This window comes from Cobetia sp. PDI-12MA (assembly GCF_059507695.1).
Map to the genome: position 1 here is coordinate 1,260,724 of NZ_CM183351.1, position 56,301 is coordinate 1,317,024.

Consider the following 56,301-nt stretch of genomic DNA (forward strand, 5'->3'; position numbering starts at 1 on the left):
TATTGGATGCTCGCGGAGGAAACCGTCGCCGCTGACAGTGGCCAGAGCGAAGCGCCGGTGGAGAAGCGCCTGATGGGACGCGCCGCGCAATCGGCGTTTGACCTGCTGCGTCAGCGTTGGCCGGAGACGCGCAGGATGTGCGTGTTGTGTGGCGGCGGCAACAATGGCGGCGATGGCTATCTGCTGGCGCGCCTGGCATTGCTGGCGGGCTTCGAGGTGCGGGTCATCGCCTTGACGCCGGAGGATGCCTCGACCGGTGATGCGCAGCTGGCCGCGATCGCGGCGCGCGAGGCGGGCGTCGAGACGCTGGCATGGCCAAAGGCCGATGAGGGTGCGGCGGATGCGCTGCTCAAGGGTTGGCCCTTGCTGGTGGATGCACTGACCGGCATCGGTCTGCGCGATGCGCCGCGCGGCAGCGTGGTTGAAGCCATCGAGCGCATCAATCACGCTCATCGGCTGGGCGTGCATGTCATGGCGCTGGATGTGCCCTCAGGCTTGAACGCCGCGACGGGCGCGGTCGCCGGTGTCGCCGTGGAAGCGGATGTGACGCTGACGTTTCTGGTCGACAAGCCGGGCCTGCATACCGGGCGCGCCGAGCTGCATGCCGGGCATGTCAGTCTGGCGCGCCTGGGTGCGGCGCGCGTGTTGCCGGAGGTGGTCGCGCAGTCGCGAACCGCGGCATTGCTGGCCCAGGATGCCGTGCAGCGCCTGACACCGCGCTGGCTGGAATCCGAGCTGGTGCCGCGCTCGCCGCTGGCCCACAAGGGCGATACCGGCAGCGCGCTGGTCTTCGGCGGCGGGCCGGGGCTGGGGGGCTCGGTGTTGCTGGCCAGTGAGGCGGCGGCGCGGGCTGGTGCCGGCAAGGTTGCGCTGCTGACGGCGCCCGCGCATATCAGTGCCAGCCTGACGCGCTGCCCCGAGGTCATGGCGCGCGGTCTCAAGAGTGGCCCGGAGGGCAGCAGCCACGATGGCTTCGCCGTGCTGGAATCACAGCTGGCTCAGGCCAGCGTGACGCTGGTCGGACCGGGCATGGGTACCGAGAGTCTTGAGAGCATGCTGTGGGGCTGGGGCGGCATGTCGCGGGTGCTGGCGGCGGGTCAGCCACTGGTCGTGGATGCCGATGGGCTGAGCCTGCTGGCCTGGCGCGCGAGCGAAGGCGACATCATCCACCGCGACGACTGGGTGCTGACGCCGCATCCCGGCGAGGCCGCACGTTTGCTCGATTGCAGTGTGGCGGACATCGAACACGACCGGATCGCAGCCGCAAGAACGCTTCAGCAGCGTTTCGGCGGCAGCGTGGTGCTCAAGGGCGCGGGCAGTCTGGTGGCGAGCCCTGAGGGGGTGCTCGAGGGGCCGGCGGTGGCGCTCTGCCCCTACGGTAACCCGGGCATGGCCAGTGGCGGCATGGGCGATGTGCTGGGTGGCATCATCGCGGGTCTGGCGGCGCAGGCGCTCAACGGCGGTTTCGATGCACGCCAGCTGCGTTCCACCCAGGATGAGGCGGCGCAGGCCCGGCGAGTCACGCGTGCCATGGCGCAGGCGGCACGGCTTGGGGTGCTGGTGCATGCCCTGGCCGCCGATCAGGCGGTACAGGAGCGTGGTGAACGTGGCCTGCTTGCAGGTGATCTGGCATCCTATATGCATTTATTGCTCAATCCACGGGCCCGAGATGCGCATACTTCTGTCTGATGAAAACGCCCAGGTTGCCTTCGGCACTCAATTGGGAAATATCCTTGCCGGCCGCGGGCTGGTATTCCTGGAGGGCGAGCTGGGGGCGGGCAAGACGACCCTGACCCGCGGCGTGCTGCGCGCCTATGGCCACCAGGGCGCGGTCAAGAGTCCGACCTACACGCTGGTGGAACCCTATGTGCTGCCACGGGCCGAGGGTGGCGAGTGGCACATCAACCACTTCGATCTCTACCGCCTCGCCGACCCTGAAGAGCTCGAGTTCATCGGGGGGCGCGATCTGCTCGCCGCCGACAGCCTGGCGCTGATCGAGTGGCCGAGCTGTGGTCAGGGCTTTCTGCCCACGCCGGATCTGCGCATCACGCTGTTCGTCGCCGACGAAGGACGCGAGGCCGAATTGACTGCCCTGACACCGCGAGGTGAGGGTTGGTTGGCAACACTGGCCGAGCGCCGAACCTCTCAGGCATGATGACGCCGTTCCGCTTGCGATGTCTGGCGGCGCAGTGTCCGATCATTCGTTATCTTCATTCATGTTCTTTCTGTCTGGGTCATCCTGTCTGATGCCTGAAATAGCGTCCAAAATCCCCCGTATGTGTCTGGCGCGCAGCTTCCGTCGATGGCTGGCGGGTGGCGTCGTCTGCTCGCTTGCCAGTCTGGTGTTGGCGCCGCAGGCGCTGGCCGCCAAGGTCGAGAACCTGCGCCTGTGGACCGCACCGGACCACACGCGGCTGGTGTTCGATCTCGACAGTGCCGCCAAGGCCAAGGTCTTCGGCCTCGACAATCCGCGCCGTCTGGTGATCGACCTTGCCGGCAGCGAAGTGGCCAGTGCCGCGGTCGAGCGCAAGTTCGCCGCGCTGAATCTCGAAGGCAGCGCCATCAAGTCGATCCGCAGCGGACGTCAGGGGGATGCCCTGCGTGTGGTGCTCGACCTGACGCGCCCGGTCAATCCCAAGGACTTCACGCTGGCGCCGAATGCCAAGTACGGCAATCGCCTGGTAGTGGATCTCGAGTTCCCCGGCGAGTCGGCGGTCGAGAATCCCATCGACCCCATTGAGGCCCGTATCCGCGAGCAGGAACAGGCCGCGGCCAAGCGCAAGCTGAAGGGCGAGCCGGCGGAGCCTGTGGTCAATACCCAGGCGGCGGCACATCCCAAGCGTGACATCATCATCGCGATCGACCCTGGCCACGGCGGGGAAGACCCGGGCGCCAGCGGCCCCAGCGGGACTCGAGAGAAGGATGTGGTGCTCAAGATCGGCAAGCGCCTCAAGCGCATGTTCGATGCCCAGCCCGGCTTCAAGGCCATCCTGACCCGCAACAGCGATTACTACATTCCGCTGCGCAAGCGCACCGAGATCGCGCGTGAGCAGAAGGCAGACTTCTTCGTCTCGATTCACGCCGATGCCTTCAACAGTCCGCGCCCGCACGGCAGCTCGGTCTTTGCGCTCTCAAGCCGCGGCGCGACGTCCGAGACCGCACGCTGGCTGGCCGCCACCGAAAACCGTGCTGACCTGATCGGGGGCGTGGATGGCAATCTCAGCCTGAATGACAAGGATGAGATGCTGCGTGGCGTGTTGCTCGACTTGACCATGACCGCGACGCTCAACGATTCGCTGGCGGCGGGTAGCGGCGTGCTGGCCAACCTCGGGCGCATGAATTCCCTGCACAAGCGCCAGGTGGAGCAGGCGGGCTTCGTGGTGCTCAAGTCGCCGGATATCCCCTCGCTGCTGGTGGAGACGGGCTTCATCTCCAATCCCCAGGAAGAGCGCAACCTCAACAGCGGCCCCTATCAGGAGAAGCTGGCGCGCTCGATCTTTTCGGGAATCCAGAGCCATTTCGAGCGCAATCCGCCGCCCGCAAGTCTGCTGGCATGGCAGCGTAGCCAGGCACGCGGTGGCAACGGCGGTGAGTATCGCGTCAAGAGTGGCGATACGCTGTCGGAAGTGGCCCAGCGCCACAACGTGAGCATGGCGGCCATCAAGCAGGCCAACAACATGAGTGGCGACACGGTGCGCGTGGGCCAGCTGCTCAAGATTCCGCGCAGCTGACCCCGACGCCATCAAGTCGTCCTGACAGCGCCATGCGTTGGCGGGGCGCAGACACTGTCCGCTGATGCAGTTCCGGCATGCGTTGCTTGCCGTGGCTGGGTCGGCGGACAGTATCGTTTTCAGAGACGCGGCGTTTTTCGCTTGTGTATCCAGGAGTCTATCGATGTCTGACGAGCTGACCGACATGCAACCCGCTCGCCCTGGCGAGCGACGGATCCGCATCCTCAATCCACGCCTTGCCAACCAGATCGCGGCGGGTGAGGTCGTGGAGCGGCCGGCTTCCGTGGTCAAGGAGCTGGTCGAGAACGCCATCGATGCCGGCAGTACCCGCATCGAGCTGGAGCTGGAAGGCGGCGGTGCGCGGCTGATTCGCGTGCGTGACAACGGCTGCGGCATCACTGAGGAAGATCTGCCGCTGGCGTTGTCGCGGCATGCGACCAGCAAGATCGAGAGCCTGGATGATCTCGAGGGCGTGGCGAGCCTCGGTTTCCGGGGCGAGGCTCTGGCCTCGATCAGTTCGGTCTCGCGGCTGGAGCTGTTCTCGAATGTCTCGGATGAGCCTGCCAATGGTTGGCGAGTGGTGGCGGAAGGGCGCGAGATGGCACCGCGTGTCTCCCCGGCGCCGCATCCGCGTGGCACCAGCGTCGCGGTGCGTGATCTGTTCTTCAATACACCGGCGCGCCGCAAGTTCATGCGCACCGAGAAGACCGAGTTCGGCCATGTCGAGGAAAGCTTCCGGCGGCTGGCATTGTCACGCCACGATATCGGCTGGACGCTGCGCCACAACCAGAAGGTGGTGCATCAGCTGCGTGCCGGTGAAGACACCCTGACGGTGGAACGGCGCATCGGAGCGCTGCTCGGGCGCAACTTCCTCGAGCATGCATTGCACCTGGATATCGAGGCCTCCGGGCTGCGCCTGTCCGGCTGGGTGGGCTTGCCGACGCACTCGCGTGCCCAGGCCGATCAGCAGTACTTCTTCGTCAATGGCCGCGTGGTGCGCGACCGCCTCGTCGCGCATGCCGTTCGTCAGGCCTACCGCGATGTGCTGTTCCATGGTCGGCATCCGGTGTTCGTGCTCTATCTGGAGCTCGATCCGACGGTGGTGGATGTCAACGTTCACCCGACCAAGCACGAAGTGCGCTTCCGGGACGGGCGACTGGTGCATGACTTCCTGTTCTCGAGCCTGCACAAGGCGCTGGCCGAGGTGCGCCCCGGTGACAACAGCGCCGCGCCTACCGGCATCGACGGGCAGGAGAAGGAGGAGGACCCCGGCTGGCAGCAGCAGGGCATGCGTCTCGGTCGTCAGGAACAGGATGCCCAGCAAAGTGCCGCCACTGAACAGCAATCGTCATCGGCCGGTCCGCAGGCCGGGGGCGACTCGTCAGCCTCGCCGAGCGCGCCTGCCGGCGCTGCGGCCCCCTGGCAGCCTTCCTCGCAGCTGCCGCCTGCCGGTGATGGACGCTCCAGCGAACGCCTGAGTGCCGAGCGTGTGCGTCAGTTCATGGCCGGCTATCGGGCACTGCACCCCAGCGAAGATCATCTGCTCACGCCGGGTGGCGGAGCAGGCGGTGCGGGCGGTGCGGGCGTGGCCAATGATCCGGCGGCGATCGCCAGTGCCGAGCGTGAGGCGCGGCGTGCGCCACGTGTCACGCTGGGCGAAGGTGGCCGCGAGGGTGACGGGCCAGGGCAGGGCGCAGGACTGGGGAGTGCGCAGGCCGGTGTCGGGGAGTCTGCGCCCGGCTGGCGGGTCGACACGCCTCAGGTGGGTGGGCCGTCCGGTGGCGCGCCTTCCAGCGACGCAGGGCCTGGCATGTCGGTGCAGTCTGTCTCTAGTGGCTCGGACTCAGGCAGTTCGGCAGTGGTGATGCGAGGCCTGCCGGCGCAGAGTGACGACGATGACACGCCGCCGCTGGGCTACGCCGTGGCGCAGCTGCACGGCGTCTACATCCTGTCGCAGACCTCGCGCGGGTTGGTGATGGTCGACATGCATGCTGCTCATGAGCGCATCACCTATGAGCGCATGAAGCAGCACGTTCACGGTGGCGGCCACTTGGAGGCCCAGCCGCTGCTGGTGCCGGTGTCGCTGGCGGTCAGTGCGCGCGAGATGGGCACCTTCGAGCGCGAGTCCGAGGCGTTCATGCGTCTGGGCGTCGAGCTGGACGCTGCCGGGCCGGAAACGCTGCTGGTGCGTCAGGTGCCGGTCGTGCTCGGCAATGCCGATGTGGAGCCCCTGGTGCGCGGCATGCTGGAAGATCTTGAGCGCTATGGGCGCAGCGACCGCATGGAGGCGCACATGAATGAACTGCTCGCCGACATGGCATGTCGCGGTAGCGTGCGCGCCAACCGCCGTCTGACGATTCCGGAAATGAATGCCCTGCTTCGTGACATGGAGCGCACCGAGCGCTCCGGGCAATGCAATCATGGCCGGCCGACCTGGACCGAGCTTTCGATGCATGAGCTCGACAAGCTGTTCCTGCGTGGCCAGTAGATGACGCCCCGTGTCGTCGCGGTTCACCCCTGATTCACCTCCCAGCCCAGACAATAGGCCATGACCCAGATTCAACCCCCTGAAGATTCCCGACACCACGCGTCTGAGGTGGCTGACAAGCCGCCTGTCGTGTTGTTGATGGGGCCAACGGCCTCCGGCAAGACCGACCTCGCCATTCGATGGCACGAGGAGCAGGGCGCGGAGCTGGTCAGTGTCGATTCGGCGCTGATCTATCGCGGCATGGATATCGGCACGGCCAAGCCGAGCGCGGCAGAGCTGGCCCGAGCGCCACACCGCCTGATCGACTTTCTCGACCCGCTGGAGAGCTATTCCGCCGCCGAGTTTCGTCGCGATGCGCTGGCGCATATCGCCGAGATCCAGTCCCGCGGCAAGATGCCGCTGCTGGTCGGCGGCACCATGATGTACTTCAAGCGTCTGTTGGAAGGCGTGGCGGAGCTGCCGGCAGCGGATGCCGAGCTGCGCGCGGAGCTCGAGGCGCGTATCCAGTCCGAGGGTCTGCCGGCGCTGCATGCGCAGCTGGCGCGGCTTGATCCGGCCACGGCACAGCGCATTCGGGCCACTGACCCCCAGCGGCTGACACGCGCGCTGGAGGTCTGTCTGATCAGCGGGCGCCCGATGAGCGAGCTGCTCGCGGAGCAGCCAGAGGCGGAACTTCCGTTCCGGCCGATAGCGATCGCACTGGCGCCCCACGATAGAGCCGTGTTACATGAACGTATCGAGACGCGTTTTGATCAGATGTTGGAACAGGGCTTCATTGCCGAGGTCGAAGCGCTGAAGGCACGTCCGGAGCTGCATGCGGGCCTGCCCTCGATACGTTGTGTCGGCTACCGTCAGGTGTGGGATTTTCTCGATGGCCATCTGAGCCGGGACGAGATGCGTGAACGCGGCATCATCGCGACGCGTCAACTCGCCAAGCGACAGTTGACCTGGCTGCGGAGCTGGCAGGGGATTCACCCGGTGGATTCCATGGGTGTAGATCCTTACAGTGAAACCTTGAAAATCGTGCGCCAGACCTGCACTTAGCGTAACATGAGCGGTCACGACCCGCGCCCGTGAAGCCCCCTCAAGAGGGCAACCCGGAGCGCTGGCGAACATAACCATACTTACCTCGAACGAGACATTTTTACGGAGAGTCACATGTCCAAAGGTCAATCACTCCAGGACCCGTACCTGAACATCCTGCGCAAGGAACGTATCCCGGTCTCGATCTTCCTGGTCAACGGCATCAAGCTGCAGGGCCAGATCGAATCCTTCGATCAGTTCGTTATCCTGCTGCGCAATACTGTCTCCCAGATGGTTTACAAGCACGCTATCTCGACCGTGGTGCCGTCGCGCAATGTGCGCCTGCCGGCCCAGGATCCGAGCGTGCCGTCCACAGAAAGCTGAAGTCAGAGGCGCTGATTGTTCTTCGAACGACCTGAAGCCGGTGAAACGGCCGTCCTGGTGCATGTCAATTTCCGGGACGAAAAAGAACGCGAGGATGCCGGTGAGCTCCTCGAACTCGTACGTTCGGCAGGCGCCGTGCCGGCGACCCTCATCGAGGGTAGCCGGCCCCGCCCCGACTCCCGTACGTTCATCGGAGAAGGCAAGCTTGAGGAAGTGCAAGAGGCCCTGGCCGTGCACGAAGCCGAGCTGGTCATTTTCAACCATTCATTGAGTCCTTCCCAGCAGCGTAACCTCGAAGCCACGCTCAAGTGTCGCGTCATCGACCGTACCGGTCTGATTCTCGACATCTTTGCCCAGCGTGCGCGGACCCATGAGGGCAAGCTGCAGGTGGAACTCGCACAGCTCGAGTACATGTCCACCCGCCTGGTGCGGGGTTGGACTCACCTTGAGCGTCAGAAAGGCGGTATCGGTCTGCGAGGCCCGGGGGAAACCCAGCTCGAGACTGACCGTCGCCTGTTGCGCGCCCGCATCAAGTCGATCCACAAGCGACTCGAGAAGGTGCACAAGCAGCGCGATCAGAACCGCCGTGCCCGTGCGCGTGCCGAGATCCCGAGTCTGTCGCTGGTCGGCTATACCAACGCCGGCAAGTCGACGCTGTTCAACGCGCTGACCACCTCCGAGGTGTACGCCGCCGATCAGCTGTTCGCGACGCTGGACCCGACGCTGCGTCGTCTGGAGCTCGAGGATGTCGGCTCGGCAGTCCTGGCCGATACCGTCGGCTTCATTCGTCATCTGCCGCACAAGCTGGTGGAAGCCTTCCAGGCGACCCTCCAGGAAGCGGCGGAAGCGGATCTGCTGGTACATGTCATCGACGCTGCAGACCCGGAGAATGACCGCAATACCGAGCAGGTCAATCACGTCCTGAGCGAGATTGATGCCGGTGATGTGCCGCGTCTGTTGGTCATGAACAAGATCGATCGACTCGACATGGCACCGCGCATCGAGCGTGATGGCTTCGGTCGTCCGCTGGCGGTGTGGCTGTCGGCACGCGATGGCAAGGGGCTGGATCTGCTGATGCAGGCCTTCGCCGAGTTGCTGTCCGACAACGTCATCTCCATGCAGCTGACGCTGGGGCCTGCCAAGTCCCGTCTGCGGGCAGGTCTGCATGAGCTGGATGCGGTCAAGGACGAGCAATATGACGAGCAGGGCAATGCGCTGCTGGACATTCGTCTCGAGAAACGCGATTTTCTGCAGTTGTTGTCGCATCTTAGTGAATCGCCTGAAGATTATCTCGGCGGTGAACATGACGACCGCGAAGCCTGGCAGCGTGAACTGTCCGCCGAACGCGCGGAAAAGCATCGCGTGTCGGTCACGCACAAGTCCTGATACCGTCTGGTAACGAGACTTGCGCTGGTGCGCTGCGCAGCAGCTCGATGAGAAGTGGCGTACACGCAGCATCGCACCGTTGTCGCAACGCAGTGGCAAGCACTACCCGGCATCCATCGCCGCGCACGAATGACGATGGATGCCCTCGCGCAGGGCATGCCCTGCGCGTCAGAGCAGCGGGCATTCAGCAGGATTGGCTGGATGCCGTCCGACGGACGATGGCCGTCGGGCAGGGCCATGGCCTTCTCCCGCAAGGGACGCGTCGCCATGCCGTACGAGAGAATCGGTCGCCGGAGGCCATCAGGCTCAAGGCACGGAACCGGTCGCAGCTGGCAGGGCGGCGTCATCATAATGACGAGCGGAACATCGACTGAGTGGAGACGACGTATGGCTTGGAATGAGCCGGGTGGCGGCAACCAGCATGACCCGTGGAGCGGCGGCGGTCGCAACGGGGACAAGAAGGGGGGCGGGGGTAACGGCGGTGGCAATGGTGGACCGCCCGACCTCGACGAAGCGCTGAAGAAATTCCAGGACAAGCTCAACGGCATGCTCGGCAATGGCCGCAAGCGTCGTGGCGGTGCCGGTGGCAATGGCGGCAACGGTGGCAGCACCAATGCCTTCGCGCTGCCGGGTATCATCGGTGTCATCCTGGTCGCCATCTGGGCGGCTTCCGGTTTCTATCTGGTCGATCAGTCAGAGCGTGGCGTCGTGCTGCGTTTCGGCAAGTACAACGACATCGTCGGCCCGGGCCTGCATTGGAATCCGCCGATCATCGACGATGTGCGTGAGGTCAACGTCACCAAGGTGCGTTCGCTCTCCCAGACCAAGTCGATGCTGACCCAGGACGAGAACATCGTCGAAGTCCAGATGTCCGTGCAGTATCAGGTGTCCAACCCGCGTGACTTCCTGCTCAACGTCCGTGCGCCCGAGATCAGCCTCGAGAACGCCATGGACTCTGCGCTGCGTCACGAAGTCGGCAGTGCCGACATGAACGACATCCTGACCTCCGGTCGTGAATTGCTGGCCAGCAACGTCAAGTCGCGCCTGCAGTCCTATCTGGACAACTACGGTGTCGGCCTGACGCTGCAGACCATCAACGTCGAGTCCACCTCTGCGCCGGCAGCGGTCCAGGATTCCTTCGATGACGTCATCAAGGCGCGTGAGGATCGTCAGCGCACGATCAACCAGGCACTGGCCTACGAGAACTCGATTCTCCCGGAAGCCCAGGGTCAGGCGCAGCGCATCATCGAGGAAGCCGAGGGTTACAAGGAGTCCGTGGTCGCGAAGTCCCAGGGTGAAGCCAACCGCTTCACGTCCCTGCTGACCGAGTACCAGAAGGCACCGGAAATCATCCGCGAGCGCATGTATCTGGAAACCATGGGCGAAGTGCTCGGCAAGACCAACAAGGTGCTGGTGGATGTCGAGAACGGCAATTCCCTCATGTACCTGCCGTTGGACAAGCTGGCCAACAAGTCCAGTGCTGCCGCCGAAGACAGCAGTGGCATGAGTCGTAGTGAGCTGGACCGTGTGTCCCGACAGGCGAGTGATGCCCTGAGCCGCAGCCAGAGCACTGACAGCAGCAACAGCATCCGTCGGGAGGGTCGTTAATGATCAACAATCGCTCACTGATGGCCGTCGCCGGTCTGGCCGTAGTGGCCTGGCTTGGTAGCAACAGCCTCTACACGGTTGATGAGACCCAGCGCGCCATCAAGCTCAAGTTTGGTGAAGTGGTGGAAGACAATATCCAGCCCGGCCTGCACTTCAAGCTGCCGGTCTACAACACGATCCGTACCTTCGATACGCGCGTGTTGACGCTGGATGCCCAGGCAAGTCGTTATCTGACCCGCGAGAAGAAGGCCGTCATCGTCGACTCCTTCGTCAAGTGGAAGATCGTCGATCCGAAGCGCTACTACGAAGCGACCTCCGGCGACGAGCAGATGGCCGAGCGCCTGATCGCGCCGCGTGTCGACGAGAGTCTGCGTAACGAGTTCGGCAAGCTCGAACTGGTGCAGATCATCTCCGAGCAGCGTGACGCGCTGATGAAGAAGCCCACTGAAGAGCTCGACGAGGTGATGCGCAAGGAACTGGGGGTGTCGATTCTCGATATCCGCGTCAAGCGTATCGACCTGCCGGACGAAGTCTCCCAGGCGGTCTACGAGCGCATGAAGACCGAGCGTCAGCGTGAGGCACGTGAGTATCGTGCCCAGGGTCAGGAGCAGGCCGAGAAGATCCAGGCCAATGCTGATCGTCGCCGTTCCGTCCTGCTCGCGCAGGCTGAAGAGCAGGCGCAGACCCTGCGCGGTGAAGGCGATGCCTCCGCTGCTGCCATCTATGCCGGCGCCTACGGGGCGGATACCGAGTTCTTCCGCTTCTACCGCTCTCTGCAGGCCTATCGCGACAGCTTCAAGGGTGATGGCAACATGATGGTCATGCAGCCGGACAGCGAGTTCTTCCGCTTCTTCAAGGACCCGCAGGGCAGCAACCAGTAAGCAGCATCATCAAACCCGAAGGCTTGCTTTCGGGGATGTTGCGCGCGGCCTCTGGCAGCATCAGAGGCCGCGCAACGGATGAACGTCGCTCGAGAGGTTCGCGGGGTTCATCCCACAAGGATTCATGCTAGACTCCTGCAACCGGGCACCGCCCGGTTTTTTTGTGGCCGCTTTTCATGCACAGGCGCAAGGCCGACAGGAAAGCGTCGAGCAGGACCTTGCTTCACGGGTCTCGGTCGGCTGCTGTGAAATCCCCCGCGGGCGTCGCGTTCGACATGAGCGTCAGCCGGGTGAATTTCCTCGCGTCACGAGTCACCCCTTGTCATAAATCTCTCGCAGGATAGCGCAATGACCATCGCAGATCGCTGGCTCCTCCCGGATGGCATGGATGAGGTATTGCCCCCTCAGGCAACCCGTATGGAGGCGCTGCGCCGCGCGCTGCTCGACCTCTATCATCGCTTCGGCTATGACCTGGTGCTGCCGCCGCCCGTCGAATTTCTCGATTCGCTGCTGACCGGCACCGGCACCGAGCTTGATCTGCAGACCTTCAAGCTGACCGACCAGATGACCGGTCGCATGATGGGCGCCAGCGCCGATGTCACCCCGCAGGTGGCACGCATGGACGCTCACTCCCTGCACCGCGAAGGCCCGGTGCGTCTGTGCTACTGCGCCAACGTGCTGCGCACCAAGGCGGACAAGCACCAGGGCGGTCGCAGCCCGGTGCAGGTCGGGGCTGAGCTCTTCGGCCACGCCGGTCTCGAGGCCGACCACGAGATTCTGCATCTGGCCCTGACCAGTCTCGAGCAGGCCGGCGCCGGTGAATTGCACCTGGCACTGGGCCATATCGGCATCTACCGTGCCTTGATCGCCGAAGCCGGCATGAATGACGAGCACGAGCGTGAGCTGTTCGCTGCCATCGAGCGTAAACAGTATTCCGCTCTCGATGCATTGATCGATCGCGTGGTGGGTGACAAGGTAGTGGCGGGCATGCTCAAGGCGCTGCCGCACCTGCACGGTGATGACGAGATTCTGGCCCAGGCGCGTACCGCCTTCGCCGGCGCACCGGCGGCGGTCGCCAGCGCTCTGGATCAGCTGACGGCGCTGAGCTGCGCGGTCCGCGAGCGTCATCCGCATGTCACGCTCTATTTCGACCTCGCCGAACTGCGCGGTTACGAGTACCACACCGGCATGGTGTTCGCGGCCTACGTCCCGGGTTACGGTCAGGCGCTGGCCAAGGGTGGTCGCTACGACGATACTGGACGAGCCTTCGGTCGTGCGCGTCCTGCCACCGGCTTCTCGATGGACCTCAAGCAGCTGGCCTCGCTGGCCGTGCAGGCTCCGGCCTGCGACGGCATCTGGGCGCCGGCACTAAACGACAGCGCGCTGCGTGAGTGTGTCGATCAGCTGCGTGCCGCTGGCGAGCGTGTCATCGAGGCCCTGCCGGGCCAGACCACAGGCGCGGATGCACACCGTTGCAATCGTGAGCTGGTCAATGGCGACGGCGGCTGGCAGGTCGTTACACTCGATGCCTGAACCTGGATGACTGGACTTGGATGACAGAGTCTGGCTGACCCGAGAACGATGGCAGCGAGTGACAGATAGCAGAACAGCTGGGGCCACTGGGCCCCGAGGTGCAGCTGCCGATAGGGCAGCTGCACTTGTGAGTGGGTTTTCACCGACGGTTATTCACCGAAAGAGATAGGAACCATGGGCAAGAATGTAGTCGTGCTCGGCACCCAATGGGGTGATGAAGGCAAGGGCAAGGTCGTCGACCTGCTGACCGAATCCGCCAGCGCCGTCGTGCGTTTCCAGGGTGGCCACAACGCAGGTCATACCTTGGTGCTGGACGGCAAGAAGACCGTTCTCCACCTGATCCCGTCCGGCATCCTCCACCCGGGCAAGACTTGCGTCATCGGCAACGGTGTCGTGCTGTCTCCGGAAGCGCTGATCAAGGAAATCCGTGAGCTTGAAGCCAACGACGTGCCGGTGCGTGATCGCCTGCGTCTGTCGCCGGCCTGCCCGCTGATCCTGTCCTACCATGTGCGTCTGGACCAGGCGCGCGAGAAGGCCCGTGGCGTCGCCAAGATCGGGACTACCGGTCGCGGCATCGGTCCGGCCTACGAAGACAAGGTCGCGCGTCGTGGCCTGCGTCTGGGTGACATGCTCCACCGTGAGCGTTTCGCCTCCAAGCTGGGCGAAGTGCTGGATTACCACAACTTCGTGCTGCAGCACTATCACGGTGAAGCGCCGGTCGACTTCCAGCAGGTGCTGGACGAAGCCATGGAAATGGCCGAAGAGCTGCGTCCGATGGTCTGCGACACCGTGGATCTGGTCCACTCCGTGCGCAAGGCCAACGAGAACATCCTCTTCGAAGGTGCTCAGGGCTCACTGCTCGACATCGACCACGGTACCTACCCGTACGTCACCAGCTCCAACACCACTGCCGGCGGCACCGCCACCGGTTCCGGCGTCGGCCCGCTGTATCTCGACTACGTGCTGGGCATCACCAAGGCCTACACCACGCGTGTCGGCTCCGGTCCGTTCCCGACCGAGCTGTTCGATGAGTTCGGCCGTCACCTGGCCGAGCGTGGCCACGAATTCGGTGCCACCACCGGCCGTGCGCGTCGTTGTGGTTGGTTCGATGCCGTCGCTCTGCGCCACGCCGTGCAGATCAACTCGGTCAGCGGCATCTGCCTGACCAAGCTGGACGTGCTGGATGGTCTCGAGAACATCCGTGTCTGCATCGGCTATCGCAGCAAGGATGGCGACGTGCTGGACAACCCGGTGGATTCCGAAGGCTACGAAGCCATCGAACCGCTGTACCAGGACCTGCCGGGCTGGAGTGATTCCACCATCGGCGTGCGCGAAGTCGACAAGCTGCCGGCCAACGCTCGCGCTTATATCAGCTTCCTGGAAGAGCAGGTCGGCGTGCCGATCGACATCATCTCCACTGGCCCGGACCGCAACGAGACCATCGTGCTGCGCAATCCGTTCTACGACTGACCATCATGCATCGCTCGGATGAGCCTTGCATGACGGCATGATGGCGTGACCAAGACACCCCGTCGGGATTCTCCCGGCGGGGTGTCTTGCGTTGTGAAGGAGGGGGCGCGTTGTAGGGAGGGCTTGCGAAGCGGAGTGGCCGTCATCGATCTTTCGCTACGTGCGGGATTGTTGTACAGGGCGCCTGGGTCATCGGGCGTGGCTGGTAGATATTTTAAATGGGAATGATTGTTATTTTTGTTGTGATCGGCGGCTATCTTGTCGGCAAACTGGTTGCCCAGGTCGCAATTCGACGTTTTCGGTGGGGTCCCCGCTTCACATCGTTCTGATACAGGACTAAAATGGTCCCAATTAATCTTCCCGTGGTGGAGGCCAGCATGCTGAAGCTTTCCAAGATGACCGATTATGCCGCTGTCGTGATGGCGCGCATCGCCCGCGAGCCGGACTCGGCCCACGCGGCGATCGATCTGGCCGAAAGCGTGCAGCTGCCGCATCCCACCGTGAGCAAGACGCTCAAGGCGCTGGTGCGGGCCGGTCTGCTTGAATCGCGTCGCGGCGCGCTGGGCGGTTATCGCCTGGCGCGCCCAGCCAGCCAGATCACGGCCAGCGACATCATCAGCGCCATCGAAGGCCCGGTAGCCGTGACCGAATGCAGTCATGCCGATGGCGATTGCGAGCTGGTCAACACCTGCGGGGTGGCCGACAACTGGCAGCGCGTCTCGTACGCCATCAGTGAGCTGCTGGGCAGCGTGACGCTGGCGCATCTGGCGTCATCCGCGCCACTGCGCATGCCGGTGCAACTGCCGATTCAGGCCATCAGTCTGTATGGGGATGACGAGCCACTCCCCAGGGCCAAGGCATCCAACGGCGCCGGCAAACGCTGAATTCGTTGCCGCGCGACAAACTTCGCCGTGGCAACACGAACATTCGAACTTCGCTGCGATTCGGGCGGGGTGATCAGGCATCTGAACAGACCCGGAGCTCTCCGGGAGAGGAGACCAGCATGGCGAGCCAGGAGATGGAGCAGCTTGTACAGCGCGAGTACAAGCAGGGCTTCGTGACCGATATCGAGAGCGACACCATTCCGCCGGGACTGGATGAAAGCGTGATTCGCTTCATCTCGGCCAAGAAGGGTGAGCCAGAGTGGATGCTGGAGTGGCGTCTGGATGCGTATCAGCATTGGCTGAAGATGAAGGCGCCGTCCTGGGCCCACCTGGATTATCCGGAGATCGACTACCAGGCGATTTCCTACTTCAGCGCCCCGAAGAAGCCGGAAGACCGCCCGCAGAGTCTGGATGAGGTCGACCCCAAACTTCTCGAGACCTACGAGAAGCTGGGTATTCCGCTGCACGAGCGCGCCGCACTGGCCGGTGTCGCGGTCGACGCGGTCTTCGACTCCGTATCCGTGACCACCACCTTCAAGAAGGAGCTGTCCGAGGCGGGCGTCATCTTCTGCTCCATCTCGGAAGCCATCCAGGACTACCCGGAGCTGATCAAGCAGTATCTCGGTACCGTGGTGCCCAAGGCGGACAACTTCTTCACCGCGCTGAATGCGGCCGTCTTCACCGATGGCTCCTTCGTGTTCGTGCCGGAAGGCGTTACCTGCCCGATGGAGCTTTCCACCTACTTCCGCATCAACGCCGCCAACACCGGCCAGTTCGAGCGCACCCTGATCATCTGCGAGAAGCAGGCTCAGGTCTCGTATCTGGAAGGCTGTACCGCGCCGCAGCGTGATGACAATCAGCTGCACGCCGCCGTGGTCGAGCTGGTGGCGCTGGAAGACGCCTACATCAAGTATTCCACCGTCCAGAACTGGTATCCGGGTGATGAAGACGGCAAGGGCGGCATCTACAACTTCGTCACCAAGCGTGCCGACTGCCGTGGTGACCGCTCCAAGGTCTCCTGGACCCAGGTCGAGACCGGCTCCGCGATCACCTGGAAGTACCCGTCGTGCATCCTGCGCGGCAAGGACAGTGTCGGGGAGTTCTACTCCGTCGCCGTCACCAATGGTCGTCAGCAGGCGGACACTGGCACCAAGATGATCCACATCGGTGAGGGCACCAAGTCCACCATCGTCTCCAAGGGTATCTCGGCCGGTAATTCCGAGCAGTCCTATCGTGGTCTGGTCAAGATCGGCCCGCGGGCCAAGGGGGCGCGCAACTTCACCCAGTGCGACTCGCTGTTGATCGGCGACCGCTGTGGCGCGCACACCTTCCCGTATCAGGAAATCGGCAACGCGACGGCCACTGTCGAGCATGAGGCCACGACCTCCAAGATCGGCGAAGATCAGCTGTTCTATTGCCGTCAGCGTGGCATCAGCGAGGAAGATGCGGTCAACATGATCGTCAATGGCTTCTGCAAGGACGTCTTCCAGGAGCTGCCGATGGAGTTCGCCGTCGAGGCCGAGGCGCTGCTCAACGTCACCCTTGAAGGCGCCGTCGGCTGATATCGCCGCGTCTTTCGCATTCACCCCCATTCTTGAGGGCCGCTCGCGGGCGGCCTGTCAGCAAAAGGTATCAACATGCTCGTAGTCAAAGATCTGCACGTTTCGGTGGAAGGCAAGGAAATCCTCAAGGGTCTCGATCTGACCATCAACAAGGGTGAAGTCCACGCCATCATGGGCCCGAACGGCGCAGGCAAGTCCACGCTGTCTTCCGTGATCGCCGGCAAGGACGGCTATGAAGTGACCTCGGGCACCATTACCTATGAAGGTGAGGATGTACTGGAGATGGAAATCGAGGAGCGCGCCCGTGCTGGCCTGCTGCTGGGCTTCCAGTACCCGGTGGAGATCCCGGGGGTCAAGAACGTCTACCTGCTCAAGGCGGCGCTGAATGCCAAGCGTGAAGCCGAAGGCCTGGGCGAGATTCCGGCCCCGGAATTCATGAAGCTGATCCGCGAGAAACTGGCCTTCATGCAGATGGACGCCAGCTTCCTGCAGCGCGCCGTCAACGAAGGCTTCTCGGGTGGTGAGAAGAAGCGCAACGAGATCCTGCAGATGCTGGTGCTGGAACCGAAGCTCGCCATGCTCGACGAGATCGACTCCGGCCTCGACATCGATGCGCTGAAGATCGTCGCCAAGGGCGTCAACTCGCTGCGCAGCGAAGACCGCGCCGTGCTGATGGTCACCCACTACCAGCGTCTGCTCGAGCACATCGTGCCGGACCAGATCCATGTGCTGATGGATGGCCGCATCGTCAAGTCCGGCGACAAGTCGCTGGCCCTCGAACTCGAAGCCCAGGGCTATGACTGGCTGCAGGAGGAAACCGCGTAATGACAGCACTTGCTACCGCGTCCGTCCCCGGCAGCGAAGCCTTCGCCAGCGAATTCGCTGCCCGCAAGGCTCGCTTTGCGGCCGACCCGAGCTGGATGGCCGCCCGCCGTCAGGCCGGCATCGCCCGCTTTGAAGCCCTCGGCCTGCCGACCCGCAAGGTCGAGGCCTGGAAGTACACCGACACCCAGGCACTGGGTCGTCAGCAATATCGTCTCGCCGACGATGCAAGCCTCGCGCCGGCCGTGAAGGATGAGCTGGCACTCGACGTCGATGCCTATCGTCTGGTGTTCGTCGATGGCCTCTACAATGCCGAACTCTCCGATATGGCAGGCCTGCCCGACACCGTGCGTGTCGTGCCGCTGTCTGAGGCCATCGTCAATCAGCCGGAAGTCATCGGCGGCTCGCTGAACCGCCTGACCGGCATCGACTTCACGCCCTTCGTGGCGCTGAATTCCGCCTTCACCGAAGAGGGTGCGGTGATTCAGGTCGGCCCGCGTACGGTGCTCGACAAGCCGGTCTACGTGCTGTTCCTGTCGCGTGCCGCCGTCGAAGGCCAACCCGTGACCATGAGCCACCCGCGTCTGCTGGTGCAGCTGGGCAGCCGCGCCGAAGCCAGCGTGATCGAGCATCACATCGGTGAAAGCGGCGCGACCAACTTCACCAACATGGTCAGCGAAGTGATGCTGGAGCGCGGCGCCGTGCTCAATCACTACAAGCTGGGCGAAGCTGCCACCGGCGAGACGCATATCGCCTCGCTGCAGGTCGAGCAGCCGCGTGACAGCCAGTATCGCTCCATCAACCTGAACACCGGTGGTGGCCTGGTGCGCAACGACATCGTCTGCGACCTGAACGGCAACAACGCCCATGCACGCCTCGATGGCCTGTTCTTCGGTCGTGATCGCCAGCACGTCGACACCCACTCGCTGGTCAATCACAACGAGGCACTGACGTTCTCCGACGAGAACTACAAGGGCATCCTGGCCGACCGTGCCCGCGGCGTCTTCAACGGCCGCGTGCTGGTCAAGCGCGACAGCCAGCAGATCGAGGCGCATCAGAACAACGCCAACCTGCTGCTCTCGGACCGCGCCGAGATCAACACCAAGCCGGAACTCGAGATCTACGCCGACGACGTCAAGTGCTCCCACGGCACCACGACCGGTCAGCTCGACGAGACCGCCGTCTTCGCGCTGCGTGCCCGTGGCATCGATGAGCAGACCGCCCGTGGTCTTCTGACCCTGGCCTTCGCCAACGAAGTCATGACTGGCCTGGGCATCGACGCCATCGCCGAGCGCATCGAGCGCAGTGTCGCGGGACGCCTGCCGTCACGCTTCCACCTCGATGAGCTGGTCGATCTCAGTGTCGAGCTGGGCGGTGGCGCCGTGGCGGTGGCACGTGATGAGGACTTTGCATGAGCGCACTCGACAACCTGATGCTCGACGTCGTGCGGGTACGTGAGGATTTCCCGATCCTCGAGCGTCGCGTGCATGGTGATGTGCCGCTGATCTATCTGGACAGCGCCGCCACCAGCCAGACGCCGACCGCCGTCATCGACGCGATGAGCGACTACTACCGCAAGACCAATGCCAACATCCACCGCGGTCTGCATACCCTGGCGGATGAGGCGACGGCGGCCTTTGAAGGCACGCGTGAGAAGGTGCGCAGCTTCATCAATGCGCGCCTGACGCGGGAAGTCATCTTCACGCGTGGCACCACCGAGGCGATCAACCTGGTCGCCAACAGCTGGGGGGCCAACTGGCTGAATGCCGGCGATGAAGTGCTGATCTCGGTAATGGAGCATCACGCCAACATCGTGCCGTGGCAGCTTCTGGCCGAGCGCCTCGATATCGTCATCAAGGTCATCCCGTGTGACGACGATGGTGTGCTCGACATGGCGGCCTACCGCGACCTGCTGGGCGAGAAGACGCGTCTGGTCTGCGTCAATCAGGTCTCCAACGCCCTGGGCAGCATCAACCCGGTGGCCGAGATGGCGAAGCTGGCGCACGCTCATGACGCGTTGATTCTGGTCGATGGCGCCCAGGCGGTGCCGCATCAGCAGGTCGATGTGCGCGAGATCGATGCTGACTTCTATGTCTTCTCGGGCCACAAGATGTACGGGCCGACCGGCATCGGTGTGCTCTACGGCAAGGAAGCGCTGCTGGAGGCGATGCCGCCGTGGCAGGGTGGTGGTGAGATGATCCGCACGGTGTCGTTCGAGAATGGCACCCTGTTCGCGGACTTGCCGCACAAGTTCGAGGCCGGCACGCCGCCCATCGCCGAGGTCATCGGATTGGGCAAGGCCATCGACTGGCTGGGTTGTACCCACATGGCGCTGATCACGCGCTGGGAGCAGCAGCTGATGCGCCATGCCAGCGAGCGCATGCGCGAAGTGGACGGCCTGCGCATCATCGGCAACTCGCCCGACAAGGCGGGCGCGATCTCCTTCGTGGTCGATGGTGCCCACGCCCAGGATATCGGTCTGCTGATCGACCAGCTGGGGGTCGCCATCCGTACCGGCCACCACTGCGCGCAGCCGGTGCTGCGTCGCTTCGGTGTCGATGCCACCTGCCGGGCCTCCTTCGCGGCCTACAACACGCCGGAAGAGATCGACATGTTCGTCGATGCCCTGCAGCGTGTGCTGACCATGGTGCGCTGAGCACCCCCTGCGGTGCCCCTGACGGGCGCTGATCAATGAGGCTCGCGCATGGCGGGCCTCATTGGTATCGGCCCTTGCCAGGGGATGTCGTCACCCGTACGTCTTGAGTGAACCAACAGAATTCACGATCCGCATGCCTGTCATGCGGATCGGCAAGGAGAGGGCATGAGCCACACTGAAGACCAGCTGGCCAGCCTCGGCAAGGGCCAGAAGATGCCGTTGCAGCGGGACGTGGAGGGTATCTCGGTACCGTTCGGCAAGTCGGTGACCCTGCATGAGGATTCGGTGGTTGAAGTCATGCAGGCCAAGGGCGGCACTGTCAGCGTCGCCTTCGAGGGTCGCATGTACCTGATCGAGAGCTTCAGCCTCGATGCGCTGGGGCTGGACGCCATGCCGCGTCCGCATCTGCCGGCCGGCCAGAGCGATGCCGATATCGAGGCCTTCGTCTGGGCCCAGCTGCGCACCTGCTTCGACCCCGAGATCCCGGTCGACATCGTCGAGCTGGGGCTGGTCTATGGCTGTCGTATCGACACCCTGATCAGCGGCGAGAAGATGGTCAATCTTAAGATGACGTTGACCGCGCCGGGCTGCGGCATGGGCAACGTGATTGCCGAAGATGCCAAGCGCAAGATTCTCGGCGCCGAGGATGTCTCCAAGGTCCACGTCGAGATCGTGTTCTCGCCTGCCTGGTCGCGCGAGATGATGAGTGAGGATGCCCGCCTGGAGCTGGGCATGTTCTGAGCATCTTCAGCACGCCTTTGTCGTCTGCTGCTTCGCTCCTTGCTGTCTGCGGCTCCCTCGTCGGCCTGACATGGCCGTCAGTCGCAGTATCACTGGGGCGAGATGCAGCAAACGCAACCGGATGGGCGGGAACCTCTCGTCCATCCGGCTATCCAATTCACGTTGCTGAGCGTCCGGGCAAGTTGCCTCGGGCCGCGTCGGCACGTCCGTTTGACGGTTTCCCGTATCACCTGCCTCAAGGAAGACTCCCCAATGCGATTCCAGACTGCGCTGCGCACCCTGACCGCCACTCTGATCCTGAGCACCGCTGCCAGCGCGCAGGCCGCCTGGAAGCTGGATGGCGATCTGTCACAGCTGAGCTTCCAGACCACCAAGATGGCCAAGTCGGGCGCCAGCACCGTCGAGACGGATGCTTTCACCTCCTGGCGTGCGCGCGTCAATGACGCCGGTCAGCTGTCGGTGGAGATCGACCTCGACTCCGCCAGTACCGGCATCGACATTCGTGACCAGCGCGTCAGCGAGAAGCTGTTCGAGTCCGGCACCTACCCGTTGGCCGTGATGACCGCGAGTCTCGACATGCCGACCCTCAAGGTGATGGAGCCGGGCGACACTCAGAAAGTGGATGTCGAAGGCCAGCTGACGTTGCACGACAACACCCAGAACCTGCCGATGAGCCTGCAGGTGACGCGCCTGCGCGGCGATCGCTGGCTGGTGCAGACCCTCACGCCTGTGATGGTCGACGCGGAGCAGTTCGCGCTGGTCGATGGCATCCGCACCCTGCGTGACCTGGCCGGGCTTGGCAACATCGCGACCCAGGTGCCAGTCAGCGTCAAGGCCGTGATGGTTCAGGAAGACTGAGCGGAGTCACTCGCATGCGTGGCTGGGGACAGTCAGTGCTGGCAGAGCCTCGGCCGCTTGGGTAGGCTGGGCGCTCATGCCTGCACGATGTGGCGGTACTGGCAGGAAAGACAGGCAGGGATGGGCGTGGGGAAGAGATGCTGCGAGTGATCAAGCGGACTGGCTGGACCATCGTCGGTCTGCTGGCCGCCGGTGCAATGACGGTGGTCGGGCTCAACCTCTGGGTCGTGATGGCAACGCACGATCGCATTGCCACGTCACCGCTGACCTGCCAGAGCCGTGAGGTGGGGATCGTGTTCGGCACCTCCCACGGCCTGGTGGGCGGGGGCAGCAATCCGCATTATCAGGCGCGCCTTGATACCGCCGCCCAGCTCTACCGCCTGCGTCGCGTCTCCAACCTGCTGCTCTCGGGGGACAACCGCACGCGTTACTACAATGAGCCGATGACCATGTGGCGTGACCTGCGAGCGCGCAACGTGCCGCAGGAGCTCATGACGCTCGATTACGCGGGCTTCTCCACCTTCGATACCCTCGTGCGAGCGCACAAGGTGTTCGGTGTCGACGAGGCGGTGCTGGTCACCCAGCCGTGGCACCTGCCGCGCGCGCTGTTCATCGCCGATGCGCTGGGCCTGGAGGCAGTGGGTTGCCCGGCCATCTCCGAGCGCCAGCCGCCGGGACTCAAGCTGATGCTGCGCGAGTGGCTGGCCCGTGCGGCGACAGTGGGAGACCTTTACCTGTGGGGGCGCAAGCCGCGCTTTCTCGGGCCGCAGGAGACGCTGCCGACGCCGGTCTTGTCATCGGACTCATCATCGCAGCCCTCATCATCTCACTCCTCGGACAAGCCCGTGTCACCGGCGGCGGACTCGGTGGCTGCCGGGGCAGGGCAGCAGGCCACTGCCAGTCGTGATGTGGCGGATGGAGTGGAAGTGGCGGATGCAGAGAATGCTGCCGTCACGCCGGATTCGCATGCCCTCGCGCGTCAGGCGCAGGCAAGCCTGCTGGCCAGTCTGCCCGAGGTGAAGCAGGCATTGCTCCAGTGGCTGCCTGTCAGATCTGATGCGAACTAGCCGCGTGTCGGCTTCGCCAGACGCACAGGGCCAACACGAAGACGCCCCGCACTTCCTTTGGAAGGCGGGGCGTCTTGCGTTCACGGCCTGGCGGCGGATATATGGCTAGCCGGCGCGGCGGCGGGCGGCCTGACCTGTCTGGTGACGGTACAGCTCGCGGATCAGATGGCGGCAGTTGTGGAAGATGCCTTCGAGTACCTTTTCCATGCTGTCAGGCAGGGGATGCGTGAAGGCGGTCGAGCAGGCCTGCATCAGGACGCGTTCCTGTTCGAGCAGCTCGTTGATCAGCACCTGATTGTCATTGCCGACGATGCTCTTCAGGCGACTCCACAGCCACATGTAGTCATCGCGCTCGACATCGGCGTCGCGCGGCATCAGGCTCAGATGCTTGCGTGTCTCGACTTCCAGGGCCTGTTTGAGCTCGACACGGCTCGCATAGAAGGGCTCGAAGGCCTTCAGGAGCGCGGGACGCAGCCGTTCGGCGTTATCCTCGAAATAATCAAGACTGTCTGCCAGGGCTTCCTGGACGCTATCCATCGCCACCTGGCGATTGTCGAGAAACATGGGCGGTCACCTCCTCCGTCAGAAGAGATTGTGCGGGTGAAAACAGTGTTTTTCTACCCCTTGAGGCCAGAAAGTCAGGATATTTATTCCCGCACTGTCAATCCCTGCAGTTTACGACAATACAATGACGTTCTGGTGACGATCATCGCTGCCTTCAGACGCTGTGCTTGCCCTGATTCGTCGCCCAGCCCCTTGTCCGTAACACTATCTGGCACAGATGCGCCGAGGGTGCCGTCATGGCGACCTGCACCCTCGGGAAGCGTTGCGCGCAGTGCCCTGAGGTTCAAGCCCTCAGCCCTCAGCCCTTGGGTTTGGGCGGAATCTTCTTGGCCGGCGCGGCGGACTTGGCGATGTGATCGATGATCAGGCCGGCGATGTCCTTGCCGGTGGCACTCTCGATACCCTGCAGGCCCGGCGAGGAGTTCACCTCCATGATTACCGGACCATGATTGGCGCGCAGCAGGTCGACACCGGCGACGGACAGACCCATGGCCTTGGCGGCGCGAATGGCGGTGGAGCGCTCTTCCGGCGTGATGCGGATCTCGCTCGCGGTGCCGCCACGGTGCAGGTTGGAGCGAAACTCGCCATCGGCCGCCTGACGCTTCATGGACGCCACCACCTTGTCACCCACCACCAGGCAGCGGATGTCGGCGCCACGCGCTTCCTTGATGTATTCCTGCACCATGATGTTGGCTTTCATGCCCATGAATGCCTGGATCACGCTCTCGGCAGCCTGGTTGGTCTCGGCGAGTACCACGCCGATGCCCTGGGTGCCCTCCAGCAGCTTGATGACCAGCGGCGCGCCCTTGACCATGGTGATCAGGTCGGGGATGTCATCCGGCGAATGCGCGAAGCCGGTGACCGGCAGGCCCAGGCCCTTGCGTGACAGCAGCTGCAGGGAGCGCAGCTTGTCGCGTGAGCGGGAGATGGCCACGGAATCATTGACGACGTAGGTGCCCATCATCTCGAACTGACGCAGCACGGCGCAGCCATAGAAGGTGACGGAGGCACCGATGCGCGGCACGACAGCATCGAAGTGCTCGATCTCGGCGCCCTTGTAATGGATGGACGGGCGGTGCGAGGCGATGTTCATGTAGCAACGCAGCGTGTCCACCACGCGTGCGGTGTGGCCACGTGCCTCGGCGGCCTCGATCAGGCGTCGGGTGGAGTAGAGGCGTGAGTTACGCGACAGGATACCGATATGCATGAAATCCTCCGGAGCCGAATGGGCCAGACAGAGATAGGAATGAATCAGAAGGCGACTGACGTGATGCCCGTCAGGAGGCGTGGTATTCGCCGGTGAGGCCTTTGCCGTCTCGAGGCGTCACGCGATGCAGATGGCAGCGGCGTCAGCGTCTTGAGGCGGGGTGCCGAAGCATGTCGCCGCGCGCCTGGCTGGTGCCGTCAGGGTTCGCCGTGCAGATAGGCGGCGCCCGGTGCGACCAGCAGGCGACGCAGGGCACGGCGCCCCAGCAGAATGGGATGACGCATCTGGGAGCGGTCCACCAGCGTCATGTCGATATCGTAGTCGAGCTCGGCCAGCTTCATGCGCGAGCGGATTGCATAGCGCCATTCGGCCTGACCATTGGATGAGCGCACGCGGCGGCGATCATGCACCGGCGTCTCGACCGTATGCGGCGGGGAGTCGCTACCGCCGGTCCGTGTGATGAAGCGAACCCACAGATCATCGTTGTGTTCGAAGACCTCAATGCTCTCGGCATGCAGCGCACTGGAATGTGCACCGGTGTCGATCTTGGCATTGAGGTGCAGCTTGAGCTCCGGCAGTTCGATCAGCTCACGCCGACCCACCACGCCACGCGGGCGAAAGCCCAGCAGGTCATGATTCAGTGTCTTGAGATCGAGGGGCGGTGCCTTGTCGATATGATGACGCGAAGTGTTCTTGTGATGCGACATGTTTCATCCTGAATCAGAGGACGTGAGCGAAGCGGGCAGCGGCTCACGGCATGAAGACACCGGGCAGGCGCGGCACAGCGTAATGTGCGTTGCCGGCCTGGCGGGGTAATGGCCAGGCGGGCGCGCAGCATAGTCACTTAACGTACTGACAGCAATCCTTGCTGAAGCCTCTTTTTTCGCGTCACGCAGTGGGGTATGACGGTGGCGCGGACAGCGCCCGGCAAAACGCCCCGGGCGCGCGGTCATGGCACGCGGACATGGCGCGCTTTCATCGCCGCCAGACGCCTCGCTTGAGGGCGCTGGGCAAGTCCCCCGCGGCCACAGGCGCAGGTGACGGCGTGCAACTGGCGCGTCGCCGCGTTCCCTGTTCACCGGTGCCGATCAGCCACGATTCCATGCCTTGAGCAAGTGTCCGATCAAGTGTCTGTTCGAGTGTCGTGGGTTATGCGCATGATCTCAAGTACTGTCACCTGCGGGCATGCCCGGCGTCAATGACGCGGGGCAGGGTTGCCGGTATCGGCCTGGCGGGTCAGGGCGGCAAGCGCCTGACCCAGCGGGCTGTCCGCGCTTGCATTGCGCAGCGTCATCAGCACCGGCAGGCGCAGACGCGGAATCAGGGCGAGGTCGCGTGCCAAGGCGGCGAAGTTGGCCTGCGGGCAACTGGCCAGGCGGGTCAGGAAGGCCGGCAGACGTTCGGCATCTTCCAGATGGGAGTAGCCGCGAGCAGCGATCGCGACCAGCACGTCGACATTGACGGCCCCTTCGTCTGCCAGCAAGGCATCGATCCACTCCGCCGCCGCAGGCCGAGGGCTGGCGCCGGCGGCCCGCAGGCAGGCGCACAGTGTCTCCAGATCACCCAGATCACGAGCGGCCTGGCCACGCGCGATCAAGGCGGTGAGCAGCTCGGCCTCGTATTCCTGGGGCAGCGGGCCAGCCAGCTGGGCATGGGCGGGCGGCGCCTGCTCCAGACACAGCGCGATGGCGCGCAGCGGCGTGTCCGGCAGGTCAGCCAGACGCTGCACGAAGGCCGCGGCAAGCTCGCTGGACAGCTCGCCGCGCCGTGTCAGCACGTCGGCGATGCCCTGCAGACCGAGTGACGGCCAGTCATCCAGCGGTAGCTGGGCGGTGAGATACCGCTCGGCTAGCTCGTAGTACTGGCTGGCAGGGCGGTCGCAATCGAGACTGGCACGGGCGTGCAGCATGGCGCGCAGGCTGTCGTCCGGCGTGAAGGCCAGCGGATTGTCCTGCATCAGGTTGTCGATCTTGCCTGCCTCGGCCTGCTGGAGATCAGGCCGGCCGACGGTCAGCGCCGTCTGACCCAGCGTCGTGATCAAGCGCTCGAGGAAGGCGTCGCGTTGCGCGGGAGACAGACGACCTTCCTCATCCAGCGGCAGGGCCAGAAACCACACCAGCGGATCGTCGAGCCCGGCCGGGCGGAATACGCATGCCAGGCGTGCCTGGCCCTTGAAGGGTTGCTCCCACGGCTGCTGTTCGGTCTCGAAGGCTTCCAGTTGCTCAAGGCTGAGCGGGGCCAGGGTGCGACCCAGGTGATAAAGGTGCAGCTCGGCGCCGGTGCGTGTGAAGAAGTTGCTCAAGGAAGAGAGAGGAGTCATGAGGCTCACCACGGCTATGTCTCCGCCACGTCCTGGCTGGGCGTGGTGGAGAACGGAAAAAGAGTCTTGTCGAGCATCATTGCCAGGCGTGGCACGTGTCGTTGAGTGACAGCTGCCGGCGCGTGACATGTGCCTGAGCATGTCTGGAATGGCAGCGACTTTAGCGATTCACCGGCTGTCATGCCACCCGCTGGCGTGTGATGGTGGCCAGAGGGAAGAGAGCGACCTGTTTCTATTATGGCCGCTCTTTCGGCCCGTGATGGCTTGACAGATGACGCGGCTCCTCAAGCCCCGCTGCGCGTTTTGCAGGTTGATGAATTTTTGATCAATTTTCGTCATCCCACGGCTGGCGCGGCTTGCAGCGTGACCGAGACGGGTTATCCACAGCATCGTCCACGGATGGCGTGAATAACTGTCATCCGCTTGTCGTCAGGCTGACATCCAGCGCTGCAGCTAGCCCAGACGACGTCACTGGCCCGCCAAGACAGGCGTGCTAGAATCGCGGCCATTGACAGAATTGCTGTCTTATTCCTTATGGTTATGTCCTTAAGGGATGAAATGATTGGGAATGCGGGTCAGCCCCGTTATCCTATACAACCAAATCACATATAAAAGGCTGTGCTTATGCCTGTTCTGTCGAATCGACATCCGCGTTCAGCCGTATGTCAGCGACCGTCCAGCGCCATTGGCCCAGTCTTGCGATCCATGAGGAATCCCGATGCGCCAATCACGTTCGCTCGCAGCTGTCTTCTCTTCTACCGCTCTCAAGGGCGCCGTGATGGCTGCCGCGCTGGGCGCGACCACTCTGGGCAGCCTGGCGGCACAGGCTGACACCCTCAGGGTCGGCATGTCGGGCGGCTATTTCCCGTTCACCTTCGTCAAGCAGGACAAGCTGCAGGGGTTTGAAGTGGATGTCCTCAACGCCGTCGGCGAGATCACCGGCGACGATATCGAATTCGTGACCATGAGCTTCTCCGGGCTGATCGGCTCGCTGGAAGCCGGCCGCATCGACACCGTGGCCAACCAGATCACCATCACCGATGCGCGCAAGGACAAGTTCGCCTTTACCCAGCCCTACGTCTATGACGGAGCCCAGGTGGTCAAGCGTCGCGGCAATGACGAGATCACCGGTGTCGAGTCTCTCAAGGGCCACAGCGTGGCGGTCAACCTGGGCTCCAACTACGAAGCGCTGATGAAAGAGCTGCCGTACGCCGACCAGATCGACATCAAGACCTATGAGTCCAACATCGAGCAGGACACCGCCCTGGGCCGTGTCGATGCCTTCGTGATGGACCGCGTCAGCGCAAGCCAGGTGATCCAGAAGACGCCGCTGCCGCTGGAACTGGCTGGCAAGCCGTTCTCGCGCCTCGAGAACGCACTGCCGTTCCGCAAGGACGCCGAAGGCGAGGCCAAGCGTGACGAGGTGGATGCCGCGCTGACCGAGCTCAAGGAAAATGGCCGCCTGGCCGAGATTTCCAACAAGTGGTTCGGCATCGACATCACCACGCCTTGAACATTGCCCGCTGCGCCCTGATACAAGGGCGCATGCAAGGATGTCATGTGCAAACGGGGTGACGGCTTGACCGTCACCCCGTTGTCGTCATGTCGACGGGTGTCTTTCCAGACCCTCAGCCAAGCCCCCCAGCCTGTCCGGATAACGAATGGATACTCTCAATATCGATTACATGCTTGGCCTGTTGCCGGTCATGCTCAAATACCTGCCACTGACCCTCAAGATGGCCTGTATCGGCATGGTGGCCGCGCTGGTGCTGGCTTCGCTGTTGGCGGTAGTGCGGGTGCTCAAGGTGCCGGTGCTGAATGCGCTGACCATCGTGTTCATTTCCTTCTTCCGTGGCACGCCGCTGCTGGTGCAGTTGTTCCTGTTCTACTACGGCCTGCCGCAGGTGATGGCGTTCCTGACCCAGATCGATGGCGTCACCGCGACGATTCTCGGCCTGACGCTGCACTTCTCGGCCTACATGGCCGAATCCATCCGTGCCGCCATCGTCGGGGTCGATCGCAGCCAGACCGAAGCGGCGCTCTCGATCGGCATGACCAATGCCCAGCTGATGCGGCGCATCGTGCTGCCTCAGGCGGCCCGTGTGGCGGCCCCCACGCTGATGAACTACTTCGTGGACATGATCAAGTCCACGTCGCTGGCCTTCACGCTGGGGGTGACCGAGTTGATGGGCGCGACCCAGAAGGAAGCGGCCAGCAGCTTCCTGTACTTTGAATCCTTCATCATGGTGGCCATCGTCTACTGGGTGATGGTGGAAGGGCTGTCCTTCGTGCAGCGCTGGATGGAGAAACGACTCAACAAGGCCTATCAGCGATGATTGCAGTCAGAAACCTGGTCAAGAAATTCGGCGGGCAGGCCGTACTCGATGGCATCACTCTGGAAGTGAAGCAGGGTGAGATCATCGTCGTCATCGGCCCGTCGGGTACCGGCAAGTCCACCCTGCTGCGCTGCATCAACTTCCTCGAGCAGCCCGATGGTGGCGAGATCCAGATCGGTGAGCGCAAGGTCGAGGCTGCGCGCGCCAGTCGTCACGACATTCTCGGCCTGCGTCGCAGCAGTGCCTTCGTGTTCCAGAACTATGCGCTGTTCGCCAACAAGACGGCGCTCGAGAACATTGCCGAGGGCCTGATCGTCGTCAATGGCTGGCCCAAGGCCAAGGCGCACCAGCGGGCGCGCGAGATTCTCGAGCGTATCGGCATGAGCGAGAAGGCGGACGCCTTCCCGGCGGCTCTGTCCGGCGGTCAGCAACAGCGTATCGGCATCGGGCGCGCCATGGCGGCCCAGGCCGAGGTGATCCTGTTCGATGAGCCGACCTCGGCGCTGGACCCGGAATGGGTCGATGAGGTGCTGGAGCTGATGAAGCAGCTGGCGGTCGAGCGCCAGACCATGATCGTGGTCACCCACGAGATGCAGTTCGCGCGGGAAGTCGCCGACCGCGTCATCTTCATGGAAGGCGGCCGTATCGTCGAACAGGGGCCGCCGAGCCAGCTGTTCAGTGCGCCGAAGGATGACCGCACGCGTGCCTTCCTGCGCAAGGTGCTGGATGAGGTGCCGCCACAGTGCGCCGAGGGAATCTGATATTGCTCGGTTGAGGTCATGACCCTCAGGTCACGTGATGTAACGCCCCGGGCAGTACCTGCGACAGACACAACGGCCACCGCGAGATCGTCGCGGTGGCCGTTGTCGTTTCTCTGGCGGTGATCATTGACCCGCTACTGGTGTTGCCGGGCGCGTTTCAGGGCGACCTTTCATAGGGTCATAGGGTCATAGGGTCATAGGGGCGCAAGTCGTGGCTAGCCGTGGCGGGGCATCGCGCGCACCTTGTCGAAGGCTTCCTGAAGCGCCATCGAGACGCGCTCTTCCAGCAGCTCCTGCTCGGCGGGCGCCATGTAGAACGCCATGTCGACGTCGTGGCGGATATAGCGGGGCGCCAGCTGATTGAGCGCGATGCAGGCCACGTCTTCGCGGCTGTCGACATCCATGGCGTGGCTATCGGGGTGCAAGCGCAGCTGGTCGAGCACCAGCTGCTCCATGTAGTTGTGTACGCCTGCGCTTTCCATGTGTATTCCCTTCTGGTGATGGGTGCTATCTCCCATGCAGGGCCGTGCCCCCTGACATGTCGATCCCTTCAGTGTGCTCATCAGCATGTACATCCGAGCTGGCTCTCTGTGACGTTCTTCCTCCCGCACGCAAGCTCGGTTGCTGGCGGCAGGGCAGAGAGCGGCGGAGTCTTGGGTGTCGCCTGCCGCGCAAGGCCTCTCAGCCGGTCAGCAGGCGGGTTTCCGCCTCTTCAATATGATCAGCTAATCCCGATAATACCAGTGTATCGCCACACGCCAGCATCAGGTCGCCGGTGGGCTCTTCCAGGTTCTCGCCACTGGCACGCACCACGCGTGAGACGAGAATGCCACACACTTCCGGCAGGGCGATGTCGTCCAGCCGCCGGCCACAGGCCCAGGCATCGGCGGTCAGCGTCAGCGGATGACGCCGCAGCAGCGGGTTGCCGCGTTTGTCGGTCAGCTGGGATTGCTGACCATGGAAATAGCCATGCAGCATGCTGTAGCGCGCCTCACGCGCATTCTGGATCGAGCGCGCCACCCGTCGGAAGGGCACCTCGAGATTGACCAGCACGTGCGAGACCAGCATCAGCGAGCCTTCGAGCACCTCGGGAATCACCTCGGTGGCCCCGGCGGCCTTGTAGGTCTCGAGGTCCGCGTCATCCTGGGTGCGCACCAGCACCTTGAGGTTTTCGAGTTCCAGCGGCTGGATGGCACGCAGAATGGCCAGCGCATGCGAGAGCTGATTCACGGTGATCACCACCTGCCGGGCACGTTCGATGCCCAGAGCGCGCAGGATTTCCAGACGCTGCGCGTCACCGAACACCACCGGCTCACCGGCGCTGGCGGCCTCGTGGACGCGGATGGGGTCGACATCGATGGCGATCCACTCAAGCTTCTCCTGCGTGAGGAATCTCCCCACCGTCTGGCCGACACGCCCGAAGCCGCACACGATGACATGGCCGCTGAGCGGGGCGGTGGCGGCGCTCAGCTCCGCGGTGGTGTGCGGGTTCTCCTGGGTGGGCGTGGTGGAGCGGCACAGGCGGCGCGTCAGTTGCTGGTTGTGACGAATCAGGCTCGGCGTGACCACCAGCGAACCGATGATGATCGCCACCACCAGGCCCACGGTCTCGTTGTCCATCAGGCGTTGCTGGCTGGCCAGGGCCAGCAGCGCGAAGCCGAATTCGCCGCCCTGGGACAGCACCAGGCCAGTGCGCAGCGCGCTGTCCAGCGGCCGGCCAGAGAGGCGCGCCAGCCCGGTGATCAGCAGTGCCTTGGTCGCCAGCAGGCAGGCCACGCCGATGACGACCCAGTACCACTGCGCCAGCAACACCTGCGGGTCCAGCAACATGCCCACCGAGACGAAGAACAGCCCCAGCAGGATGTCGCGGAAGGGCCGGATGTCGGCCTCGATCTGATGGCGGAAATGGCTCTCGCCGAGCATCATCCCGGCCAGGAAGGCGCCCAGCGCCATCGACAGATGCAGGCTGTGGGTCAGCCAGGCGGAGAAGAGCGCCACCAGCAGCACAGTGAGCACGAACAGCTCTTCCGAGCGCGCGCGGGAGATTTCCTGGAACACCAACGGCAGCACCCACTTGCCGATCATCAGCATCACCACCACCAGCCCGAGCCCCTTGATGAGCATCAGGCCCAGGTCACTGAGCAGCTGGCTGCCATCACCGGCCATGGCTGGAATCAGGATCAGGAACAGCAGGGCAGCGAGATCCTGGAACAGCAGCACGCCCACGGCGGCGTGGCCGTGGGGGCTGTCCAGTTCATTCCAGCGCGCCAGTTCCCGCGTGACGATGGCGGTGGAGGAAAGCCCCAGCGCGCCGGCCGCGACCAGTGCCGCCGCCGGCGACAGACCAAGCGCCGAGCCCAGCGCCCAGAACAGGCCGCTGCATACCGCCACCTGACAGGCGCCCAGCCCGAACACGGTGGTCTTGAGGGCGCGCATGCGCGGCACCGAGAATTCGAGGCCAAGCGAGAAGAGCAGAAATACCAGCCCGAATTCCGACAGGAAGGCGAGTTCTTCCGGGCGACCGATCCAGCCCGCCAGATGAGGGCCGACCATAAAGCCGACCGCCAGATAGGCCAGCACCGGCGGCAGATGCAGACGGCGGAACAGCGCCGCGGCCACCACCGAGGCCCCCAACAATATCATCACATCATTGAACAGCGTGTCTGCCATGCGGCCTCCTGGCCTTCCGTGAGCAACATCGGGATAATAGCGTGAACGAACCCTGCATGATTTGACGGAGGTCGCATGAATCCGACTGAACAATCCCATGACGGCGAGATCGCCGGCAATCCCTACGACGAGCTGCGCGCGCTGCTGGTACGTCTGGAAGCGACCATGAAGGCAGCAGACCTGTGGCGCATGGACACGCCTTCCCCGCAGGCCCTCATGAGTGTGGAGCCATTCTGTGTCGATAGCATGGACATGGGCCAGTGGCTGCGCTTCGTGTTCATCGCCCGTCTGGATGCGCTGTGCGATGCCCGTGCGCCGTTCCCCATCAAGTGTGAAGTGGCACCGGCCATCGAGGCCTGGCTGAAGGATGCCCGCCCCGAGCGCCGCGTGGCGATGACGGAAGTGGTTCGCGAGATCGACACGCTGGTCACGACGCATTGATCGCGACGCACTGATTGCCGAGCAGGAAGCTCACCTCGTACTGAGCCTCCTCTCCCCGACACCTCCCACTGTGCCCCCTTATGCTGGCGTGATGCCCTCGCATTACGCCACGCGACCCCTTCAGGAGCTTGCATGGCCTATTACTTCGCCTACGGCAGCAACATGAATCCGGCGCGTGTCGTGGCACGCATCGGCGAGACGCGACGGGCCGTGCATGGTTGGCTGGAAGAGCATCGCCTGAGTTTCGACAAGGCTTCCCGGGTCGAGGGTATCGCGCATGCCAACGTACAGCCTGCGCCGGGCGAGCGCGTCGAAGGCGTGCTGTACGAGCTGCTCGAGTCCGAGCAGATCACGCTGATGGACCCCTTCGAAGGCCACCCGCATGAATATGAGCGTTTCCTTCATCCCATCGTCACCCGTGAAGGCGTGATCGACGCCTGGGTGTATGTGGCGCTGCCCGAGCGCACCGCCGAGGGCCTCAAGCCGGCACACGAGTATCTGGAGCACCTGCTAGGCGGGCGTGACTTCCTGACGCCGGACTACTTCACGGCGCTGAGCGGCGTCGAGGCCGTGCAAGCGCTGGATGACGCCACCCTGGCTCAGTTGGGCCTGTCGCGCAGTACGCCGCGCTGACGGTCGCCTGCTGGCGGACGGGGGCCTGTCACCGATTGTCTGTCACCTGCCGTGTGGCAACAAAAAGCCCGCCTCTCCTTGGAGAGGCGGGCTTTCGTGTTTCTGGACATGCTGCGTGACTGATTGGCGTGAGCCTCAGTCCTGCGCGGCCAGTGCCGGGTCCAGATTCGTCTGGTCACGACGGCTGGCCAGCATGCCGATGATCAGCCCCGCCAGTGCCGGTGCCAGCCAGCCCAGGTTCACCGAGGCCAGCGGCAGCAGCGGCTCGATGCGGTGCGAGATGGCCATCAGCGAGTCTATGCCGCTGGCTTCGAAGCCATCCAGCAGGCTGACCAGCAGCGTCAGGCCTAAGGTCCAGGCGAATACGCGCGGTGCATCGTGCAGGCGCGGACGCAGGTAGGACAGCAGCGTCAGCACCAGCACCAGCGGATAGAGCGTCACCAGTACCGGAATCGAGACGCTGATCAGGGTCGAGAGGCCCAGGTTGGCGATCAACGCCGAAGCCACGGCCATCACGATCACCAGCAGGCGGTAGGGCACGCTCGGCAACAGACGATGGAAGAACTCGCCGCAGGAGGTCAACAGACCCACTGCGGTGGTCAGGCACGCCAGGGTGATGACCAGCGCCAGGATCAGCTTGCCGGCATCGCCGAACAGTGCCTCGACGTAGACCGGGATCAGTTCGCCCTTGGCGGCTTCACTGACCAGCGCATGGCTGGTGGCGCCCATGTAGGTCAGCGGCAGATAGACGGCAGCCAGACAGATGGCGGCGATGGCGCCGGCCCACAGGGTGTAGCGGGTCACGTCAGCGGTCGCGGTGATGCCGCGTGCCTTGATCGCCGAGACGATCAGGATGCCGAACACCATCGAGGCCAGCGCATCCATGGTCAGGTAGCCCTGCTGGAAGCCGGTCATGAATGGCGCCTCGGCCCACTCGGGGCTCACCGGTCCCAGCGGCCCCTGCGGGTCGATGATGGTAAACAGCGCAATCAGCGCCAGCAGCGCGATCAGCAGTGGCGTCAGCCACTTGCCGACCACATCCATCAACTTGCCCGGGCTCAGCGCGATCAGCGTGGCGATGCCGAAGAACAGCACCGAATGCAGGGCCAGGCCGCTCTTTGCTGACATGTCGATGAAGGGGCGCATGCCCATCTCGAAGGCCACGGTGCCGGTGCGCGGAATCGCGAACATCGGCCCGATGGACAGGTAGATGGCGACCCCGAAGGCCGCGGCCGCCCATTTGGGCAACGGCGAGGTGATCTTGTCGAGACCACCGCCGATCACGGCCACCGCGACGATACCGGCCAGCGGCATGCCGACACCGGTGGCCAGAAAGCCCAGTGCCGCAGGCCAGAATTCGGCCCCCGCGCCCTGACCCACCTGAGGCGGGAAGATGATGTTTCCTGCGCCCAGAAAGAGGGCAAAGGTCATGAAGCCCAGCGCCACGATATCGAGGCTGGAAAGTCGTGTTTTCACTATGACGTCCTACGGATTCAGCAGATGCGTTGCAGCAGGCGTCATCAGGTGACCGATGAGGTGGTCGGTCAGGCAGAAATGACGTGCCGAGAAGCCGTTGGCTAGCGACAGGGGTGGGTCACCAGCAGACCCGGGAGCAGCGGGGTAGTGTTGCGCGCGGGCCGAATGGCGAGATCAGGCTGACGGATTGTCGCCACCCTGATCTGACGCGGCGCATTATCGTTGATTTCACGTGGCAAGACAAAGCCACCAGCAAGCCTCGCGGCAGTCTCATTGTGCGGCAGGTGGTGGGGGCGGTAGTGGAATGAAGCTCGGCCAGTCGTCCGGTACCACAAAGATCCGCCATTGCTGGCGGGGCGAGCTGGCGGTGATTGGCTCGCCGTCAGGCGCCGCCACACTGCGCTCCAGCCACAGCTGGCGGGGGTGTTGATGCGTGCGCTGGCCGCTGTGCTGCTGAACCGGTTCGTCCGGCCTGAGGTCGTAAGCGGCGCCGGGGAGCTCGAAGTGATCGCGCAGCCAGCGGTCCAGTTCATGCCATGGTTGTAGCGACGCCACGGGCGGGGCGGCCAGCCAGGCAGGTTTTTCTCTGACGCAGCCCAGCAGCGGGCCGCCATGCATCGGGGAGGCCTCGAGGGTCTGACAGAAGGCGGCAAACTGGCTGACGCTCATCCACCAGCCGGCCTGGCGCGCACTCTCGGGGTGGCAATGGCGGGGCGGGGGCAGCCAGTCGGCGGGCGCCTTGTCTGGCTGCCAGGGGCGAAACAGGCAGCCGGGCAAAGCCAGTTGCTGCCCCGCCAGCAGCGGGGCAATTGGGGCTTCTACCGGCGGTGGATTCGTCTCGCTCGCGCCTGCCTGTCTGGCCAGCGATTGTCTGGCAAGTGCCTGGCGGATCGTCTGCTGTCCGCGCTCGGTATAGGCCAGGGGCAATTGATGCTCAAGGCTGCGCTGATACTTGATGGCGAGGCTGTCGGCGCCGCCGGGGCCTATCCAGCGTGCCGGACTGTCGGCCGCTTCAGGGCCTTCGGGCAGGCCGAGATAGAACTTGATCGCGACCTCAAGGTGCGTGGGCAACGTGTCTCGCGCCGCCAGATAGAGCATGTCCAGCTCGCCCAGCGTGATCTTGCCCCGGGAAATCCTGAGGTTGTTGGCCAGCAGGCGACTGCCGGGTGCGTGTGCCAGCACGAATTGCCAGAGCAGCTCGTGGTAGTGGCCCAGGCGGTAGTGGCGGCGCTCATTCACGGCGGCCTCGAGCGCGTGGGGTGCCTGCTCCAGTGTCATCAGCCAGCGGTGGCGGACGTGGTCATCCTCCAGCCCGAGTGCCGCCAGGGACGGGCGCGGATAACGCGCAAGCTGCAAGAGGTCCGGGGCATTCAGAAGCCAGGCGATATCCCTGACGCGCGGGTGACTGTAGCGCGCGCAGTCGCGGCGCAGGTCGCAGCCGGTCGCACAGGGGGAGTCGGCCCATTGGGCAAGAGGGGGCGATGCATGGGGCGGGGCTTCGGGCTCGATAGGCATGACGGCAGTGTATCCCACGTCGCATGACGGTCGATAATGCGCGATCTCGTTCGGGGCTGGCCCTGTGCGGAACCGAGCCGAGTGCTGCTTGCCGGTCGTGGTGTCCTGCTGGCGCTTCTTCTCTCCCTCTGTCTTCTCGCTCCTTTTCCTCACTTGCCACTCTTCACGCCAGTTATTACGCCAGCCTTTGCGCCAACCTTGCGCTGCTCACACGACACTTTCTCGCCGCTTTCTTGACGGTCTTCCAGCACGTTCTGCTGTCCGTCGCCGGTAATGCGACGGCCGTCCCCGGGCTGTGATCGTTTTGACATCGTTGTGTGGGTCGCCCAAGCGATTGAAAACGTTGAGGTTACTTGGCGTGGATAGGTGAGGGTGCTTCAGTCTGGGTTGGAATAGCGCTGAATTGATTCGCTGGGGGAATCAATCCTGTTCCGGCGCGTGGATATATCCCGCGGCTCGCGAGGTTCACAATGCCCTCCATCAACGTTGCAGCAAATATGCAGGGCCGATGAGGCGGTATTGACCTAGAGCTCTTGGTTGTCGAGCGACATGAATCGACTCGACATCAGTGGGCAAGGCGTCACCGACTGACGGTGTGAGGGGCAAGATCCACACCCTGAACAATCGGTCAATAAATATTCGTAAAGGTTGATGTGCACAATTTCTTGCTGCTGTACGCTGTTTTCAGGCGTCTCAGCCAAAGAAAAAAGAAAAATACGCATTTTACTGTTTTTGTGGCATCCAGTTCTGCTGTGGCGACGTATAACTCATCAGCACAGCAAGACACACCCTGCAGCGTGCAGCATGTTCGACCAAGGTGGTGGGTAAGTCACTGTCTTCCTCAACCAACGTCGATAGTGATCTGCCAGGACGAAGCGCCGCGCAAGGGGATGGTCCAGCACGCAAACAAGGAATTCTTGCACTCTCCATATTGTACATAACCTTTTCAGAACCGCTGCAATAGCTTTATAGGTAATGGGAAGGGCAGGAGGGGCAAGTGCTGGGGGAAGGCCGTTCGTTTCCAGTAGCGTTGCTCAAAGAGAAACAGTGAGCTTCCAGTTGCACGGCTAGTTTGAACGCAGCATAAACATTAGTCTGTTAATCATCGAAACGCAGCACGCACCATAGTCAGTGAAGGCCAGGGCCCGGACAGGGGTCAGCAAACCACTCCATCACTGACTGACAACGACTCAAAGCGGAAGCATCCGCACCAGGACCAGGAGATCCACCATGAAAAACATTTCCCTCAAGACTCTGATCGCTACCGTCGCCATCGCCACTGCCAGCACCTCCGTATTCGCAGCCGACGATAGCCCTGCCGCCGTGCGCGTCCAGAACGCCATCAGCAGCCAGCAGATCATGGGCCAGACTCAGCCGGCTGCCACCAGCCAGCAGAGTTTCTCCGAAACGGGCATGAGCGTTGCTGCCGGTCGCGTTGAGCAGGCGCTCAATGCTGACCACATCCGCGGCTTCAATACCGCTGCCGTGTCCCAAGCCAACGCCACCGTCAATGATCAGGGCAAGAGCGTCGCCGCTAGCCGCGTTCAGCAGCACATCAGCGACAACGCCTGAAGCAGAGCGGGTCACGCTGACAACTCGGTGACCCCCGAACATCGCCTCACCTGACATTCAACCTTGCCCATTTCTGGAGAATCATCATGAAAACCCTGACTTCCCTGATCGCCGCCGCTGCCATTTCCATTGCTGCCACCGGCGTTGCCACCGCTGATGAAAGTGTTGCCGATGCCCAGGTGCGTGCCGCACTGAGCGAACAGGTCATCCACGGCCAGGCGCAGCCCGCCGCGACGCAGCTGAATGCTGCTGAGTCCGGCATGAGTGCCGCTGCCAACCGTGTCGAGCAGTCCCTGAACGCCGACACCATCAAGGGTGAACAGAAGCACGCCGTCTCCCGCGGCCAGAGCCTGAGCAACGACAACGGCAAGAGTGTCGCGGCATCACGCTTTGAAGATGCGCTGAACGACAACGCCTGAGTCTGCAGGTCCTGATTCATGGCCCCAGGCCCGGGGCCAAAGCAGCACTGATCTCCCTTTTATCTATTCGCTATTCACCTTTTTTGGAGTCATCTCATGAAAACCCTCAATGCCCTTATCGCCGCCGTTGCCCTGTCCGTGACCGCCACTGGCGTCGCCAATGCCGATAGCGTTGCCGACCAGCAGGTTCGCGCCAACATCAGTGAATCCGTGATCCACGGTCAGGCCCAGCAGGCAGCCACTCAGCAGCAGGCCATCACCGATGCAGGCAAGAGCGTTGCGGCCAGCCGTGTCGAGCAGGCGCTGAACAGCCAGACCCTCAAGGGCCAGCAGGCGCAGGTCACTCGCGACACTCAGCAGTTCGTCAATGATTCCGGCAAGAGCGTTGCCGCGTCACGTGTCGAGCATGCCCTGAACGACAACGCCTGATGCGTCGCGCCGTCACACTGACGACACCTAAGACAGACTCTGCTTGCGACCTGGCTGACCTTGTTGACTCGGTTAGCCCAGTTGACCCGAACAAAGATTTCACTGGAGATATTTCATGAAAATGCTCAATACCCTCATCGCCGCCACCGCGCTTTCCGTTGCTGCCACCGGTGCTGCCTTTGCAGACAGCGTCGCTGACCTTCAGGTGCGCTCTGCGCTCAGCGAATCCGGCATCCACGGCCAGGCCCAGTCCGCCGCCGCCGAGCAAGGCACCTTTGCCGATACCGGCATGAGCGTTGCCGCGGGCCGTGTCGAAAGCTCCCTCAACGATGCTGCGATCGAAGGTCAGCGCGAGACCCTGGCGTCTGACTCACAGCAATTCGTCAACGATGCTGGCAAGAGCGTTTCCGCGACTCGCGTCCAGCATGCTCTGAGCGAAAGCGTCTGAGCCAGATTGTCTGATTCAGGTTGTCCGATTCAGATTGTCTGAGCCCCGCTCTGATTCGTGACCATGCATAGCAGCAACTGACTCAAGTGTCCCCGCAGCAAGTGTCGTCATGAGCAGCAGCAAGAGTTTTAAGCAGCTAGAGCTTGACGATCTAAAAGCGTGAACAAGCCAGTCGTACAGCAGTGTCACTGACACTGATCGCCAGGTGATACCTCGTCGCGAAGTGAAACGACAGTCTGACCCTTCCTGAAATGGCCGGTATCTGTCGGGAGTCATCCCGCGCAGAGACGCCCCGTGCCTAATACGATGACGTAGAAGGGTCCCGCCATGGGCAAGCCTGAATATCGCGCCATCGTAAGCCGCATCCTTGTGGGTAGTGCTTGTTGATGGTCTTTATCAATAGGTCACGTGGGTGATGTCAGTTATCAACTCTGATAGATATCCCGCCTGGTTATACGCAGTACATGAAGTGATCAATGATGTGTCACTTCATGGCAACTCGATAGTGAAAATGAACGGAGGATAGAAAGATGATCAAGTCATTCATGACTCACGGCCTGGCAGCGTTTGCCCTCGCCACCAGCGGTCTGGCCAGTGCCGATATCAGCACTGATGACAGCAGCAATGCGCGATTCAATAGCGCTCAATATCACGGCATCCACAGCGAAGTGCGTGATTATCAGAAGAGCGAAAAGCGCTACGCCGCAAATCCTGACATTCTGATCACCAGCCGTGGCAATGTGTTTGCCGATAGTGATGTGCATGGTGCAGTCGATATCGACGCCGACCATCGCTGAGTTTTCGATGCTGACGGTTCACATGACACGCTTCACATGACTTCATGCCACAAGTTGTCATTGCGAAACAATTGAAGCGCTGTGATTTGATTGCCGCTGCTTGAATCACCGCGCAGCGACGATTGAAGGCGTAGGCACTGATGCGCAAGCCACTGACTACCGGAATTCAGGGAGAGCGAAAGGAAATATCCCAGACGTAGAGACACTTGGATAGTGAGCAGAACGCTTGAGCAAGGGCTTTGGGACCCTCCACCATCCCCTCTAGAACGACCTGGTGGCAAAACCCTTTCTCAAACGCTTTCCTGTCCTGGGTGTCGCTGTCCCGACATTCATTGCCCGCCATCATGGCGGGTTTTTTTATGCCCGGATTCCAGAAGGGCACAGCAAGTGGCTGGTCGACTCTGTGTATGGCACCTTGCTTGATGCCCGCAATATTCTGAGGGTTTTCCAGTTGATTCGTAAGGATTCATCGGCAGTTCACTGTGTGGATGTCATGATGCATCACGGTGATTAAACGTTGTTGATTGCCGGCCTGCATGTCGGATATCCCGAGGCAGGATGCCATGATATCAATCAAGTGGAGGCCCATGATGGTGCGCGGAAAACTCAAGAAAGTGGCAGGTTCATTGGTGTTGGGCGTTGGTTTGATGTCAGGGAGTGTGATGGCGGGTGATGTCGTCGAAAAGCCCAAGGTGCTGATCTTCGATGTCAATGAAACGCTGCTGGATCTTGCCTCGATGCGCAGTTCCGTCGGTGAGGCACTGGGGGGAAGAGAAGACCTGCTGCCCCTGTGGTTCTCGACCATGCTGCATTATTCTCTGGTGTCTACCGTGACCCGGGATTACCACGATTTCGGGCAGATCGGTGTCGCTTCGTTGCGGGTGGTCGCGCAGAACAATGATGTCGAACTGACGGATGAGCAGGCGAAGAAGGCCATCATCACCCCGTTGATGACGCTCCCGCCTCATCCTGATGTCAAGGAAGGTCTGGCCAGGTTGAAGGCTGAAGGCTACAAGATCGTCAGCCTGACCAACTCGTCCAACAAGGGTGTCCAGGCGCAGTTCGAGAACGCGGGATTGCTGCCGTATTTCGATGCGCGCTACAGCATTGAAGATATCCAGATCTACAAGCCGGACCTGCGTTCCTATGAACGGGTGCTGGACAAGCTTGATGTCGAGCCCGAGGAAGCCATGATGGTCGCGGCACATGGCTGGGACGTCGCGGGCGCCAAGGAGGCGGGCTTGCAGACCACGTTCATCGCCCGCCCGGGCAAGGCCCTGTTCCCGCTGTCAAAGCAGCCGGATCATGTCGTGAAGGATGTGAACGAACTGGCCGACATTCTGCAATAGCATCAGAACCCTTGATTGACAGAATCCTTGATCGACGGGTGCTGAAGATATCCTGTCATCATGGCGTCAGCGGCATTGGTGAGGCTGGCGGGCGTCGAGTGACAGGTGAATTTTCCTGTACATGGTGAGATTGCCAGCCTCATCGCATGGCAGATGATGGCGTCAATGGTAGGCTGGGCGGTATTCCCCTTCTTTCCGACCGGAGCTGAATATGAGTGACGCATCACAGCAGCATGGCCACCGTGCCCCTCAGATCATCGAGCCGAGCGCCCAGGCGGATGCCTGCGTGATCTGGCTGCATGGCCTGGGTGCTGACGGCAGTGATTTCGTGCCCGTGGTGCCTGCGTTGGGTCTGCCCGAGAATCACGGCGTGCGTTTCGTCTTCCCGCATGCGCGCGAACTGGCCGTGACCGTCAATGGCGGCATGCGCATGCCGGCCTGGTACGACATTCTCGAGATGAATCTCGGGCGGCGTGTCGATGAGGTGCAGCTGCGTGAATCCGCGGCCTACGTGCATGCCTTGATCGAGGAGCAGATCGTCCAGGGCATCGCCAGTGAGCGCATCATTCTGGCCGGCTTCTCCCAGGGCGGCGCGGTGGTCTATGAGGCGGCGTTGAGCTGCGAGCGCCCGCTGGGCGGCCTGCTGGCGCTTTCGACCTATTTCGCGACCAGCGCGACCATTGCGCCGAGCGCCGCCAATCAGGGCCTGGCCATCAGTGTCCATCACGGTACCCACGACGATATCGTGCCCCTGGCACTGGGCGAGGCGGGCGCCGAGAGTGCGCGTGCGCTGGGTCATCCGCTGGAATGGCAGACCTGGCCGATGGCGCACGCCGTGTGTCTCGAGGAAATCGAGGCGATCGGTGAGTGGTTCAAGGCGCGTCTGCTGGCCTGATCGGTCGCCAGGATCGACTGTCAGTATCGACTGCCAGAACAAAACGCCGCTGACGGAGTGATCTGTCAGCGGCGTTTTCACGTGCTGCCAGCGGTCCCGTCATGCGCCGTCAGCGGTCTTTGCCAGTGCTGGTCGCGCTCAGCAGCGATAGCGGTAGGCGAGGTGTTCATCCTTGCGCGGGCCGGTGATGCGCCAGTCGAGATCAAAGCCCAGGGCATTGCCCGCCTCATCGCGCACGATGACCAGCGTGGCGGCGTAGAGATCATCGATACACAGATGCGCTTCACGACTGACGAAGTGGTCTTCGCCTCGAGCGCTGTCGGCCACCAGGTCGAACAGGAAGACGGCGGCATCGCGGCCACGTCGTTCATGACTCAGCGACAGCGCGGCGCCATCCGCGGCCAGCTGCCAGCGATAGCGGTTGTGGAAGTTGACGCTGGATGACTGGCCCTCGAGCTGGAACTGGCCCTGCTCGAGAAATACCACGCTCTCCGCCTCTTGCTGAGCCGTTTGTCGTGACTCATCGCGAGGGGGAGCAGCGGCTTCGCGGGTGACCGTCACCTCGCCGCTACCCTGGCCAGACCAGGCATTGTGCGAGGCCGGGCCGGAGCGTGACGAAAAATCCAGCCGGCGGATCTGCGCGAGCAGCGCATAGAGGGTTACAATTGGTGTCAACTTCTTCTGGCTACCGGGTTTACTCGTCATGTCCTACCTGATTGGTGTCACGGCCCTCTGGGCCTTCTCGTTTTCCTTGATCGGCGTCTATCTGTCCGGTCAGGTCGATAGCTATCTGGCCGTACTGACGCGTATCGCGCTGGCGTGCCTGATCTTCGCGCCGTTCCTGCGCCCGCGGGCGATCAGCGGACGCCTGCGCTTCCAGTTGATGGCCATCGGCGCGATCCAGCTCGGCCTGATGTACATCTTCTTCTATCGCTCCTTCCTGCTGCTGCCCGTGCCGGAAGTGCTGCTGTTCACCATCTTCACGCCCATCTACATCACCTTGCTCGATGACCTGATGAACAAGCGCTTGTCGCCATTCTACCTGCTGACCGCCGCGATTGCGGTGCTGGGTGCGGCGATCATTCGCTACGACGGGGTCAGTGACGGCTTCTGGCTCGGCTTTGCGGTCGTGCAGGGTGCCAACCTCTGCTTCGCCATCGGACAGGTGGCCTATCGTCAGGTCGCTCCGCAGCTGCCGGCGGATGTCGCCCATCGCCATGTGTTCGGCTGGTTCTATCTCGGTGCGCTGGCACTGGTGATCGTGATGTTCCTGCTGTTCGGCAGTACCGACAAGCTGCCGTCGCAGCCGGTGCACTTCGTGGTGCTTGGCTGGCTGGGCATCGTGGCCTCGGGGCTGGGCTACTTCCTGTGGAACAAGGGCGCGACGCGGGTGGATGCCGGCACGCTGGCGATCATGAACAACGCGCTGGTGCCGGCGGGCCTGCTGGTCAATCTGCTGATCTGGAACCGCGACGCCGACCTGGTACGTCTGGCGCTGGGTGGGGTGGTCATCGTGGCGGCACTGGTGATCAATCAGGTGTGGGCGCGTCGCCGCGAGCAGGCGCTGCGCATGGCCTGAAAGACTGCGCCATAAGGAAATCCAGACATCGCATCTCAATCAGCCCTCGCCCTGTGCGAGGGCTTTTTGCAGGTGAGTGGTGAGGCGCGCCAGTATGCCCTGCTGGCGGGGAATCTCGTCAGAGGGTCGTGCAGCATTCTGCGTCGCTTCCTCGCCGAGCTGGGCTGCATTCAGACGCAGGCCGGATTGTTCGACATTGAACAGGCTGCCGGGAAGGGTGGCGATGCCTGCGTTCAGCAGGTCCTGATGCAACTGCTCCAGCTGGTGCGCCTCAAGGCTTGGCAGGCCACACCATTGCAGATAGCCGCCGCTTGGTGGCGGCAGCCAGACGCTGTCGCCCAGCGCTGCGCTCAGGTGCGCGCGCAGACGCTCCAGGCGCTTGGCATAGCAGCGTCGCATGCGCTGCACATGGCGGCCGTAATCCCCGCTGGTGATCAGTTCGCTCAGGGCGGCATGCATCCACGGCATGTCGCCCATTCCATTGGCCCAGCGCGTCCGAATCATCGCCTGCAGCCCCAGTGGTGACTCCTGCTCGGGTCGTGACAGCCACAGCCAGCCGCAGCGGGTGCGGGGGTCCAGCGTCTTGGAAAATGATCCGAGGCTGATCAGCGCAGGCATCGGCCTGTCGGCATGGCGGTGGGCGAGGTCGGCCAGCCATGGATGGCGGGTATCGAAGCTCAACTCGGCAAAGGTGGTGTTCTCGACTATCAGGATGGCGTGGCGGGCCGCCAATGTCAGCAGGCGGTGGCGATCTGGCGTGCTCAGTTGTCCGCCCAGGGGATTGTGGCCATCCGCGGTCACGATCAGGGCATCCAGCGTCAGGGCGGGCGTCTCGGCATCATGGCGTTCGAGCAGACGTTCGAGTGCCTCGACATCCAGTCCCTGGTGTGCATGGGCAGGGATGGCAATCGCCTGATGGCCCTGGGCTTCGATGGCGGCCACGATGCCGAAATAGCCCGGCGCTTCGACGCCGACCCGACAGCGGCCCTTGGCGGCGCGCAACTGGCCGAGCAGCAGTGACATGCCATGCTGCGCTCCTTGGCTGATCAACAGGGCATCGCTGTCACAGGGATGGCCGTGGTGGCTGAGGTGCTTAGCGATGGCAGTGCGCAGCGCGCTCGAGCCTGGCGGCAGGGCATAGGCGCTGGGGTGCTGGGCATGCGCCCCGAGCTGAGTGCGCGCCAGACGATACAGGCGTCGCACGGCGGGGGCGTCCAGCTCCGGGTGAGCGGCACCCAGCGGCGCCAGGCGCGGATCACTGGCATCCGCCATCGCCTGCCAGGCCGGGTCGCTGATGGTGAGGGTGGTGATGGCACGCGGTTTGTGATGTGACTCCCGCTGCCCGTGCTGCGTCTCGCCGGGATGACGGGATGAAGCCGAGCTGGTCTGTGAGCCGGCATTGAGGTCGTTCACATCATGTGCAGCCTGCGTCGATGGTGCGACCCGATAGCCGGCACGCGGTTCGGCGATGATCAGGCCCGCCGACTCCAGCTCGCCATAGGCACGAATCACGCTGTTGAGGCCGAGCCCCGACTGTGCCGCCTGCCGCCTGAGCGAAGGCAGGCGCTGTCCTGCGCTCAGTTTGCCCGTCGCCATCTGGGCCTTGAGTCGCTCGACCAGCTGCTGATAGCGCGGCAGCGTCGCGGCTGTGGCGCCTGAGCTGGCGATTGAGCTGGTGGTTGAGTTGATGGCGTCGTCGGCAAGCGAAGGGCGGCTGGCGGACGAAGCGTGCTCGGCGCATGACATGCCTGTCTGTACCCCTTGAATTGGTGATTATCTGTATCTTGTGCCCCCTTGAGGGTTCGCGGCAAGCTGAAGGCTCATGTCGTGGCCCCGTCGGTGCACGTTCTGCACCTGCCTATGGGCCGCCCGCTTGTCATTTCTCTCGCTGGAGTCTGCGTGATGTGGATGCCACTTTGCTTCGTGTTTCTGTTCGCCAGCGGCTTCATCGCCGCGCGCTTCGGTACCCTGGACGCTGAACCCTTCACCTTGCTGCTGGTGCGCAGCCTGCTGGTGCTGCCGGTGCTGGGGTTGATTCTGTGGCTGCGCCGCAAGCCGCGTCAGTGGGGCCGGCGCAATGACCGTCTGGCGCAGATGGGCATCGGCATGCTGTTGCACGGCGCCTATCTGGGCGGCGTGTTCGCGGCGGTCAAGGCGGGGCTGCCGGCGGGTCTGACGGCGCTGCTGGTCAGCCTGCATCCACTGGTGACGGCGGCGTTGTCGCTGCCGTTGTTCGGCGTGCGTCTCGGAGCCAGGCAGTGGGCGGGGCTTGGCTGTGGCGCCATCGGCGTCAGTCTGGTGCTGGGGGCAGGGCTGGCCAGGGACGGCGCGGGCACCCTGGAGTGGCCGCTGATCGGGCTCGTCTGGTGCCTGGTGGCACTGATCGGCGTGTTCAGCTCGACACTGTGGCAGAAGCGGGTCTCCGGGCGCATGGGGTTGGTCGAGGGGCTGATGTTCCAGTATCTCGGTGCGGGCGCGGTGTTCGTCGTCGCCGCGACCAGTGTCGGCAGCTTTGCCTTTGACCCCACGCCGCGTCTGCTGCTGACCATGGCCTGGCTGGTGATCGCCATCTCGGTCGGTGCCATCTGGCTGCTGATGCTGATGCTGGAGCGTGGCGAGGCCCATCAGGTCGCGCGCACCTTCTTCCTGGTGCCGCCGTGTGCCGCGCTGATGGCATGGTGGCTGTTCGATGAGCAGTGGACCGCGCTGATGGTGGCGGGCGCCGCACTGGTGGTGCTGGGGCTGGTACTGGACCGCCCGCGTCCGGGCAAGGTGAGCAAGGCGCCGGCGGAGGACGTCACGCCGCCTTCGCCTTCAACTCCCTCAACGACCTCAACCTCAACAGTTTCAGCAACTTCCAATGCTTCGGCAACGAACAGTGGGCAAGCCGCCCCGCGCTGAGGCGTGCCGAGCGCACAACTCACAACGCACAGTACACCAGGTGCAACGCACAACGCACAACGCACAACGCCCCGCCGGCCCGAGATGGGCTGGCGGGGCGTTGTCGTCTCTGGCCCGTCAGAAGCGCTAGCCAGGAAGTGGCTGATCAGAAGCGATAGCTGATCCCGGCCATGGTCACGATGGGATCGATCTCGACCTTGTCGTTGACGCTGCCCGCCACGGTGACATCGGAATCGATATCCAGATACCAGGCGGCGACGTTGGCCGCCCAGTGCTCGTTGATCACCAGATCGACGCCGACCTGTGCGGCCGCGCCCCAGCTGTCATCCATCTCGAGCTTGGTGCCATCGTCGAGGGTTTCATCGGAGAAGTGGGTGTAATTGACGCCCGCGCCGATGTACGGCTGGATGCGCGATTCACGCCCGCCAAGCGGGTAGTACTGCAGTGTCAGGGTCGGCGGCAGGTGGTCGACGGAACCGGCTTTCTGGCCATTGAGCGAGATATCGTGGTCGAAATCCTGCGCCGCCAGCAGCTCGATACCGAAGGTGTCGGTGAAGCGATAGCCGAGAGTGAAGGCAAAGGCGCTGTCATCATCGACATCCACGTCGGCACCGATGGCATCGATGCGACCGTTGTCACTCTTCGGCGAGACCTTGGCGACACCTGCACGCGTCCAGAACTGCCCGGCGCCGTAGTTGAGAGAGCTGGGAGAGTTGAGAGAGCTATGAGAGCTGGCATTCAGCGAGTCGGCGGCCATGGCCGGTGTGGCACAGAGAGTCGCGAGGCCGGTGAGGCCTGCCAGTGCCAGAAGCTGCCACGGGCGTGCTGCAGAGCGCGGGCTACGTGAAGTCAGGTGCGCGGGGAGGGAGGCTGAGCGAGTGACGACGTCGGGCATGATGGCTCCTGAAGGATGGCGGGAAACAATGCCTTCATTCTAGGTAGCCGAATTTCGAGAAATTTGATCTGGGGCAAGAGTTTACGGACGTTCTTGCCTGGGCAGGAGCCTGGTTGATCCAGGTCAATTTCTGCGCGGCGCCGCTCAAGATTGGCCATGTAGCCGTTGATTGCCCACAACGAAAACGCCGCAGACCCTGAGGTCTGCGGCGTTCGTGTGTGATGCCCATCCGGCGCCTGGACGGCTCGATGTTGCCGAGGTCCATTGCTGGCGCTTTAGGGAATGATGCGGCACCACACGGCTTGCCGAGTACTCGCTGGAGGCATGTTCACGCCTCGTGCAAGGACTTAGAAGCGGTAGGTGACACCGGCACCGACAGTGACCGGATCCAGCTCGGTGTCGTTCACGTCCTGACCGGCGATCTTGGTATCGGCCTTGACGTCAGCATAACGGGCGTAGCCATTGACGGCCCAGGCTTCGGTGATCTTGAGGTCCACACCCAGCTCGGCAGCGGCGCCGTAGCTGTCGTCGATGTCCATGCTCTGGCCACCGGCAGACTCACCGGAGAAGTGGGTGTAGTTCAGGCCGACACCAGCGTACGGCTGGACGCGGGCTTCAGTACCGCCCAGCGGGTAGTACTGCAGCATCAGGTTGATCGGCATCTCATCGAAACCACCGGCGCTGTTTTCCCAGTCAGTGCTGAATTCTTCAGTGGACTGCAGGGCGATGGCCAGGTTGTCGTGGAACATGTAGCCCACGGAACCGGCGAAGCCAGATTCGTCCTTGGCGATCAGACCGTTGCCGTTGTTGCTCTTGCCGTCGACCTTGGCAACGCCACCGCGCAGGAAGGTATCACCCTTGCCATATGCCATGGCGGATTGTGCGCCCATTGCCATGGTGCCGGCGATAACAGTAGCGGTCAGGATCTTGATAGCTTTCATGTGTAGTTCTCCTTGAAGCTTGGCTTCGTGAGCTGCCTGTCAGCAGTGCCTCGCTACCCTACGGCGTGGGCCGTGTGCTCTGCGTGGCTGCGTCGATCAGGGGACGCTGCAAACTATAAAAAACAGCGTTCTGTTTGGCAAGTATTTTTTAGAACGTTGTTTGAAAACTTGTTGGGCGTCCTGTTAGCAGATGTTACCGATTATTTCAGGGAAGTTTAATGTCTCACGAGTGAGACTTGAGATGACGCATTTGAGCGACATTCCCATTCATCCTCGCGCAAGGTGACCAAGACCTTGGTCGCATGCCGTGCGCAAGGTTAGTGATCACTACGTCAAGGATCTTTGCCGGCCTCTTAAGGCTCAGCGACGCTTGCGTGCGGCGCGTGCTTCCAGCTGTTCCAGCCACTGACTGACCTCGGCGCTCTGCGCATCCGCATCGCGATAGACGGCAAGAAATTGTCGCCATTCATCATGCTGCCAGCCCTTCAGGCGGCGCCACAGCACGTAGAGATCGCGCAGGCACTCGTGGCGGCGCAGCACGAAGCGGCGCGTCTTCTCGAGATCGATGATGACGGCGTCCATCTGCCAGGTGCTGTCCGGCGACTCACTCGGCGGGCGGCTCAGGAAGATGTGCTTGGGGAACAGACAGCCATGCATCAGGCCAGCCTGATGGATCTCGCGAACCAGGCGAGCGCTGGCGGTGATGACCTGAGAGCGCATGCCGGTATCGAGTTCCGCCCAGCGTTGATGCCAGTGATCCAGATCATCGCGCCCGGCGAGATCGAAGGTGATCAGGATGGCGCGCCATTCCCGGCCTGCGCGCCGCTCGCCGTACCAGCCGGCGTCCACTGCCGGTATCCCCAGCGCGTGATAGTGACGGATGGCACGCCATTCGCGAGAGAAGGTCGGTTCGCCCAGCGGTCGCGCCAGGCTGCGGCCCAGATGGTTGGTCTGGCGTTTGAGGTAGAGGCGATGGCTGTTGCCGTCCTCATCCTCGAGTGTCAGCAGCGAGACCGTCGAGACGCCGCCGCGTTCACGATTCGGCGCGTCGACGTCGTGGGCTGCCACTTGCCACAGGGCATCGAAGCTATTGAGGTCGTGCTGCTCCAGCAGGCGGGCAAGCCCGGCTTCGCAGTAATCGCCGTGGCCGCGCGGCGCCGTGGCGCTGGGGCTGGTAGTGGCGGTATGACCAGCAGAGGGATGAACGGGGGAGCGATGCGTCATGTCAGGTAGGAATCACGGTCTCGGGTGATGGGCGGTAAGCGTGCACTGGCAATCCTTGTCGGTGAGCGCTGCGATGACTGGCCATGATAGTTAGCCTGCTGGGGAAGTGACAGGCCTGTGGCACAAAACTCTCCTTCCCACTGCGGCAATGGCGTGAAGGCGTGATGGCTTTCTGCGTGGCGCTGGCGCTGCTTGGGTGCGCCAGTCGGTCGCAGCGTGGTTGAACGTCGCAGTGTGGTCGATGGTCGCAGCGCGCGCAGAGGTGCGAGGAGTCAGCGTTGAGTTAGCGCCAGGCCAGCGATGCCCGTCGCTCCAGCATCCATGCGGCTTGCAGCGGAGTTGTCCTGTAACGACAGGCACTTGGCGGAGGTGGCGGGTGCGACATTCGCTCGGTGAGTGCGACAACCTGACATCTGGAGGCTGGCGCGGGAGGGTAGACAATGCCGACCAAGGTCTTGGTGCCACGGTGCCAGTGCCTGTGTGCTTGCCGGCGACAGTCGGCCTGATGTGTCCGCCCGACGTCGATGGCAAGCGCATGCAGGGACGGCGCCTGACCGTCCGCCTTATCGCAAAGGGGTTAAGACATGATCTCCGATACCGTCGTGGAGCTGTCGCGGTTCCAGTTCGGCATGACCGCGCTCTACCACTTCCTGTTCGTACCATTGACCATCGGCATGGCCTTTCTGCTGGCCATCATGGAATCCCTGTATGTCATGACCGGCAAGCAGGTCTACCAGGACATGACCAAGTTCTGGGGCAAGCTGTTCGGTATCAACTTCGCCCTTGGCGTGGCCACGGGCCTGACGATGGAATTCCAGTTCGGCACCAACTGGGCCTACTACTCGCATTACGTCGGCGACATCTTCGGTGCGCCGCTGGCCATCGAGGGCCTGGTGGCCTTCTTCCTCGAGTCCACCTTCGTCGGCCTGTTCTTCTTCGGCTGGGACCGCCTGACCAAGCGTCAGCACCTGATGGTGACCTGGCTTGTCGCCTTCGGCTCCAACTTCTCGGCGCTGTGGATCCTGATCGCCAACGGCTGGATGCAGAATCCGGTCGGTGCGGCCTTCAATTTCGAGACCATGCGCATGGAGCTGACCAGCTTCGCGGATGTCATCTTCAATCCGGTCGCCCAGGCCAAGTTCGTGCATACCGTGTCGGCAGGCTATGTGACCGGCGCCATGTTCGTGCTCGGCATCAGCGCCTTCTACCTGCTCAAGGGGCGTGACCTGGGCTTTGCCAAGCGCAGCTTCGCCATCGCCGCCGCCTTCGGCCTGTTCTCGGTGGCCTCGGTGATCGTGCTGGGCGATGAGTCCGGCTACGAGGTCGGGGATGTCCAGAAGGCCAAGATGGCCGCCATCGAGGCGATGTGGGAAACCGAGCCGGCGCCGGCGTCCTTCACGCTGATCGGCCTGCCCAACGAGGAGACCCAGCACACCGATTACGGCATCCATATTCCCTATGTGATGGGCCTGATCGGTACGCGCTCGCTGGATACCGAGATTCCCGGCATCAAGGAGCTGACCGAGGAGCACCGCGGGCGCATCCTCAATGGCATGCAGGCCTATGACCTGCTCCAGCAGCTGCGTGATGGCCAGGACGACATCGCGACCCGCAAGGCCTTCGATGCGGTCAAGGATGATCTCGGCTACGGCATGCTGCTCAAGCGCTACGTCGAGACTCCGTCTGATGCTACGCCTGAGATGATCGACAAGGCCGCCGCCGACTCGATTCCGCCGGTCGCGCCGATGTTCTTCTCGTTCCGCATCATGGTCGCCTGCGGCATGGCGATGCTGGTGATCTTCATCGCGGCGGTGTGGATGACCGCCAGGCATCGCTTCGACGTGCGTCCCTTCCTGTGGATCTGCCTGCTGTCGATCCCGCTGCCGTTCATCGCCGTGGAGACTGGCTGGTTCGTGGCCGAATTCGGGCGTCAGCCGTGGGCGGTGGGGGAGATTCTGCCGACCTTCATGGCGGCCTCGAGTCTGGATGAGTCCGACCTGTGGTGGTCCATCGGTGGCTTCCTGGCCTTCTACAGCCTGTTCTTCGTCATCGAGATGTGGCTGATGTTCCACTTCGCGCGCAAGGGGCCGTCTTCCCTGCACACCGGTCGCTATCACTTCGAGCGCGGCGGCAACCGCCACGGCGCCATGTCCGAAGATGACGGCATGTCACTCAATCCTTCGCTGTCATTCAAGGAGTAACGGATCATGTGGGATTACGAGATCCTCAAGCTGTTCTGGTGGGTGGCGGTAGGGCTGCTGCTGATCGGCTTCGTCATCACCGATGGCATGGACATGGGCGCGGCGATGCTGATGCCGCTGGTCAGCCGCAATGACAGCGAGCGCCGTGTGGTGATCAATACCCTGGCCCCGCACTGGGATGGCAATCAGGTATGGCTGGTCACCGCCATCGGCGCGGTGTTCGCGGTGTGGCCGGTGGTCTACGGCGCCGTGTTCTCCAGCTTCTATTTCGCGATGCTGACCATCCTGTTCTCGCTGTTCTTCCGCCCGCTGGGCTTTGACTACCGCTCCAAGCTCGAGAACACCCAGTGGCGTGGCTGGTGGGACCGCGGCATCGTCGCCGGCAGCCTGATTCCTACCGCCTTCTTCGGGTTGATCTTCGGCAACCTGCTGCAGGGTGTGCCGCTGGAAGTCGATCAGTTCATGCGTGCCAGCTACGCCGGCAGCTACCTGGGGCTGTTCAACCCCTTCGCTCTGCTGTGCGCTGCGCTGTCCGTGGTGATGGTGATGCTGCATGGCGGCACCTGGCTGGTGGCACGTGCCGATGAGACCGTCGCTGCACGCAGCGCGCGTCTGGTGCAGCCGCTGGGCCTGCTGACGCTGGGGCTGTTCGCGCTGGGCGGGCTGTGGGTGTGGTTGTCCGGCATGGGCTACAGCATCGATCAGATGGGCGACACCGCCTCGGCCCTCAAGCTGCTCGACAAGCAGGTGGGGCCGGGTAGCTGGCTGGATGTCTATGCACGTGAGCCGCTGACGTTGCTGGCACCGCTCAGCGCGATCGCCGGTGTGCTGGCCGCGATGGTGCTGTCGGCTCGGCGCAAGGGGGGCGCGGCCTTCACGGCAAGCTCCGTCGGGGTAGGAGGTGTGGTCGCCACCGCAGGCATCAGCATGTTCCCGTTCATCGTGCCGTCCTCGCGCATGAGCGAGGCCAGCCTGACGCTGTGGGATTCCGTTTCCAGCGAGCTGACGCTCTCCATCGTCACCGTGGCGGGGCTGGTGATGGTGCCGACCATCATCCTCTATACCACCTGGTGCTACGTGAAGATGTGGCGTCGCATCACCGTCGCGCATATCGAGCAGGACGGTCACAGCCTGTATTGAGGTGCGCTGACCTGAATTGAGTTGAGCTGGCTGAGCCAATTGCTTCCATTTGCTATCAAAAGACGAGGGCAGTGCCCTCGTCAGGAGACGACACCATGTGGTATTTCGCCTGGATTCTCGGTGTGTTGCTGGCCTGCTTCGCGGGCATCATCAATGCATTGTGGCTTGAGCAGACCCACACCTTTGACGATGATTGAGTGAGGCGGTCCCCAACGTTACTTCTGCGCCGCTGACCGTTCCGATCAAGGAGAGCTCGATGTCACGACCCTGGTACGCCTCACGACCACCGGCCTGGTGCCGAACTCGACCTGCCCATCTGGCCTCGCTGCTGCTGTCTGCCATGGTGGCCATCTGGATGCTGCTGGGGCCGGATGCGATAGCCTCGATGCCGACAGGGCCGCGCTATCTGATGTTGCTGGTCGCGCTGTGGGGGCTGGGCGCCGGCTTCACACATGGCGTCGGCCTGGTGCCGCGCCATGCGACTCGCGCCTGGCTGCTGGGGGCGCCGCTGAGCTGGTGTCTTCTGCTCATCACGCTGGTGGCCCTCGCGTCCAGCCAGTAACGCGATTGCGCAGATTCTATTCATTACATCAACAAACACGGCCGCTCCCTGGAGCGGCCGTGCTTGTTTAGGGCTAAAGGCATGGCTCAAGGGCATGGCTTGCGAGCCCTTGAGTGATTCAGGCTTTACTTGTCGAGGCCGCAGGCTCTATAACGCAGCGAGGTGGCGTCGCGCTCATTGCCCCGCGCAGGCCGCTCTCACAGGCCGTTCTCACAGACCACTCTCGCAAGCCCTTGCCGGCCCCGCAGGCCCTCGTGATCGCTCGTGGGCTCTTGCAGGCCCTTGCCGATGTCTGGCGCTATGCAGGGGCTTTTCACGGATTCTTGCAGTCGGCAGACCGGTTCGCGCTGGTCACCGCCAGCATTGACGCTGCGTTGTATTCGTCGCCCTCGGCCCCAAGTGGTAATGGAGCGGAGGGAGGAGAGGCACCGATCGAGAGCGAGAGTGTCTGGTAAGGCGCTGGTGCAGCGCCTGTGGCCTCTTCATTCTCACCTTGTCAGATGATGATGCCCTGGCGTGCATGAATGACGGGGCTCTCGATGGAGGAAATACCATGCGGTCCTCAGCTGATGCATCCTGCGGCCAGACGTCTGGCAGGCAGTCCTCGACCTCGTCGGGGCATATTCCCCGCGACATGTCGCGCCGCCTTTCCGGTGACTGGGTCCTGTCATTGGTGGTGCCGGTGATGAACGAGGAGGAGACCATCGGTCTCTTTCTGGAGGCCATCGAGAAGACACTGGGCTCGCAGGTGCCGCATCTTGAAGTGCTGTTCGTCGATGATGGCTCAACCGACGGCACCCGGGCGTGTCTGGAGGCCGCGGCGTCCGGAGATGCCCGCGTGCGCTACCTGAGCCTGACACGCAACTTCGGCAAGGAAGCGGCCATGTCCGCGGGCATCGAGCAGGCGCGTGGTGATGCCATCGTGCCGATGGATGTCGATCTGCAGGACCCGCCGGAGGTGATCCTCGAGTTCATCAGCCAATGGCAGGCCGGCTACGACATGGTCTATGGCGTGCGCGCCGCGCGCCATGAGGACACCGCCACCAAGCGCAAGACGGCAGGCTGGTTCTACCGCGTCTTCAACCGCCTGACCTTCACCGAGATACCGCGCGATGCAGGCGACTTCCGCCTGCTGGACCGCCGTGTCGTCGAGGCGCTGCGGCGCCTGCCCGAGCGCAACCGCTTCATGAAGGGCCTGTTCTCGTGGCCCGGCTACCGCTCGGTGGGCGTCACCTACCAGCGCCCGTCGCGCACGGCCGGTACTACCAAGTTCAACTACTGGAAGCTGTGGAACTTCGCCCTCGACGGCGTGGTGAGCTTCTCGACCTGGCCGCTGCGGGTCTGGACCTATATCGGCAGTGTCGTCGCCGCTCTTTCCTTCCTCTATATCCTGGTGATCATCAGCAAGACGGTGCTGTTCGGCGCCGATGCGCCGGGCTATGCCTCACTGATGGTCGCGATCCTGTTCTTCGGCGGCATGCAGCTGATCTCGATCGGCGTGCTGGGCGAATACCTCGGTCGCCTGTTCATGGAAACCAAGCAGCGTCCGCTTTACCTGATCGACCATGACAGCCTGCACGACAGCCCGCCGGGCAGCGTGTCACCGGACAGGGGCCTCGACAGCGGCCTGAGCACTGCGCGCGTCGTGCGCGGTGGGCCACGCGACGCGGCGCGAGGTGAATCACTTGAGCGCTGATCGTGAAGGCGTCAGCGAGTCCGAAAAGCCAGTCACTGCCCGCGCCAGGGAGGAGGCGGGCACCGCGACCCGCTTCGGGCTGGTCGGGCTGGCCGCGACGGGCGTGCATCTGGGCGTCGCCGCCTTGCTGCTGTTCCTGTGGCCGCAGCTCAATGAATTCATCGCCAATATCATTGCCTTCTGCGTCGCCTTCCAGGTCTCGCTGGTCGGCCATCGCCGGCTGACCTTCAAGCGCC

At 63.1% G+C, this 56,301-nt stretch carries 53 protein-coding genes (2 of these 53 cut by a window edge); 40 read left to right on the forward strand and 13 right to left on the reverse strand.

The annotated features are described in order from the left end of the window. The 19 genes from AC5WNI_RS05390 to AC5WNI_RS05480 form a co-directional block, all read left to right on the forward strand. Positions 1-1,689, forward strand: the 3' portion of a protein-coding gene (locus AC5WNI_RS05390) for an NAD(P)H-hydrate dehydratase (RefSeq protein WP_495928878.1). The gene continues 117 nt to the left of window position 1, outside the view; only the last 1,689 of its 1,806 coding nucleotides appear in the window; the start codon falls outside the window, past its left edge; it ends in the stop codon at positions 1,687-1,689. Further along, positions 1,670-2,155 (forward strand): tRNA (adenosine(37)-N6)-threonylcarbamoyltransferase complex ATPase subunit type 1 TsaE, encoded by a 486-nt coding sequence (tsaE, locus tag AC5WNI_RS05395; protein WP_043335197.1) that lies wholly within the window; start codon positions 1,670-1,672, stop codon positions 2,153-2,155. Before AC5WNI_RS05390 ends, tsaE begins: the two co-directional genes overlap by 20 nt. 121 nt (positions 2,156-2,276) lie before the next feature. Continuing rightward, positions 2,277-3,731, forward strand: a complete 1,455-nt coding sequence (locus tag AC5WNI_RS05400; RefSeq protein WP_175089746.1) for an N-acetylmuramoyl-L-alanine amidase — start codon at positions 2,277-2,279, stop codon at positions 3,729-3,731. 163 nt (positions 3,732-3,894) lie between these two features. After that, positions 3,895-6,219 (forward strand): DNA mismatch repair endonuclease MutL, encoded by a 2,325-nt coding sequence (gene mutL / locus AC5WNI_RS05405; RefSeq protein WP_495928880.1) that lies wholly within the window; start codon positions 3,895-3,897, stop codon positions 6,217-6,219. Positions 6,220-6,279: 60 nt separating this feature from the next. After that, positions 6,280-7,263, forward strand: coding sequence for a tRNA (adenosine(37)-N6)-dimethylallyltransferase MiaA (miaA, locus tag AC5WNI_RS05410; protein WP_084589552.1), 984 nt, complete (start codon positions 6,280-6,282; stop codon positions 7,261-7,263). 114 nt (positions 7,264-7,377) lie between these two features. After that, positions 7,378-7,626 carry an RNA chaperone Hfq gene (hfq, locus tag AC5WNI_RS05415; protein WP_043335203.1) on the forward strand — a complete coding sequence of 83 codons (249 nt, stop codon included), beginning with the start codon at positions 7,378-7,380 and terminating at the stop codon, positions 7,624-7,626. Positions 7,627-7,641: 15 nt separating this feature from the next. Beyond that, on the forward strand, positions 7,642-9,012 hold the full coding sequence (hflX, locus tag AC5WNI_RS05420; protein ID WP_175089747.1) for a ribosome rescue GTPase HflX: 1,371 nt from the start codon (positions 7,642-7,644) through the stop codon (positions 9,010-9,012). Positions 9,013-9,399: 387 nt separating this feature from the next. Next, complete coding sequence (gene hflK / locus AC5WNI_RS05425; RefSeq protein ID WP_043335204.1) at positions 9,400-10,620, forward strand: FtsH protease activity modulator HflK; 1,221 nt, start codon at positions 9,400-9,402, stop codon at positions 10,618-10,620. After that, positions 10,620-11,501 (forward strand): protease modulator HflC, encoded by an 882-nt coding sequence (hflC, locus tag AC5WNI_RS05430; RefSeq protein WP_175089748.1) that lies wholly within the window; start codon positions 10,620-10,622, stop codon positions 11,499-11,501. Before hflK ends, hflC begins: the two co-directional genes overlap by 1 nt. 348 nt (positions 11,502-11,849) lie before the next feature. Beyond that, on the forward strand, positions 11,850-13,034 hold the full coding sequence (locus tag AC5WNI_RS05435) for an ATP phosphoribosyltransferase regulatory subunit (RefSeq protein ID WP_175089749.1): 1,185 nt from the start codon (positions 11,850-11,852) through the stop codon (positions 13,032-13,034). Positions 13,035-13,208: 174 nt separating this feature from the next. Continuing rightward, positions 13,209-14,504 carry an adenylosuccinate synthase gene (locus tag AC5WNI_RS05440; RefSeq protein WP_175089750.1) on the forward strand — a complete coding sequence of 432 codons (1,296 nt, stop codon included), beginning with the start codon at positions 13,209-13,211 and terminating at the stop codon, positions 14,502-14,504. Between the two features lie 377 nt (positions 14,505-14,881). After that, a complete protein-coding gene (locus AC5WNI_RS05445) occupies positions 14,882-15,388 on the forward strand; it encodes an SUF system Fe-S cluster assembly regulator (protein WP_175089751.1) in 507 nt (168 codons plus the stop codon). A gap of 119 nt (positions 15,389-15,507) precedes the next feature. Continuing rightward, positions 15,508-16,950 carry a Fe-S cluster assembly protein SufB gene (gene sufB, locus AC5WNI_RS05450; protein WP_175089752.1) on the forward strand — a complete coding sequence of 481 codons (1,443 nt, stop codon included), beginning with the start codon at positions 15,508-15,510 and terminating at the stop codon, positions 16,948-16,950. Between the two features lie 75 nt (positions 16,951-17,025). Further along, positions 17,026-17,775 (forward strand): Fe-S cluster assembly ATPase SufC, encoded by a 750-nt coding sequence (gene sufC, locus AC5WNI_RS05455; RefSeq protein WP_175089753.1) that lies wholly within the window; start codon positions 17,026-17,028, stop codon positions 17,773-17,775. Continuing rightward, positions 17,775-19,187 (forward strand): Fe-S cluster assembly protein SufD, encoded by a 1,413-nt coding sequence (sufD, locus tag AC5WNI_RS05460; protein ID WP_175089754.1) that lies wholly within the window; start codon positions 17,775-17,777, stop codon positions 19,185-19,187. The genes sufC and sufD overlap by 1 nt, the downstream gene beginning before the upstream one ends. Next, positions 19,184-20,428 (forward strand): cysteine desulfurase, encoded by a 1,245-nt coding sequence (locus AC5WNI_RS05465; protein ID WP_175089755.1) that lies wholly within the window; start codon positions 19,184-19,186, stop codon positions 20,426-20,428. The genes sufD and AC5WNI_RS05465 overlap by 4 nt, the downstream gene beginning before the upstream one ends. 165 nt (positions 20,429-20,593) lie before the next feature. After that, positions 20,594-21,169, forward strand: coding sequence for a putative Fe-S cluster assembly protein SufT (gene sufT / locus AC5WNI_RS05470; protein WP_285460242.1), 576 nt, complete (start codon positions 20,594-20,596; stop codon positions 21,167-21,169). A gap of 252 nt (positions 21,170-21,421) precedes the next feature. Next, positions 21,422-22,027, forward strand: coding sequence for a YceI family protein (locus tag AC5WNI_RS05475; protein ID WP_175089757.1), 606 nt, complete (start codon positions 21,422-21,424; stop codon positions 22,025-22,027). Between the two features lie 146 nt (positions 22,028-22,173). Further along, positions 22,174-23,094: a SanA/YdcF family protein gene (locus AC5WNI_RS05480; RefSeq protein WP_285460243.1), complete on the forward strand. Its 921-nt coding sequence runs from the start codon at positions 22,174-22,176 to the stop codon at positions 23,092-23,094. 105 nt (positions 23,095-23,199) lie between these two features. On the opposite strand, the gene AC5WNI_RS05485 is transcribed toward AC5WNI_RS05480, so the two are convergent. The 4 genes from AC5WNI_RS05485 to AC5WNI_RS05500 form a co-directional block, all read right to left on the reverse strand. Further along, positions 23,200-23,658, reverse strand: a complete 459-nt coding sequence (locus AC5WNI_RS05485) for a hypothetical protein (RefSeq protein WP_043335223.1) — start codon at positions 23,656-23,658, stop codon at positions 23,200-23,202. A gap of 298 nt (positions 23,659-23,956) precedes the next feature. Beyond that, a complete protein-coding gene (gene rimK, locus AC5WNI_RS05490) occupies positions 23,957-24,865 on the reverse strand; it encodes a 30S ribosomal protein S6--L-glutamate ligase (RefSeq protein ID WP_175089759.1) in 909 nt (302 codons plus the stop codon). A 197-nt stretch (positions 24,866-25,062) separates the two neighbouring features. Beyond that, positions 25,063-25,572, reverse strand: a complete 510-nt coding sequence (locus tag AC5WNI_RS05495) for an ATP-dependent zinc protease family protein (protein WP_175089760.1) — start codon at positions 25,570-25,572, stop codon at positions 25,063-25,065. A gap of 488 nt (positions 25,573-26,060) precedes the next feature. After that, positions 26,061-27,185, reverse strand: coding sequence for a DUF3549 family protein (locus AC5WNI_RS05500; protein WP_368448552.1), 1,125 nt, complete (start codon positions 27,183-27,185; stop codon positions 26,061-26,063). A gap of 778 nt (positions 27,186-27,963) precedes the next feature. Between AC5WNI_RS05500 and AC5WNI_RS05505 the strand changes: the two genes are divergently transcribed. The 3 genes from AC5WNI_RS05505 to AC5WNI_RS05515 all read left to right on the forward strand — a co-directional run bounded on the left by AC5WNI_RS05505 (position 27,964) and on the right by AC5WNI_RS05515 (position 30,282). Next, positions 27,964-28,698 (forward strand): amino acid ABC transporter substrate-binding protein, encoded by a 735-nt coding sequence (locus tag AC5WNI_RS05505; protein WP_368449830.1) that lies wholly within the window; start codon positions 27,964-27,966, stop codon positions 28,696-28,698. A gap of 148 nt (positions 28,699-28,846) precedes the next feature. Next, positions 28,847-29,521, forward strand: a complete 675-nt coding sequence (locus tag AC5WNI_RS05510) for an amino acid ABC transporter permease (protein ID WP_175089763.1) — start codon at positions 28,847-28,849, stop codon at positions 29,519-29,521. Then, positions 29,518-30,282 (forward strand): amino acid ABC transporter ATP-binding protein, encoded by a 765-nt coding sequence (locus AC5WNI_RS05515; protein WP_175089764.1) that lies wholly within the window; start codon positions 29,518-29,520, stop codon positions 30,280-30,282. The genes AC5WNI_RS05510 and AC5WNI_RS05515 overlap by 4 nt, the downstream gene beginning before the upstream one ends. Before the next feature lie 215 nt (positions 30,283-30,497). Here the strand turns inward: AC5WNI_RS05515 and AC5WNI_RS05520 are convergent, their stop codons facing one another. Continuing rightward, a complete protein-coding gene (locus AC5WNI_RS05520; RefSeq protein ID WP_217485873.1) occupies positions 30,498-30,764 on the reverse strand; it encodes a late competence development ComFB family protein in 267 nt (88 codons plus the stop codon). A 199-nt stretch (positions 30,765-30,963) separates the two neighbouring features. Beyond that, complete coding sequence (locus AC5WNI_RS05525) at positions 30,964-32,952, reverse strand: cation:proton antiporter domain-containing protein (RefSeq protein WP_368448555.1); 1,989 nt, start codon at positions 32,950-32,952, stop codon at positions 30,964-30,966. 75 nt (positions 32,953-33,027) lie between these two features. Between AC5WNI_RS05525 and AC5WNI_RS05530 the strand changes: the two genes are divergently transcribed. Both AC5WNI_RS05530 and AC5WNI_RS05535 read left to right on the forward strand, forming a co-directional pair. Then, on the forward strand, positions 33,028-33,393 hold the full coding sequence (locus AC5WNI_RS05530; RefSeq protein WP_368448557.1) for a YqcC family protein: 366 nt from the start codon (positions 33,028-33,030) through the stop codon (positions 33,391-33,393). A 132-nt stretch (positions 33,394-33,525) separates the two neighbouring features. Next, positions 33,526-34,026, forward strand: a complete 501-nt coding sequence (locus tag AC5WNI_RS05535) for a gamma-glutamylcyclotransferase family protein (protein ID WP_368448559.1) — start codon at positions 33,526-33,528, stop codon at positions 34,024-34,026. Between the two features lie 135 nt (positions 34,027-34,161). Here AC5WNI_RS05535 and brnQ read toward each other — a convergent pair whose 3' ends face one another. Next, positions 34,162-35,502 (reverse strand): branched-chain amino acid transport system II carrier protein, encoded by a 1,341-nt coding sequence (gene brnQ / locus AC5WNI_RS05540; RefSeq protein WP_285460244.1) that lies wholly within the window; start codon positions 35,500-35,502, stop codon positions 34,162-34,164. A gap of 270 nt (positions 35,503-35,772) precedes the next feature. Continuing rightward, complete coding sequence (locus tag AC5WNI_RS05545) at positions 35,773-37,017, reverse strand: DUF1853 family protein (RefSeq protein WP_368448561.1); 1,245 nt, start codon at positions 37,015-37,017, stop codon at positions 35,773-35,775. A 1,230-nt stretch (positions 37,018-38,247) separates the two neighbouring features. On the opposite strand from AC5WNI_RS05545, the gene AC5WNI_RS05550 reads away from it, so the two are divergent. From AC5WNI_RS05550 to AC5WNI_RS05585, 8 genes are all read left to right on the forward strand, one after another. Beyond that, positions 38,248-38,589 (forward strand): hypothetical protein, encoded by a 342-nt coding sequence (locus AC5WNI_RS05550; protein WP_368448563.1) that lies wholly within the window; start codon positions 38,248-38,250, stop codon positions 38,587-38,589. Between the two features lie 86 nt (positions 38,590-38,675). Then, positions 38,676-39,008 carry a hypothetical protein gene (locus tag AC5WNI_RS05555; RefSeq protein WP_368448565.1) on the forward strand — a complete coding sequence of 111 codons (333 nt, stop codon included), beginning with the start codon at positions 38,676-38,678 and terminating at the stop codon, positions 39,006-39,008. 96 nt (positions 39,009-39,104) lie between these two features. Next, positions 39,105-39,437 carry a hypothetical protein gene (locus AC5WNI_RS05560; protein WP_324692010.1) on the forward strand — a complete coding sequence of 111 codons (333 nt, stop codon included), beginning with the start codon at positions 39,105-39,107 and terminating at the stop codon, positions 39,435-39,437. Between the two features lie 115 nt (positions 39,438-39,552). Continuing rightward, entirely contained in the window at positions 39,553-39,885 is a 333-nt protein-coding gene (locus tag AC5WNI_RS05565) for a VHS/ENTH/ANTH domain-containing protein (RefSeq protein ID WP_368448567.1), read from the forward strand. 530 nt (positions 39,886-40,415) lie between these two features. Continuing rightward, positions 40,416-40,682 (forward strand): hypothetical protein, encoded by a 267-nt coding sequence (locus AC5WNI_RS05570; RefSeq protein WP_368448569.1) that lies wholly within the window; start codon positions 40,416-40,418, stop codon positions 40,680-40,682. A 274-nt stretch (positions 40,683-40,956) separates the two neighbouring features. After that, on the forward strand, positions 40,957-41,196 hold the full coding sequence (locus AC5WNI_RS05575) for a hypothetical protein (RefSeq protein WP_368448570.1): 240 nt from the start codon (positions 40,957-40,959) through the stop codon (positions 41,194-41,196). Positions 41,197-41,218: 22 nt separating this feature from the next. Beyond that, positions 41,219-42,031 (forward strand): haloacid dehalogenase type II, encoded by an 813-nt coding sequence (locus tag AC5WNI_RS05580; protein ID WP_368462525.1) that lies wholly within the window; start codon positions 41,219-41,221, stop codon positions 42,029-42,031. A gap of 211 nt (positions 42,032-42,242) precedes the next feature. After that, positions 42,243-42,926, forward strand: a complete 684-nt coding sequence (locus AC5WNI_RS05585) for an alpha/beta hydrolase (protein ID WP_175089777.1) — start codon at positions 42,243-42,245, stop codon at positions 42,924-42,926. Positions 42,927-43,064: 138 nt separating this feature from the next. Here the strand turns inward: AC5WNI_RS05585 and AC5WNI_RS05590 are convergent, their stop codons facing one another. Beyond that, complete coding sequence (locus AC5WNI_RS05590; RefSeq protein WP_285460251.1) at positions 43,065-43,631, reverse strand: DUF6314 family protein; 567 nt, start codon at positions 43,629-43,631, stop codon at positions 43,065-43,067. Here AC5WNI_RS05590 and AC5WNI_RS05595 point away from each other — a divergent pair. Further along, positions 43,630-44,505 carry a carboxylate/amino acid/amine transporter gene (locus tag AC5WNI_RS05595; RefSeq protein WP_175089779.1) on the forward strand — a complete coding sequence of 292 codons (876 nt, stop codon included), beginning with the start codon at positions 43,630-43,632 and terminating at the stop codon, positions 44,503-44,505. The two genes, AC5WNI_RS05590 and AC5WNI_RS05595, sit on opposite strands and share 2 nt — an antisense overlap. Before the next feature lie 39 nt (positions 44,506-44,544). Here AC5WNI_RS05595 and AC5WNI_RS05600 read toward each other — a convergent pair whose 3' ends face one another. Further along, positions 44,545-46,251 carry an aminotransferase-like domain-containing protein gene (locus AC5WNI_RS05600; protein ID WP_368448574.1) on the reverse strand — a complete coding sequence of 569 codons (1,707 nt, stop codon included), beginning with the start codon at positions 46,249-46,251 and terminating at the stop codon, positions 44,545-44,547. A gap of 156 nt (positions 46,252-46,407) precedes the next feature. Between AC5WNI_RS05600 and AC5WNI_RS05605 the strand changes: the two genes are divergently transcribed. Beyond that, complete coding sequence (locus AC5WNI_RS05605) at positions 46,408-47,406, forward strand: DMT family transporter (RefSeq protein ID WP_368448576.1); 999 nt, start codon at positions 46,408-46,410, stop codon at positions 47,404-47,406. 145 nt (positions 47,407-47,551) lie between these two features. Here the strand turns inward: AC5WNI_RS05605 and AC5WNI_RS05610 are convergent, their stop codons facing one another. From AC5WNI_RS05610 to AC5WNI_RS05620, 3 genes are all read right to left on the reverse strand, one after another. Then, a complete protein-coding gene (locus AC5WNI_RS05610; RefSeq protein ID WP_495929169.1) occupies positions 47,552-48,163 on the reverse strand; it encodes an OmpW/AlkL family protein in 612 nt (203 codons plus the stop codon). Positions 48,164-48,648: 485 nt separating this feature from the next. Next, complete coding sequence (locus AC5WNI_RS05615; protein ID WP_175089782.1) at positions 48,649-49,242, reverse strand: OmpW/AlkL family protein; 594 nt, start codon at positions 49,240-49,242, stop codon at positions 48,649-48,651. A 360-nt stretch (positions 49,243-49,602) separates the two neighbouring features. After that, positions 49,603-50,466: a lipopolysaccharide kinase InaA family protein gene (locus AC5WNI_RS05620; protein WP_285460254.1), complete on the reverse strand. Its 864-nt coding sequence runs from the start codon at positions 50,464-50,466 to the stop codon at positions 49,603-49,605. A gap of 584 nt (positions 50,467-51,050) precedes the next feature. Between AC5WNI_RS05620 and AC5WNI_RS05625 the strand changes: the two genes are divergently transcribed. The 6 genes from AC5WNI_RS05625 to AC5WNI_RS05650 all read left to right on the forward strand — a co-directional run. Beyond that, positions 51,051-52,667 carry a cytochrome ubiquinol oxidase subunit I gene (locus AC5WNI_RS05625; protein WP_368448578.1) on the forward strand — a complete coding sequence of 539 codons (1,617 nt, stop codon included), beginning with the start codon at positions 51,051-51,053 and terminating at the stop codon, positions 52,665-52,667. Between the two features lie 6 nt (positions 52,668-52,673). Next, entirely contained in the window at positions 52,674-53,807 is a 1,134-nt protein-coding gene (gene cydB / locus AC5WNI_RS05630) for a cytochrome d ubiquinol oxidase subunit II (RefSeq protein ID WP_217485875.1), read from the forward strand. A gap of 95 nt (positions 53,808-53,902) precedes the next feature. Continuing rightward, positions 53,903-54,004 carry a cytochrome bd-I oxidase subunit CydX gene (cydX, locus tag AC5WNI_RS05635; RefSeq protein WP_024951692.1) on the forward strand — a complete coding sequence of 34 codons (102 nt, stop codon included), beginning with the start codon at positions 53,903-53,905 and terminating at the stop codon, positions 54,002-54,004. 59 nt (positions 54,005-54,063) lie between these two features. After that, complete coding sequence (locus tag AC5WNI_RS05640; RefSeq protein ID WP_368448582.1) at positions 54,064-54,369, forward strand: cyd operon YbgE family protein; 306 nt, start codon at positions 54,064-54,066, stop codon at positions 54,367-54,369. A 553-nt stretch (positions 54,370-54,922) separates the two neighbouring features. After that, a complete protein-coding gene (locus AC5WNI_RS05645; RefSeq protein ID WP_368448584.1) occupies positions 54,923-56,065 on the forward strand; it encodes a glycosyltransferase family 2 protein in 1,143 nt (380 codons plus the stop codon). Continuing rightward, on the forward strand, positions 56,055-56,301 hold the 5' portion of the coding sequence (locus tag AC5WNI_RS05650; RefSeq protein ID WP_368448585.1) for a GtrA family protein. The gene runs 188 nt beyond the window's last position; the window shows 247 of its 435 coding nt (coding positions 1-247); it begins with the start codon at positions 56,055-56,057; its stop codon lies off the right edge, out of view. Before AC5WNI_RS05645 ends, AC5WNI_RS05650 begins: the two co-directional genes overlap by 11 nt.

Excerpts from the sequence above, each read along its gene's own strand:
- AC5WNI_RS05585 (WP_175089777.1), top strand. The coding sequence starts at position 42,243 with ATGAGTGACGCATCACAGCAGCATGGCCACCGTGCCCCTCAGATCATC.
- AC5WNI_RS05535 (WP_368448559.1), top strand. The coding sequence starts at position 33,526 with ATGGCCTATTACTTCGCCTACGGCAGCAACATGAATCCGGCGCGTGTC.
- AC5WNI_RS05610 (WP_495929169.1), bottom strand. The coding sequence starts at position 48,163 with ATGGCCGCCGACTCGCTGAATGCCAGCTCTCATAGCTCTCTCAACTCT.
- AC5WNI_RS05520 (WP_217485873.1), bottom strand. The coding sequence starts at position 30,764 with ATGGAAAGCGCAGGCGTACACAACTACATGGAGCAGCTGGTGCTCGAC.
- AC5WNI_RS05645 (WP_368448584.1), top strand. The coding sequence starts at position 54,923 with ATGCGGTCCTCAGCTGATGCATCCTGCGGCCAGACGTCTGGCAGGCAG.
- sufC (WP_175089753.1), top strand. The coding sequence starts at position 17,026 with ATGCTCGTAGTCAAAGATCTGCACGTTTCGGTGGAAGGCAAGGAAATC.
- sufD (WP_175089754.1), top strand. The coding sequence starts at position 17,775 with ATGACAGCACTTGCTACCGCGTCCGTCCCCGGCAGCGAAGCCTTCGCC.
- AC5WNI_RS05565 (WP_368448567.1), top strand. The coding sequence starts at position 39,553 with ATGAAAATGCTCAATACCCTCATCGCCGCCACCGCGCTTTCCGTTGCT.
- AC5WNI_RS05580 (WP_368462525.1), top strand. The coding sequence starts at position 41,219 with ATGTCGGATATCCCGAGGCAGGATGCCATGATATCAATCAAGTGGAGG.
- AC5WNI_RS05435 (WP_175089749.1), top strand. The coding sequence starts at position 11,850 with ATGACCATCGCAGATCGCTGGCTCCTCCCGGATGGCATGGATGAGGTA.
- AC5WNI_RS05445 (WP_175089751.1), top strand. The coding sequence starts at position 14,882 with ATGCTGAAGCTTTCCAAGATGACCGATTATGCCGCTGTCGTGATGGCG.
- hflK (WP_043335204.1), top strand. The coding sequence starts at position 9,400 with ATGGCTTGGAATGAGCCGGGTGGCGGCAACCAGCATGACCCGTGGAGC.
- miaA (WP_084589552.1), top strand. The coding sequence starts at position 6,280 with ATGACCCAGATTCAACCCCCTGAAGATTCCCGACACCACGCGTCTGAG.
- AC5WNI_RS05500 (WP_368448552.1), bottom strand. The coding sequence starts at position 27,185 with ATGACTCCTCTCTCTTCCTTGAGCAACTTCTTCACACGCACCGGCGCC.
- AC5WNI_RS05485 (WP_043335223.1), bottom strand. The coding sequence starts at position 23,658 with ATGTTTCTCGACAATCGCCAGGTGGCGATGGATAGCGTCCAGGAAGCC.
- AC5WNI_RS05525 (WP_368448555.1), bottom strand. The coding sequence starts at position 32,952 with ATGGCAGACACGCTGTTCAATGATGTGATGATATTGTTGGGGGCCTCG.
- hflC (WP_175089748.1), top strand. The coding sequence starts at position 10,620 with ATGATCAACAATCGCTCACTGATGGCCGTCGCCGGTCTGGCCGTAGTG.
- AC5WNI_RS05505 (WP_368449830.1), top strand. The coding sequence starts at position 27,964 with ATGGCTGCCGCGCTGGGCGCGACCACTCTGGGCAGCCTGGCGGCACAG.
- AC5WNI_RS05605 (WP_368448576.1), top strand. The coding sequence starts at position 46,408 with ATGTGGATGCCACTTTGCTTCGTGTTTCTGTTCGCCAGCGGCTTCATC.
- AC5WNI_RS05640 (WP_368448582.1), top strand. The coding sequence starts at position 54,064 with ATGTCACGACCCTGGTACGCCTCACGACCACCGGCCTGGTGCCGAACT.
- AC5WNI_RS05545 (WP_368448561.1), bottom strand. The coding sequence starts at position 37,017 with ATGCCTATCGAGCCCGAAGCCCCGCCCCATGCATCGCCCCCTCTTGCC.
- AC5WNI_RS05550 (WP_368448563.1), top strand. The coding sequence starts at position 38,248 with ATGAAAAACATTTCCCTCAAGACTCTGATCGCTACCGTCGCCATCGCC.
- AC5WNI_RS05570 (WP_368448569.1), top strand. The coding sequence starts at position 40,416 with ATGATCAAGTCATTCATGACTCACGGCCTGGCAGCGTTTGCCCTCGCC.
- AC5WNI_RS05595 (WP_175089779.1), top strand. The coding sequence starts at position 43,630 with ATGTCCTACCTGATTGGTGTCACGGCCCTCTGGGCCTTCTCGTTTTCC.
- rimK (WP_175089759.1), bottom strand. The coding sequence starts at position 24,865 with ATGCATATCGGTATCCTGTCGCGTAACTCACGCCTCTACTCCACCCGA.
- sufT (WP_285460242.1), top strand. The coding sequence starts at position 20,594 with ATGAGCCACACTGAAGACCAGCTGGCCAGCCTCGGCAAGGGCCAGAAG.
- AC5WNI_RS05590 (WP_285460251.1), bottom strand. The coding sequence starts at position 43,631 with ATGACGAGTAAACCCGGTAGCCAGAAGAAGTTGACACCAATTGTAACC.
- tsaE (WP_043335197.1), top strand. The coding sequence starts at position 1,670 with ATGCGCATACTTCTGTCTGATGAAAACGCCCAGGTTGCCTTCGGCACT.
- AC5WNI_RS05530 (WP_368448557.1), top strand. The coding sequence starts at position 33,028 with ATGAATCCGACTGAACAATCCCATGACGGCGAGATCGCCGGCAATCCC.
- AC5WNI_RS05495 (WP_175089760.1), bottom strand. The coding sequence starts at position 25,572 with ATGTCGCATCACAAGAACACTTCGCGTCATCATATCGACAAGGCACCG.
- cydX (WP_024951692.1), top strand. The coding sequence starts at position 53,903 with ATGTGGTATTTCGCCTGGATTCTCGGTGTGTTGCTGGCCTGCTTCGCG.
- AC5WNI_RS05615 (WP_175089782.1), bottom strand. The coding sequence starts at position 49,242 with ATGAAAGCTATCAAGATCCTGACCGCTACTGTTATCGCCGGCACCATG.
- cydB (WP_217485875.1), top strand. The coding sequence starts at position 52,674 with ATGTGGGATTACGAGATCCTCAAGCTGTTCTGGTGGGTGGCGGTAGGG.
- hfq (WP_043335203.1), top strand. The coding sequence starts at position 7,378 with ATGTCCAAAGGTCAATCACTCCAGGACCCGTACCTGAACATCCTGCGC.
- AC5WNI_RS05510 (WP_175089763.1), top strand. The coding sequence starts at position 28,847 with ATGGATACTCTCAATATCGATTACATGCTTGGCCTGTTGCCGGTCATG.
- AC5WNI_RS05555 (WP_368448565.1), top strand. The coding sequence starts at position 38,676 with ATGAAAACCCTGACTTCCCTGATCGCCGCCGCTGCCATTTCCATTGCT.
- AC5WNI_RS05625 (WP_368448578.1), top strand. The coding sequence starts at position 51,051 with ATGATCTCCGATACCGTCGTGGAGCTGTCGCGGTTCCAGTTCGGCATG.
- AC5WNI_RS05440 (WP_175089750.1), top strand. The coding sequence starts at position 13,209 with ATGGGCAAGAATGTAGTCGTGCTCGGCACCCAATGGGGTGATGAAGGC.
- AC5WNI_RS05560 (WP_324692010.1), top strand. The coding sequence starts at position 39,105 with ATGAAAACCCTCAATGCCCTTATCGCCGCCGTTGCCCTGTCCGTGACC.
- AC5WNI_RS05465 (WP_175089755.1), top strand. The coding sequence starts at position 19,184 with ATGAGCGCACTCGACAACCTGATGCTCGACGTCGTGCGGGTACGTGAG.
- mutL (WP_495928880.1), top strand. The coding sequence starts at position 3,895 with ATGTCTGACGAGCTGACCGACATGCAACCCGCTCGCCCTGGCGAGCGA.
- AC5WNI_RS05400 (WP_175089746.1), top strand. The coding sequence starts at position 2,277 with ATGTGTCTGGCGCGCAGCTTCCGTCGATGGCTGGCGGGTGGCGTCGTC.
- sufB (WP_175089752.1), top strand. The coding sequence starts at position 15,508 with ATGGCGAGCCAGGAGATGGAGCAGCTTGTACAGCGCGAGTACAAGCAG.
- AC5WNI_RS05600 (WP_368448574.1), bottom strand. The coding sequence starts at position 46,251 with ATGTCATGCGCCGAGCACGCTTCGTCCGCCAGCCGCCCTTCGCTTGCC.
- AC5WNI_RS05620 (WP_285460254.1), bottom strand. The coding sequence starts at position 50,466 with ATGACGCATCGCTCCCCCGTTCATCCCTCTGCTGGTCATACCGCCACT.
- AC5WNI_RS05515 (WP_175089764.1), top strand. The coding sequence starts at position 29,518 with ATGATTGCAGTCAGAAACCTGGTCAAGAAATTCGGCGGGCAGGCCGTA.
- AC5WNI_RS05475 (WP_175089757.1), top strand. The coding sequence starts at position 21,422 with ATGCGATTCCAGACTGCGCTGCGCACCCTGACCGCCACTCTGATCCTG.